Source organism: Mesobacillus sp., from assembly GCF_057785455.1.
Genome location: NZ_JBYNSB010000038.1, coordinates 1 through 57,671 on the forward strand (window position 1 = coordinate 1; position 57,671 = coordinate 57,671).

The following is a 57,671-nucleotide window of genomic DNA, read 5'->3' on the forward strand; positions in this document are numbered from 1 at the left end:
AGCCGACTGCCCAGAAACACAGAAACTGGAGACTTCGACAAAGAAGCGCTTTTTGCTTCTGCGGGCGAAGTTGAAGCTTCGGAGTTTCTAGGAGGCAAAACTAGACAATAAGAAACGCGGAGGCGACTGCTTAACTCCGAAAAGCGCTGGCCGACTAAAACCGCCACGTCCTGTGGCAACGTCGGCACTAGAACATCGTGTCCGTCGAAGGGCCTGACAGTGAAGTCGCTCTTTGACTTCATTGGCAGGACCGAAAACGAAAAGTGTAGCCGACTGTTCAGAAACGCAGAAACTGGAGACTCCGACAAAGAAGCGCTTTTTGCTTCTGCGGGCAGAGTTGAAGTTTCGGAGTTTCTAGGAGGCGAAACTAGACAAGCGTCTCGAGGAGTTAGGAGCCGCAGCTAGACAAGCGTCTCAAGGGGCTAGGCGCTGGAGCTGGATTATGACAACTCATATACTTAACAACATCAGGTCAATTTATAGTTTCGCTAAACAATAAAAAAACTGTAGACAAACTCTGGTTTTACAGAGTTTGTCTACAGTCTGACGGAACAAGCTAAAGGAACCGCTTATATTAAAGTTCCTGCAGGATGTTCTTTAAAGTTTGTGCAAGCTGGTCTTTGTGGACTTCCTGCATTTCGCCATTTTTACGTATTTTCACTTCTACGATTCCTTCGGCGGCTTTCTTTCCAACAGTCACCCTAACAGGCAGGCCGATCAAGTCAGAATCTGCAAATTTCACGCCAGGCCTTTCCTGTCTGTCATCCATCAGCACATCCAGACCTGCACTTTGAAGGCTGCCATATAGCTCCTCTGCCACAGCTGCCTGTTCATTATCTTTCATATTGACAGCAATAAGATGAACATCATATGGAGACATATTAACAGGCCATACAAGACCACTTTCATCATTGAACTGCTCTGCCACTGCAGCCATCGTCCGGGATACACCGATTCCGTAGCAGCCCATGATCATTGGCTGTGTACGTCCATTTTCGTCAAGGAATACCGCATTCATAGCCTCACTATATCTCGTTCCAAGCTTGAAGACATGACCAACCTCAATGCCCTTGGCAAAAACGATTGTTCCTTCTCCGTCTGGTGATGGATCTCCTTCTTTGATAAAGCGGAGATCAACATAATTACTTACTTTAAAATCACGTTCTGGATTCACATTTGTATAATGATAATCTTCTTCGTTCGCACCACAGACACCATTAACGATTGCTGCCACAGCGTGGTCCGCAACTACCTCCACATTTTCCGCACCGATTGGCCCTAGTGAACCAACGGAGCATCCAAGTATATCTTTGGTTGTGTTTGCATCAGCCAGCTCGACTGTTGATGCTTCAAAGAAGTTCTTCAGCTTTATATCATTCACTTCATGGTCACCGCGAACCAAAACCAAAACGAAGCGGTCATCAACCTTGAAAAGCAATGATTTGATGCATACCTGTTCTTCAACCTTAAGGAAAGAGGATACTTCTTCGATCGTCTTCTTATTTTCAGTATGAATCTTTTCAAGCTCTTTTGGTTGCTCCGAGCTTTTTTCATACACAGCTGCAACTGGAGCCATTTCAATGTTCGCTGCATAATTTGACGTGTCAGAATACGCGATTGTATCTTCTCCGATATCAGAAAGGACCATGAATTCATGGGTATCCTTGCCGCCCATTGCTCCAGAATCGGCAATTACGGCACGGAAATTAAGGCCGCAGCGAGCGAAGATATTGGAGTACGCCTGAAAAATACGGTCATACACTTGATCAAGGCTTTCCTGATTAGCATGGAATGAGTATGCATCCTTCATGATGAACTCGCGTCCGCGAAGGAGACCGAATCTTGGACGCTTTTCATCTCGGAACTTCGTCTGGATTTGATAAAGTGTCAAAGGCAGGCGTTTGTAGGATTTGACTTCATCACGAACCAGGCTCGTGATCACTTCTTCGTGCGTCGCGCCAAGCGCAAACTCACGGTCATGCCTATCCCGTAATCTCATAAGTTCCGGACCATAGGAATACCATCTGCCGGATTCCTGCCATAATTCAGCCTGCTGCAATGCAGGCATGAATAATTCCGCAGCTCCCGCATGGTTCATTTCTTCCCTGATGATGGCCTCAATTTTTTGAAGCACCTTACGTCCCAAAGGCATATATGTATACACACCGCTTGCATTCTGTCTCATAAAACCTGCACGCAGCAAAAGCTGGTGGCTTTTAACTTCTGCATCAGATGGTACTTCTCTTAATGTCGGAATAAGTGTCATACTCTGTTTCATTGATTGCACCTCATAGAAATAAATTAGCGGCTTCAGGAAAAAACTCTCCTGCCCGGCAGCTGCCAGGCAGGAGCAGAAAGTCTTAATTGAGGTTTTTTCCTGATTCCATAGTAATTGCTATTAAAAATTTACAGGAAGAATCTCTGGATATCATTCCAGGTAACAACGAGCATCAACAGCATTAACAAGGCAAAACCGATAAAATGAACCATGCCTTCTTTTTGCTTATCAACCGGCTTTCCACGTAACGCTTCGACAGCGAAGAATGTAAGTCTGCCGCCATCAAGCGCAGGGAAAGGAAGCAGGTTCATGATCCCAAGGTTGATGCTTAAGATTGCTGCCCATTTCATAAGATAGAAGATTCCTGATTTGGCTACAGTGTCTGTTGAAACATATATACCCACAGGCCCGGATAATGCATCAATCGAGAATTGGCCAGTAATCAGCTTACCAAGCATTGAAAAAATTTCGGTTGTCCAGAAATAAGTTTCCTTCACACCATAAGTGATTGACTTTAACGGGGATTTTTCTACTGGGCTGTAAACGCCAATCAGGCCGATTTTCTCCCCTTCAATTGTTTTAGCTTCCGGTGTCACCGGCAGCTCCATGTTTTGCCCATCACGGACGATTGAAAAATCAAGTTCACTCCCTGGATTTTTCCTAATGATTTCTACAACATCCTGCCAGCTTGAAACTTCTGAACCCTCGATGCTGTTAACGATGTCTCCTTCCTTCAGTCCAGCTTTAAGTGCGCTGCCATCAGGTGTAAGTTTGCCAAGGACAGGTTCATTCGAAGGAATCCCCTGCACCAAGGCAAGGATGATAAAAATAACCATAGCCAGAAGGAAATTCATCATCGGTCCGGCGAAAATCGCCATCGTCCTTTGAGCAAGAGTTTTTGACCCAAACTGCCTGTCATAAGGGGCGATTTGTGTTTCTACATTATTTTCTACCAGCACAGCTGTCTTGCTGATTTTCAACGATTTTACCAGGGAGTCGTCTTCTCCCTCTTCATATCCTTTGATAAAGAGGTCGTGCTCGATATCAACATTTTCCACTTCAAGAATCCGCGCATTCGGATGCTTATCTTTATTGTTCAAGATGATTTTTGTAACTTCTTCATTCTCATTGAACAGCAAACCTACACGATGGCCCGGCTTAATTTCGACCATTTCCGGGTCCTCCCCGGCCATCCTTACAAAACCGCCAATTGGCAAAAGACGGATCGTGTAAGTTGTTTCGTTCTTCTTATGCGAGAATACCTTTGGCCCGAATCCGATCGCGAACTCCCGGCAAAGGATGCCTGCACGCTTGGCGAAAATCAAGTGCCCAAGTTCATGGAAGAACACGAGGGCGCCAAAAATAACGATAAAGGCAATAACTGTATTCAATCTATCTAACCACCTTTTTTAAGGATAAGGAACCACTTTTTCTTTTCGCTAGGCTTTTATAAAAGTGACTTAACAAAGCTTCTTGTATTCTGATCTACTTCTTGAATCAATTCAAGCCCCGGATTATTTGTAATCTTATGGCTGTCCATTGCTTTCTCAATTAAGTCTTCGATTTGAAGAAAAGTGATTTTGTCTTCCAAAAAGGCAGCAACTGCTGCTTCATTGGCTGCATTCATAACGGCAGGCATGGTCCCACCGGCGTTTCCGGCATCGTATGCGAACCTTAGGCAGCGGAAACGGCTGAAATCCATCTCCTGAAAGTGAAGCTTGCCGATTTCAGCGAGATCCAGCCTTTTCCCAGAACGAAGAGGCAGGCGGTCAGGATATGTAAGAGCATATTGGATTGGCACCTTCATATCTGGTGTGCCCAACTGCGCGATAATACTGGTATCGTGAAATTCAACCATTGAATGGATGATACTCTCTCGATGGAGCAGAACAGAAATTTGTTCATATGGCAATGAGAAGAGCCAGTGTGCTTCAATTACCTCCAGCCCCTTGTTCATCATTGTAGCTGAATCGATTGTGATTTTTGCACCCATTGACCAATTCGGGTGATTCAAGGCATCTGCTTTTGTCACTCCCTGCAAATCATCACGAGTCCGGTCCCTGAAGCTGCCGCCAGACGCGGTTAAAATGAGCCTTTCAATATTCTTCTCCTTCTCCCCCTGCAAGGCTTGAAAGATAGCTGAATGCTCACTGTCAACCGGCAAGACGGAGACACCTTGTTTCCTTGCCTCATCCATTACAATATGTCCGGCTGTAACTAGTGTCTCTTTATTGGCAATAGCGATCGTTTTTCTCGCTTTTATTGCTGCGAGTGTGGGACTTAGACCAACACTTCCAAGAACCGCATTCACGAGTATATCTGACTTATGATAAACAGCCGCCTCCTCAAGACCCTGGCTTCCATAAACCACTTTTGATTTAGGAAACTCCTGTCTTAGTGATTCGGCGTCTGCTTTTTCCTGGACAGACACCAATTCTGGCTGAAATTCCTGTATGATTTTACGGGTGAGTTCCATGTTCCTCCCTGCAGAGATAGAAACAAGACGGAACTCTTCAGGGTGCTCCCTGATTACATCCAAAGTCTGGATGCCAATTGACCCTGTTGCACCCAACAAGCTGATATTCTTCACATGTTTCACTCCTAAAAATCTTCAGCGGACTAAAAGTATCCCTGATTTATCCTGATTACCTATCTTATAATAAGTGAAAAATATGGATTAGCGGCCAGACAAACAGCAAGCTGTCAAATCTGTCCAGCATACCGCCATGTCCAGGAAGTATGTTTCCCGAATCCTTAACATTATAATATCTTTTCAGCGCCGATTCTGCCAGGTCACCTATTTGTCCAAATACAGAAAGGAAAGCAGTTGCCGCGAGCAAAAGGATGGTTGATACATCCATCTCGGCAAATACTGTAAACAATACTGCGACAATCAGCGCAGACAGGATGCCTCCCAAAAATCCTTCAATCGTCTTATTAGGGCTGATTTCAGGCCAAAGCTTCCGTTTCCCAAAGGCACGGCCGAAAAAATAAGCTCCTGAATCTGTTGCCCAAACCATGAAAAGCGAGTAAAAGACAAAGGTAAGACTCGCTTGTCTCGTTTCAATAAAGAAGTAAAATCCGAGCCCTGCATAAAGCGCAGACATGATAGAGAATGCAACATCTTCAAATGTAAACCGATTTTTGGTAATGACCGTATATGTCAAAAACAGCAGTACACCTAGTGCAAAAAGCTCGAGTTTAGTGTAATTCAAACTCTCCAGCAATTCATGATACTCCTTTGGAATCATGAAAATCCATAATAAGATTAATGAAATAATGCCAGGAACGGAGAATAAGTTTAGCTTCTTCATTTTCAACGCTTCATATAAAGCAATCGAAGCAATAAGATAGACCATTAGAACGAATGGCCAGCCTCCATAGATTACGATCGGCAGGAAAATGGCTGCTGCTGCAACTGCTGTTATGATTCTTTGCTTCATCAATTATTCACACCTTTTTTATACTCCTCCAAAACGCCGCTGACGGCCCTGGAATGCTTCAATAGCTTCAACAAAATGCTCTTCACTGAAGTCTGGCCATAGTACATCCGTAAACCAGAACTCTGTATAGGCAAGCTGCCAAAGCATAAAATTGCTTAAACGGATTTCGCCGCTTGTCCTGATTAACAAATCAGGATCCTGCAAATCCTTGGTCATTAAATACGAAGAAAATAATTCTTCTGTCAAGTCTTTTTCATCCATTATACCACTTTTGACATCGCTTAAGACTTTTTTCACGCCATCGAGGATTTCCGCCCTGCTTCCATAGTTAAGAGCAAAATTAAGCGTAAGGCCTGTATTGCCTTTCGTATCCTCCATCGCTTTCCCAACTGCCCTTTGTGTATGCTCCGGCAGTTTATCCTTATAGCCGATCATCTCCACCCGGACATTTTCCTCGATCAATTCTGGAAGGAATGTTCCCAGGAACTCTTCAGGCAGCTTCATTAGGAAGTCAACTTCCATCTTCGGCCGCTTCCAATTCTCAGTTGAAAAAGCATAGACGGTTAATGTCTTTACGCCAAGTTCATTGGCAAGTTTGGTTATTTTCCTGACAACCTTCATACCTTCATGATGGCCAGCCACTCTTGGCAGCGCACGCTTCTTTGCCCAGCGGCCATTTCCATCCATTATGATGGCGATGTGTGCAGGAACATCATGTTCTTTTATTTCGAGTATTCGGTCACGGAGACTTGAAGAATTACTCTGGTTCTTCCATAGATTCATTTTATTTAACATTAGGACAGCTCCCCCAAAAGATAATCATTAGCCCCGATCAGTACATCGTTAAGCCTTCTTTTGACACCTAGTCAATACCTTAAAGCTTAGAGCAGTGATTCATTTTCAATATTATGGAATCTTCCAACTGCTTTTCCGCATGCCATTATCATACCAAAAAAGATTAAAGATATCTCTATAAATGGATGTTGAGGAGAACAATTGTTTTAACCTGGCTAATTTTATCTGCAGCGAACATACCCACATTATTATATTCTATCAATTTAGAAGGACGCTTAGTCCTATTTCTTGCTTTATAAATAAGTATAGGCTTTTCTTACATATGTATAGAGAAAAAACCCCCTGGAAAACAGAGGGTTTTCGTGAATAGGCATATTTCAATCATGAGTCAGGATTGAATACGCCATTTAAGTTGATTTATATTATACTTCCATTAGCTCTTTTTCTTTTTCTTTAGTGATCTGATCGATTTTCGCAATATGCTCATCTGTCATCTTTTGGATGTCATCAGAGTAACCGCGTAGGTCGTCCTCAGTAATTTCACCATTTTTCTCAAGCTTCTTCAAATCTTCATTGCCGTCACGTCGGATATTGCGGACTGCAATTTTTGCCTCTTCCGCTTCCTTCTTAACAAGCTTTGCAAGCTCTTTACGGCGCTCTTCAGTAAGCTGAGGAATCGCAAGTCTGATAATTGAACCATCATTTGTCGGATTCAAACCCAGGTCTGACTTCAAGATTGCCTTTTCGATTTCACCAAGAATGGACTTGTCGTAAGGCTGGATGACTAGTAAACGTGCTTCTGGTACCGAGATACCAGCAAGCTGGTTCACGGGAGTTGGTGCCCCGTAATAATCCACTTGAATTCTATCTAGAAGAGATGCGCTTGCCCGGCCTGCACGGATGCTTGCCAATTCGCGAGTATATGCTTGAATCGCTTTTGTCATTCTTTCCTTTGCATTAGCAATTGCTTGTTTTGGCATTAGTTTTTCCCCCTCACAATAGTTCCGATTGTTTCACCCATAACCGCTCTTTTAATATTGCCTTTTTCCATGATTGAGAAAACAATCAGTGGAATATCATTGTCCATGCATAGAGATGATGCAGTAGAATCCATAACAGCAAGACCTTCCTTAAGGACATCGAGATAAGAAAGCTCATCATATTTTGTCGCATTCTTATCAACACGAGGATCTGCAGAATATACTCCATCTACATTGTTTTTTGCCATAAGTATTACATCAGCTTCGATTTCAGCAGCGCGCAAAGCAGCTGTTGTATCTGTTGAGAAGTACGGGTTTCCTGTTCCAGCCGCGAAGATCACTACGCGCTTTTTCTCAAGGTGCCTGATTGCCCTTCTTCTGATATATGGCTCTGCAACCTGACGCATCTCAATGGAAGTTTGGACCCTTGTCTCAATTCCCGCCTGCTCGAGGCTGTCCTGCAAGGAAAGGGAGTTCATGACCGTAGCGAGCATGCCCATATAGTCTGCCGTCGCTCTGTCCATTCCCATTTCTTCCCCGATTTTACCTCGCCAGATATTTCCGCCGCCTACGACAACGGCGACCTCAACATCAAGCTCTGCAATCTCTTTTACCTGGTCTGCAACATTTTTGATTACCGACGGATTGATGCCAAAGCCTTGCTCTCCTGCTAAAGCTTCTCCACTTAACTTTAAAACAACTCTTTTGTATTTAGGGCTGGTCATAGGGTACTACCTCCATATGTAATTTAAAGCTATGTCCAAAAACAGGGAACACTAAGTGTTCCCTGCAATTACATAGGCTAGTAATAATTATTTCTTGTTAACCTGGTTCATTACTTCTTCAGCAAAGTTATCTTCACGCTTTTCAATACCTTCGCCTACTTCGTAACGAGTGAACTCACGAACAGTTCCGCCTTTTGATTCAACAAACTGGCGTACTTTTTGATCAGGGTTCTTAACAAAAGTCTGGTCAAGTACACATACATCTTCAAAGTATTTGCTTAGACGGCCTTCAACCATTTTAGCAACGATGTTTTCTGGCTTGCCTTCGTTAAGAGCCTGTTGAGTAAGGATTTGGCGCTCGTGTTCAACTTCTTCTTGAGAAACCTCGTCACGAGAAACATACTTAGGTTTTAATGCAGCGATATGCATAGAAACGTCCTTCGCAGCAGCTTCGTCAGTTGTTCCTTCAAGAACAGTTAACACGCCAATGCGTCCGCCCATGTGAAGGTATGCACCAAAAGCATCATTGTCAGTTTTAGACTTGATTTCAAAGCGGCGAAGTGAAAGCTTTTCACCAATTTTAGCAATTGCAGCATTGATGTGGCTTTCCACTGTTGCGCCGTTTTCCATTGTTTGAGCGTTAGCTTCTTCAACAGATGCTGGCTTGTTCTTTAGAAGGTGCTCAGCGATTTCTTTAACAAGAACCTGGAAGCCTTCGTTCTTCGCAACGAAATCAGTTTCTGAGTTAACTTCAAGGATTACAGCCTCATTGCCTTCTGTAAGGATATAAGTTGTACCTTCAGCTGCGATGCGGTCAGCTTTCTTGGCAGCTTTAGCGATTCCTTTTTCACGAAGGTAGTCGATTGCTTTGTCCATATCACCATTTGTTTCAGTAAGTGCATTTTTGCAGTCCATCATACCTGCGCCAGTTTTTTCACGCAATTCTTTAACCATTTGTGCAGTGATTGCCATAATGAATTCCTCCTAGGATCATGATTATGTACCTATACTTTATTTTAACTTCATTTCACCAATATAAACCTAAACAAGATTTACATGGACTCTTAGTCTTAAAAAAAGGTGATAAAGGGCGCTTCCCTATATCACCTTATTTTAAATTAAGCTTCTACAGTTTCTGTAGTTTCTTCGCCTTGCTTAGCTTCGATAATAGCGTCAGCCATTTTAGCAGTAAGCAATTTAACAGCGCGGATCGCATCATCGTTCGCAGGGATTACTACGTCGATTTCATCTGGATCACAGTTTGTATCAACAATTCCAACGATAGGAATGTTCAATTTGCGTGCTTCAGCAACAGCGATGCGCTCTTTGCGTGGGTCAATGATGAAAAGAGCATCTGGAAGGCCCTTCATGTCCTTGATTCCGCCCAAGAACTTTTCTAAACGCTCTTGTTCTTTCTTCAATTGAACTACTTCTTTCTTAGGAAGCACTTCAAAAGTTCCATCTTCAGACATTCTTTCGATATCTTTAAGACGTGAGATACGCTTTTGGATTGTTTCGAAGTTAGTTAAAGTACCACCCAACCAACGTTGGTTAACATAGTACATACCAGAACGAGCTGCTTCTTCTTTAACAGAATCTTGAGCTTGTTTCTTAGTACCTACGAAAAGAACAGTTCCGCCGTTACCAGCTAGCTCTTTAACGTAGTTGTAAGCTTCTTCAACCTTCTTAACTGTTTTTTGAAGGTCGATGATGTAGATGCCGTTACGCTCAGTGAAGATATATTTCTTCATCTTAGGGTTCCAACGGCGAGTCTGGTGACCGAAGTGTACACCAGCTTCAAGCAGTTGCTTCATAGAAATTACTGACATGATGTTTCCTCCTAATGGTTTTGATTTCCTCCGTCCATATCATCTTTAACCAGGAACTGTCGAAACAGCACCATCTGATCAAATCAATGAACGTGTGTATTAACACCAAGAGATAATATAGCATATATAAATCCGACATTCAAGAGATTATTACGTATTTTGACGAAATTTAAGCAAAAGTTCTATTTCCGTCTTTCCTTTATTTAGCCGGCGGGCGATATCTTCTGCTGAAAGTCCTTGTTTATGGAGTTTGGCTATCTGCTCATTAAAGCTTAACTGAGGCCTTTCAGCAGATTCAGTTTTGCCTATCAGTTCCTCCAGAACAGGGTCTTCACGATCCTTGGGATGCCCGGTGTCTGTGCGATAGGCCTTCATTGCTGTATTATAGGACATTCCTTTGCCAACCCGGGGAGCCTTGTCAGTCTGCTGGGATTTCCCCGTCGCATTCTTTTCCTCACTTTGCACAAGAAACTCCTGGCCAGATTCGTTTTTGCCTGTTGATGAAATGTCCCTTTTCATCAGCAGGATGAACTTCTCATTTTCATCCTTTAATTCGAGCAAGTATGCGGAAAAAACTTCTTCAATTTCTTTGATGATTCTTTCCTGTTTTTTTTCTGCTTGAACAAGTCTGTTCTGCCGTAGGTATAAAAGGATGATTGCGAAGATAGCTGCTGCATTTAGCATGAGGCTTAGTAGTAGTAGAAAAGTGGTCATAACATCCCTCTATCCGCTGTAATCGATTATCTTTCCCTTGTAAGGATGGTTCTGCTGCAAAGGTTCTTCCTGTTTCTTTTGCTGCTGCCTGCCTGGGTCCTGCTCGCTGGAAGAGTTGCCATCTTTATTGAGCCTGGCTTCCTGCTTTTGATTATTCTTGATCACGGTTTTCCGCTTTAATTCATCTTCCTTTGTCACTCTCTGTGCGGCGTGTTCCTGAAGATGCTGCCCTCGCTGCTGAATCTGTTCCTGGATTTTGCCGGCGTCATGTGTCCTTGGAAGCGCAATCTGCATTTCGATTGCCTTTAGACTCATTTTGTCACTTCCTTAATGATGGACTTTTTCAGCCTCTATTAATGGGTGAATGCTAATTTCACTTTGGTACAGGCTAAATCTGGCCATTTTATAAATTCGGTTGGTCATCAGGGCATACTTGCCAAAAAAAATCTTCGCATTTGGATAAACCTTATCAAGAACAAACAGTGAGGAATCAAGACGTTCTTGTTTTTCAAGTGCCAGTGAGTTGAGCTCACCCTCTAATTCCGCCAGATTAATTTCAATGCTCTTTCTTGTAGCCCGCTGTTTAATGATCATTTCCTGCTGTTCTCTTGATATCTTTCCTGTGTGCTTAACAAGATCTGCAAGCTTTGATTCTATCTCAATTAATTTATTAATATTTGCTTTTGCACTATCCATTTGGCCAAGGATATCACGCTCCCTCTTATCAAGGAAGGGATCCCACCCTATCGCTAGTTCAGTTTTTGTAAAAAGCTCATTCCCTAATTCCTTAACATGAATATTTCTTCCTGCTGAAAGAACTCCGCCAATGATTGTACCTGTACGGCAGTCAATATTTCCTCCAGCAGTGATCCTGCTATGGAGAATCGATGTTTTGATGACAATATCCTGGCCCGCTTTTACAATAGACTGATTCAGATAATTAGCAATGATATTCCCTTCTGCGGATATACTTCCTTTCATGCCGCAGGCCACACCGCCCCTGATGAAAATATTGCCGCCAGCAACAAGGTTCGATGCTTCCACCAGACCATAAACATGGATATCGCCGCCAGCTTTTATCTCATATCCACTGGGAATGTCCCCTTTGATAATGACAGTACCTGTAAAATCGATATTTCCTGTCCTAAGGTCCAGATCACCATTGACCTCAAAAACCGGATTTACGGAAATGGATTTGCTTGTTATGCTGACCTGGCCATCAACAGTTGAGAAATACTGGCCATTCCGGGTAAGAATATTGCTGCCTGCTTTTATCCTTAATGGACGTCCTTTCCTTGCCGGAATGGAATTCCCCATGACATCTACTCCATTCGTCCCTTCCCCCTCAGGCACTATTGATGCCAGAAGTTCTCCATTGTTTACAGACGGAATATGCATGACTACTCGGAAATTAAATATTTCAGCCTGATCGTCATTCCTTTTCCTTAGCTCATTCCGCAAATAAGCGTCTGAACCGTTTACAGGAGGTATCCCGGACGCAATATTAACTGGAAAGTTAACGCTTGCAGGATCTTCAACAATGGACTGGAGCACGTCCATTTTAATACCATATTGGATATGATTTTCTTTTAAGAAATTCAAAAGTTCATCCATAGAATATTTACGGTTAGCACTGCTATCAAGAATTGCGGTTAACCGATCCCTGCTTAACTTTACCTCAATTGTTTCCCCCATCTTAATCCCTGCCCATCAGGCTTTCTCAAGCCATTTACGCAGCTTGAATATAGCCTTGGAATGTATTTGAGAAATTCTCGATGTTGATAGATCCATGACTTGTCCTATCTCAGTAAGCGTCAATTCTTCCTTATAAAATAAACTTAAAACCAACTGTTCTTTATCATTGAGCTGCGAGACCATTGCCGTCATCTCTTCGATCATTTCAGCTTTAATGACTTTTTCTTCAGGAATCACCGACTTTTCATCCCTAATGGAATATGATTGGGTGTCGCGGTCATCCTGGTCATTAGGCTGCTCATCGATGGAAAGTACATTGGCGAAAAAATGTTCATTAATTGTTGTGCAAATATCGCTTTCATCCATATTAAGTTCCAAGGCGATCTCTTCTATAGTTACATTACGCATATAACGCTGCTCAAGCTTCTCGATGGCTGCATCAATTCTCTTTGCCTTTTCCCTTGTACTTCTTGGCAGCCAGTCCTCTTTCCGCAATCCGTCCAGTATCGCTCCCCTGATCCGAAAAGAAGAATATGTATCAAATTTCAGGTCCCTTTTTGGATCAAATTTTTCAAGAGCATCATATAAGCCAATCATGCCCAGACTTTTCAGATCATCCCGTGATACGCTTTTAGGAAGATTAACAGATATTCGCTGCACATGATAGGAAACAAGCGGCATGTATTTTTTAATTAATATGTTTCCTGCATCCGGATCACGGGATTGCACCCATTTGTCCCAAGTCAATTGATCTTCCGTAGTCGATCCCCGCACCATGTTCATCCTCCTCCCGCGCATTCCGTTTTATTCTTTGCTGCAGACTGTTTCCAAGCAGTTAATTGGTGCAAAAGTGCTTCAATGAAAACAACTATCCCTCTGGCTGTCTGCCTTTATCACCTTATGAGGTGTATTTATAAATGAGCAAAGCATCAGCCTAAGTCCTTTATCTATTACTAAATCTCACTATTACCCTTATTTACTGTCCTGATCTGCATCAAACCAGTTTTGGGATCAAATTCAATCGTTCTGCCGCTGTTCCCGCCAACATCCTGTGCGACTACAGGTATTTTAAGGTCCTTTAGTTCATTTATAACAGCATCGACATTCCTCGGTCCAATCCTCATCAGGTCGCTGCTGCCGGAAAACTGAAACATCTGTGCTCCTCCAGCAAGCTTTGCTTTAATCCAGCCCGGTCTTGCGCCGAGCAAAAGAAGTTGAGAATGAAGCTTTTTAACAGCTGTATCAGCATATTTCGCCTCATTAAGCGGTCCTGACTTTGACAAAGAGGAATCAGGGAGCATTACATGTGCCAGACCGGCGACTTCTTTTGCCAAATCATACAGAACGACTCCTACACAAGACCCAAGACCGGTAGTCTTAATCAAGTCAGGTGCTTTCACGGTGTTCACATCAGCAATACCTACTTTTACTATCTCAGCAGCCTTATGCATCTACCAGTGCTCCTAAAGCTTTAAATATGATATTGAAGGATTCTGGATCTGGCAGGAGGAAAAAGTGGCCATTCACACTTCCTCCTGTCTGGACTTCATTCTCATCCAGTGCTGTATCGATGACAATTGCGTAATCACTTACCTGAGATAATTCCAGCAGGCCGAAACTGATTACTGCACCAGCCATATCAATGCTTAGTGCTGGTACAGAAGGCAGGAGATTCAAATTCGTAAAATCAGACAGAGAAGATAAATACGACCCTGAAAGAATATTGCCCATTTCCTGCAATGCAGAAAGTGCCAGTTCGTTAACCTCAGGAGCAGAGAAGGAGAAAGACTGGTCACCAATAAGGGACCGGATGAACTTTTCAGCCTGCTCAAGGGGAAGCACAAAAAACATACTTCCAGGAGCGTCTCCCTCAATTCTAAGGAATACACTGGCTATGACACTTTCAGCCCCACCTGCCATCTCCATCATCTCATCGAAGCTTACCACCCTGACATTCGGTACTTTCATATCGATTTTCTTATTTAATAAAGTGGAGAGCGCCGTTGCAGCATGGCCCGCTCCTATATTGCCAACTTCTTTCAATATATCAAGATGCATGTCTGATATTTTTATATGAAACGACATAGTATGGTCCCTTGCCTTTACTCTTTATCCTCTTGCAATCCTAGAATATTTTCAAGATCAATTAAAATCAGGAGACGCTTATCCAGCTTGACGACTCCATTGATGAATTCAGCAGCTTCCGTGCCGACGATTTCGGGCGGAGGCTCGATTAGGTTCGAAGGAATATCTATAACATCATTGGCTCCTTCTACAATCAATCCCACTTCGGCATCTGCTACAGAAACGATGATAATTCTTGAACTATCAGAATATGACTGTTCGTCTAATCCGAAACGTACACGTAAATCGATCAATGGTGTTATAACACCTCGAAGATTCATGACACCTTTTACGTATGGTGAAGTGTGCGGCACACGGGTAAAATGCATAATTTTTTCTATAGATTTAACCTGGCCTACAGGAACAGCATATTCTTTTTCGTTTAATTGGAATACGATTACCTTCAAGTCTGAAACCAGCAACTCAGCCATTTTGTTCACTCCTATATCTTCATCTCGCACGAATTGCGCAATTACTTGATTAACGCGTTGCAGTCAACGATTAACGCTACCTGGCCATCCCCAAGGATAGTCGCTCCTGAAATTGCAAAAACATTTGTTAAATAGTTACCGAGGGATTTAAGGACTACCTCCTGCTGGCCGATGAATGAATCAACAACCAGCCCGGCCATTTTGTCACCTTTCCTGACAATGATGACAGAGTGGAAATGATCATCCTGAGGTACAGTCGGAATTTCAAAAATATCCTTGAGGAACAACAGCGGTACCACCTTGCCTCTGAAATCAATTACGCTTTGATTATGTGCTTTCATAATGTCGGAGTCTTTGATAATCGCAGTTTCAATAATGGAAGACAAAGGAATCGCGAATTTTTCCTTCTGGATTTCTACAAGCATGACAGAAATAATCGATAACGTCAGCGGCAGCTGAATGGAGAATATAGTGCCCTGGTTTTCCTTTGAATCGATAGTTATGGAACCTCCCAGGGATTCAATTGTATTTTTAACTACATCCAGGCCTACTCCTCTGCCGGAAATATCTGATATTTTTTCTGCTGTCGAAAAACCGGATGACAAGATAAATTCATAAACCTGCTTATCCGTCATACCAGCAGCAGACTGTTCAGTGACAAGTCCCTTGCTTATTGCTTTTTCCAGTACCTTTTCCCGGCTGATTCCACTGCCGTCATCTTCAATTTCGATAAACACGTGATTGCCGCTATGGAAAGCTCTTAGGACGACCGTTCCTTCCTCTGGCTTGCCCTTTGCTTTACGAACTGCAGGTGACTCGATACCATGGTCTACTGAATTGCGCAGCAGATGGACCAGCGGATCACCAATTTCATCGATAACTGTACGGTCAAGTTCAGTCTCTGCTCCAACGATTTCCAGATTGATCTTCTTGTTCAAATCTCTAGCAAGCTGGCGTATCATCCGAGGGAAACGATTGAATACCGTTTCGACCTGGACCATACGCATATTCAAAATAATATTTTGCAGGTCGCCTGAAATCCTTGACATTCGTTCAACAGTCTCAGTAAGTTCTGTATTTTCTAATTCCTTTGAGATTTGTTCAAGCCTGCCACGGTCAATGACCAGCTCTTCAAAAAGATTCATTAGAATATCAAGACGCTCGATATTTACACGGATGGTCTTGCTGCTATTCAAGTTGTGCTTGCTGCTGCTTTTCTTTTCTGCAGCTGGCTGGCTCTCTGCAGACGGATAGACTTCTAACGCCTTATTCTCCGCACTTTTAGGTTCAGCTTTATTTTCACTGCTATCCACATTATTCAAATCTTCCAAACCAAGAGATCTCACTTCAGTTTTGACCACTTCTGAAACCTTCATGATTTTACCTTTAATATCCTCGGAAGATTCCTTGGATACTAGAGTGACTGAAAATTCCTGATCAAATTGCTCCTCCTCAAGCTGTTCAACAGAGGGAGCGGCTTTGATGACTTCACCGATTTGTTCAAGAACCTCAAATACCATGAACACCCTTGCCGCTTTTAACAGGCAATCTTCTCTCAAGCCGATCGTGATCTCATAAACCCCGAATCCCTGTTCTTTGGATTGCTTTAATACAGTCAATTCAAATTCATCATATTTTGTCTGCGTTGGGGCTTCTTCTGCAACTGCTGCTGCTGTTTCAGAGACAGCTGAATCTACCGGAAGCTCCCCTTTCTCAATCAGCTTCAATTTAGAGACTGCATCGGTTACATCTTTTTTACCGTCGCCGCCTGAAGCGATGGACTGAACCATATCTTCAAGATGATCAACAGCGAGGAAAATTACATCAAGTATTTCAGGACTTGTTTTCAGCCTGCTGTTCCTGATTGCATCTAAAACATTCTCCATCTGATGGGTAAGACTGGCAAGATCCTCAAAACCCATTGTAGCTGACATTCCTTTAAGCGTATGTGCGGATCTGAAGATTTCGTTGATGATGTTCAGGTCCTCCGGATTTTTTTCCAGTTCCAGCAATTGTTCGTTGCAGGCCTGTAAATGTTCTTTGCTTTCTTCTATAAAAACTTCTAAATATTGATTTAAATCCATGTGCACAGCACCCCCGGCCTTAAATATATTTCATGATTGATTGGGCAATATTTTCAACATTCACTACTTCATCAACTAAATTAGTTGCAATGGCTGCTTTCGGCATTCCAAACACAATAGAAGTTTCCTGCGATTCAGCAATCGCTTTTACAAAGCCACTTTTCTTCATTTCAATCAATCCTTTTGCTCCATCCGTGCCCATGCCTGTCATCACCACGATGATTTTCGATAAGTTTCTTGCGCAGCTTACAGATTCGAACATTACGTCAACGGATGGCCTGTGCCCATTTCTTGGTTCTGACTTGCCAAGACTAACGGCATGGCCCGTGCCGACTGCTTTAACCTCAAGATGATATCCTCCCGGCGCAATATAGGCCATTCCCTTCTGGAGCAGTTCCCCTTCTTCTGCTTCCTTGACAGCAATTTCACATATACTGTCCAGTCTGTTTGCTAATGACTTGGTGAATCCGGCTGGCATATGCTGCACTATCAATATTGGTGCACCGAAATCCTTTGGCAAGGATGTCAGCACTTGCTGGAGGGCTCTAGGACCTCCGGTGGAAGTACCGATGCAGACAATCTTTTTTTCGCCGCCTTCCCTCATCACTCCTGCTTTACCTGCTCCGGGTTTCCTTTCAAATCTCCGAGTCCCTTTTACCGGTTGAACAGAAAATTTATTGACAGCTGATACTGAACTTGATTGTTGCTTTCCAGGTAATTTCGACAGGTTGGCATTGCTCGCAGACAGCACTTTTTCAATCAGTTCAGCCTTAATTCTATGTAAATCGATTGATATGGATCCAGAAGGCTTGGCAACAAAATCGACAGCCCCTGCCTGTATGGCTTGAAGTGTTGTGTCAGCTCCTTCCTTTGTCGTACTAGACAGCATGACTACTGGCATCGGTTCCTCGCTCATCAGCACCTTTAACACCTCGAGTCCGTTCATGACCGGCATCTCTACGTCAAGGGTGATAACATCAGGACGCAATGTCCTCCACTTCTTTAAGGCATCGTCACCATTGCGGGCCGTACCGACTACTTCGATTTCTGGGTGTTCAGATAGGAAGTCGCTGATCAGCTTTCGCATGAAAGCAGAATCATCTACAATGAGAACTTTAACTTTTGACAATACGACCACTACCTTTCGAAAAGGAATTGCTTTAATCTTGCTGTAAAACTTCTATTATCTCTCTTTTCGGCATTGTAGCTCATTTTGTTCAGGTATTTTTCAACTATTGCTGCCATTCCTTTTGATACTTGTGACCGTTCATTGAACAAGACGAAGGGAATTTGCCTTTTTACGGCTTCATGTACACATTTATCATCCGGCAGCATGCCTAGCTTTATTGCCGAACGGCCGAGAAATTTGGACAGGACATCCTCCAATCTGGATAGCGTCTCATTCCCTTCCTTTATTGAACCAGCCCTGTTGACTACTAAGTGAAATGGCAACGAAGCATCAGCCATATGAATATATTTCATGGTTGCGTACGCATCCATCAAAGAAGTTGGCTCCGTTGTAGTGATGACGAAAATTTCATTGACAGATAACAAGATTGATAATGTTTCCTCACTCAATCCAGCCCCCATGTCAAATATAAGATAGTCATATTTTTTCAGGACCTCTCCAAGACTGGCTGTAAAATGCTCTACCATTTCCCTGTCCATCCTGATCAGCTGGCTTAAGCCAGTACCGCCAGATATATATTCAATCCCTTCAGGCCCACTGCAGATAATCTCCTCAAGTGAGGCATTACCAGAAAAGAAATCCGCGATTGACTGCCGGGAGCTCTTTCCCATTAAAATCTCAATATTGCCCATCCCAATATCAAGGTCGAACAGCAGCACACGATGCCCTTTTTTCGCCATGGAAATTGAGAAATTCAATGAAAAATTGGATTTCCCTACACCGCCTTTGCCGCTGACGACAGCAAGAGTTTTGGCTTCCCTCACTGGAAGATTTTGTTTAAGCCGCTTTCTTAATTTCTCTGCCTGGTCACTCATAGCTGCTTACTCCAAGAATTGTATTGGTGATAATTTCTGGATTCGCTTCAATCAAATCATCCGGGACATCCTGTCCATTTGTTACATATGCAATGCCTGTTGAAAATTTTTCTGCCATATTCAACATAGACCCATAAACTGAAGTTTCATCCAGTTTAGTGAAAATGAATTTATCAATATGAATGAGTGAAAATTGCCTGCGAATTTCCTCCATATCCTTCTGCTTTGAGGTTAAGGCAAGAACAAGGAATGTTTCCATATCCTTATCAAAATCAATTGCCTCTTTCAGGTCTGTAACATACTTTTGATTTCGGAAGTTTCTTCCTGCAGTATCGATAAAAACTAGATCATAATCTTGGAATTTTTCAGCTGATGCCTTAAAATCCTCCATGTTATAGCAAACTTCTATTGGTACATCGAGAATTTTCGCATATGTTTTTAGCTGTTCGATTGCAGCGATTCGGTAAGTATCTGTTGTGATGAAGGCAACCTTTTTCTGATGCTTCAGGACACACTCTGCTGCAATTTTTGCCAAGGTCGTTGTCTTGCCTACGCCTGTTGGGCCAATCACATTCACGAATTTCCTGTTAAAAGAAATTCCGCCAAAAGGGAAGGCAGATAACCGATTGGCAATAACCTCGGCACTCCATTTTGTAATTTCCTTCCTGCTTGCTACTGCTCCACCGCTATACCATTTTTCTAAAAGGCTGGCAGCCACTTCGTCAATAATTGCCGCATTAACCTCCTGATCTCTCAACTCCTGAAGCTGGCAGTTAATTGGTTCAGGAAGAGTTACCGGATTATTGGAGTCGGATCCTTTTTGCTTCAGCAACTCCTTTAGCTGGGATATTTCCTTCATAAGCTCCCTGTCAGCTTTAGGAGCAATTTCAGCAATAGATTGATTGACAGGTATTTTTACTTTTTCCGAGACATTCACAACCGGCCTGACAAAGGGATTAGCTTTTGACTTTTCAGATGGTACCGGGTTTGGGTTCGGTTCATTATCCGGATCAATAGCTGCAATTACCTCAATCGTGCTTTTCTTGAAAAACCCCATAAAACCGCCAGACTGGATGACACGAGAGTTAAGGATGACAGCCTCGCTTCCCAATTCGGCCCTTACCTGCTTCATTGCTTCTGGCATGGATGATGCTGTATATTTTTTCACTTTCATTCTGCATTCACCACTCCGACACTTTGGACTTCAACATTCGCTTCAAGCTCGTTATATGACAATACTGGTATTTGAGCAAAGTACCTTTCTGTTAATTGCCTTACGTACATCCTGACTGCCGGAGAACAGAGAATGATCGGTGTCTGTTCCATGATGCTGAGCTGTTCCACCTGGCTGGCAATTGATTCTAAAATCCCCTGGGATACTCCTGGGTCAAGGGACAGATAGTTGCCGTGCTCGGTTTGCTGCACTCCCTCGGCTATCATCTTCTCAACACGCCCAGAAAGCGTAATCACCTTCAATGTTTCTCCTGCTCTTGCGTATTGATTGGTAATTTGTCTGGCAAGAGCCTGCCGCACATATTCTGCGAGTATCTCTGTATCGGTCGTTACTTTTCCATAATCAGCAAGCGTTTCGAAAATGACCGGAAGATTCCTGATAGAAACATTTTCTTTAAGCAGTTTTCCGAGCACTTTCTGTATCTCTCCGACCGATAGAGGATTTGGTGTGGCTTCCTCTACCAGAATCGGATAGCTTTCACGCAGATGGTCAATAAGCTGTTTTGTTTCCTGTCGCCCAAGCAGCTCATGCGCATTTGATTTTATTACTTCTGTTATATGTGTTGAAACAACAGACGGAGGATCGACCACTGTATATCCGAAAATTTCTGCCTGTTCCTTCATTTCTTCTGTTATCCATTTCGCAGGAAGTCCAAAGCTTGGCTCAATCGTTTCAATACCTTCTACAGACTCATCCTCAATTCCAGGGCTCATTGCGAGATAATGATCAAGGAGCAGTTCTCCTCTTGCCATTTCATTTCCTTTTATCTTTAGGCGATATTCATTAGGCTGGAGCTGTATATTGTCGCGGATCCTTACCACTGGAATTACTAATCCAAGTTCAATGGCGAGTTGTCTTCTGATCATGACAATCCGGTCAAGCAGGTCACCACCCTGATTCGTATCGGCAAGGGGAATCAATCCATAGCCAAATTCAAACTCAATCGGATCCACATTCAAGAGGTTGACTACACTTTCAGGACTCTTCATCTCATCCATTTGGACTTCCTCATCCATATCCTCAAGCTGCTGCTTATCCGGTTCCGGAACACGGGTAAGCATATAGCCTCCTCCAGCCATTACTGCTGCAAGCGGAATCGTCAAGAGGTCAGTGATTGGGGTGAATAAACCAAGCAGGAAGATTGTTCCTCCTGCGACATATAGCATCTTTGGATATGCAGTAAGCTGTGAGCTGATATCAAAGCCGAGATTTCCATCAGATGCTGCACGGGTTACAACAATACCTGTTGCTGTAGAAATTAAAAGTGCCGGAATCTGGCTTACAATGCCATCCCCTACAGTCAGGAGAGAGTATCTTTGTGCAGCTTCCCCAATCGCAAGTCCTTGCTGGGTCATCCCTATAACAATCCCAAATATGAGGTTGATTAATACGATAATGATACCCGCGATTGCGTCACCCTTAACAAATTTGCTTGCTCCGTCCATGGCTCCGTAAAAATCCGCTTCCCGGCTGACTTTTTCACGGCGTTCGCGTGCCTGCTGTTCTGAAATCATCCCTGCGTTCAAATCTGCGTCAATACTCATCTGCTTACCGGGCATAGCATCAAGAGTAAACCTTGCCGCAACTTCAGAAACACGTTCAGAACCCTTGGTGATAACGATAAACTGTATGATGATCAAGATAAGGAAAACTACCATACCAACGATGACATTTCCCCCTACAACGAAGGAGCCGAATACCTCAACAACTCCTCCCGCTTCACCATGGGACAGAATTGATCTTGTGGTCGATACATTCAAACCTAATCGGAATAGAGTTAAAATCAACAGCAATGAAGGGAAAACAGAAAATTGCAGTGGCTCCGTCATATTCATTGTGTTCAACAGCACCAATAATGCAATTGATATGTTCACCATGATCAGCACACTTAATAGCCATGATGGAAAAGGAATGATTAACATTGCCACTATTAAAATGACGCCGAAAATGACGGATAGATCTCTTGCTGACATATTTCTTCTCTCCTAACACTGCAATGCCCAAAATTCTACAGTACTTTATTTTTTGTCTGATATACGAATGCGAGAATTTCGGCGACTGCCTTGAAAAATTCCTCTGGTATCGCATCTCCGATTTCTGTCTGGCTGTAAAGCGCTCTTGCCAGCGGCCTATTTTCAACTGTTGCAATCTCGTTTTCCTTTGCAATCAGTTTAATTTTCTGGGCGACGAAGTCCACTCCCTTCGCAACCACCACGGGTGCGTCTGCCTTCTGTTCGTCATACTTAAGTGCCACCGCGAAATGGGTCGGGTTAGTAATGACTACGTCTGCTTTTGGGACTTCTTGCATCATCCGCCGCATTGCCATCTCTCTTTGTTTCTGCTTAATTTTTGATTTAATGAGCGGGTCACCTTCGATGTTCTTGTATTCATCTTTTATATCCTGCTTGGACATCCTGATGCTCTTCTCAAAATCGTATTTCTGGTAAAGATAGTCCAGTAACGATAAAAATAGCAATGCTCCGGAAGCAAAAAGCCCCATTTGGAGTGTTAATCCGGCTATGGTTGCCATAGCTGCTGCAATACTTTTGTTGGCCAGCAGCAGAACTTCATCCATCCTGAACCAAAGCACCGAAAATGCGATCAATCCGACAAAACAGATTTTAAGGATTGACTTGATCAATTCGACAATGGCCCTCATGGAAAAAATCCGTTTAAAACCGCTGATTGGGTTAATCTTCTCAAGTTTCATCTGGATCGCTTCAGTGGAAAACATGAAGCCAACCTGTGCATAATTGGAGGCCACTCCTGCAATCAAGGCAACAATCATTACTGGCCCAAGGAAAATGGCTAGTTCATAAAGAATTTCCATCAGAATGGTTCGAATGTTATTCTCGGTGAGGTCCAAAAACATATAGCTTTGCAGGGAATGGCGGAGAACCCCAATCATTCTCTCAGTCATCGTTTTGCCGAAAAACATCAGAAATAAAAAAACAGCTAACAGAACGACAGCGGTATTCACGTCCTGGCTTTTGGCAACCTGTCCTTTTCTTCTGGCATCCTGCTTCTTTTTTGGAGTCGCTTTTTCTGTTTTTTCGCCTGCAAAGAACTGCAGATCTAATGTCAATAATTCCATTTATGATCCTCCAATTAACTCCATCAAACCTCTCATAGTAGCCAGGGCTGAGGAGAAAAGCTCTGAAATAACCATCATCAGGACACCCATGACTGCGATTAAAACCAGGAAACTGACACCAATCTTTACCGGAAGGCCGACCACAAATATATTCAGCTGCGGCACCGTTCTCGCAACAATACCCAGGGCGACATCCACAAGGAACAAGCTGCCCACGACCGGCAGGGACATTTGGAATGCAACGATGAACATTCTGTTGAAAGCCTGGATGATAAATTCGGCTACATCCCTGTCGCCAAAAGGAATCATCAATTGATCAATCGGAACAAAATCATAACTGTAAAAAATCCCATCAAGAAGTAGATGATGCCCATTGACCGTTAGCAAAAACAGTAAAGCTAATGTATATAAATACTGGCCCATCAAGGGACTCTGAGCCCCTGTTTGCGGGTCAATGACATTCGCGATTGCAAAACCCATTTGAAAATCGATCAATCCGCCGGCAATTTGTACTGCTGACATCATCAGTGCAGCGATAAACCCGATCAAAATGCCAACAAGCGCTTCTTTTATAATTAATAAAAAATAAGTTCCATCTATAATGATTTCTGAGGTTCCTACCGTTGAGAACATGATGACAGAAAGGAAAAATCCCAACCCGGCTTTATGCGAAGCTGGAATGGTCCGATATGAAAACAGCGGCATCATTAAAAAAAAGGATGTCACCCTGACGAAGATCAGCAGGAATGCCGGAAATGAAGGTATAAACTCAATCATGGCCTCATCCTACAAACCTGGTAAGATTTGAAAATATTTCACTCGCATAAGAAAGCATATAGCTTAGCATCCACGGCCCGAAAAATACGATGCCGATCAAAACGGCTACTATTTTTGGCACGAAGGCCAATGTCTGTTCCTGAATCTGTGTTGTAGCCTGGAATATACTCACAATCAAACCCACTACAAGCGCCAGGACAAGAAGAGGGCCAGAGATCATCAGAACCGTATAGATGCCGCGTTCTGCTATTGAGATGACTGCTTCTGATGTCATTTATTCATCACCTGCTTAAAAACTTTGTAATAATGACTTCACTACTAAATACCAACCATCTACCATAACGAACAGCAGAATCTTGAATGGTAGTGAAATCATGACTGGCGGAAGCATCATCATCCCCATCGACATCAGGACACTAGCTACGACCATATCAATGACCAGGAAGGGGATAAAAATCATGAAACCTATTTGGAAAGCTGTTTTTATTTCACTTATCGCAAATGCAGGTACAAGAGCAGTCAAAGGGATGTCTGCAACTGTTTCAGGACGCTCTGCTTTTGAATATTCAAGAAATAAAGCAAGGTCTTTCTGCCTTGTATGAGCACTCATGAATTCCTTGAAAGGAACTGATGCTTTTTCATAAGCTTGCTCCAGGTTGATCTCTTCGTTGAAGAGCGGCGTCAGAGCCTGTTCATTCACTTCCTGGAAGGTAGGGGCCATGATGAAGAAGGACATGAACATGGCTAAGCCGATCAAAACCTGGTTTGGCGGCATTTGTTGTGTTGCAAGCGCCGTTCTGACAAAGGAAAGAACAATAATGATCCTCGTAAAGCTCGTCATCAAAATCAGTATGCTTGGCGCAATTGAAAGAACAGTCAGCAGGAGCATCAGCTTTACAGATGTAGAAACATTCTCGGGAGCGCTGCTGTTAAAAAACTCCATAAACTCATTCATGTTTGTCTGACCCTTTCTTTTGTATCTCATCAAGCATTTTCTTTCTGCCGCTCGCCATATCATTAAGCTGATTCTTCAATAATGAGGAAAAATTCGAGCTTTCCTTGTTCTCAACCTTATTCGCTCTTTTTAGCAGCTTTGTCACAATATCGCTTGGCTGGACCATTTGTTCCATTTTGTTGTTATAATCCTCGATTACTTGTTTGTATTCCTCGGGGTCTTCAATTTCCTTCAAAAGCTGGATATTCTCACCAACCCCAACAATGAGCAGCCTGTTTCCTGCCTTGACAATCTGAATTGACCTATTTGCTCCCAAGCTAGTGCCGCCAAGGTTCTCAACGAGCTGCGAGCTCTTATAGGACATGCTTTTCTTATTGATGAATTTAAGCAGGAAATAAAGAAGTCCTGCTACAAAAGCAGTGGCCAGGACCATCCGCAGAAAATCCATGAAGGTGACTCCGACTTTTGTGGCTGTACTTTCTGTCTGGTTGTTTGTTTTACCTGCCTGTCCGTCTTTACAGGAATCCGGACTTTCCAGACAATCCTTCACACTTTTATTAAGCTGCTCTGCATTGGCAAGGCTTCCTTGGCTCAACAGAGCAGCTAACAAGATAAGGATAGTGGTGGCAGTTTTCACTAATTTAATCAATTGCCGCACCCTCTAAGTAGGCTGTTTTCATAACCTTAGTTTTTTTCACCTATTCAATAACTTAATAGAATGTTAGCTTAAGGCTTTAGAAATCGCTTCAATGACTCGGTCTGCCTGGAATGGTTTTACGATGAAATCCTTCGCTCCAGCCTGGATTGCATCGATTACCATTGCTTGCTGTCCCATTGCCGAACACATGATGACTTTGGCATTTGGGTTCACTTTTTTGATTTCCTTTAAGGATGTGATTCCATCCATCTCGGGCATTGTAATATCCATTGTTACAAGGTCAGGCTGCAATTCCTTGTATTTTTCAAGAGCTTGCATGCCATCTGCTGCTTCTGCAACCACCTCAAAACCATTTTTCGTTAAAATATCTTTTATCATCATTCTCATGAATGCTGCATCATCAACGACTAAGATTCTTTTTGACATTGTTCTTCCTCCTGCTATCTACTTCAGTTTTTTAAGCCGATCTGATTGGCTGATTATATCTGTTACACGGACTCCGAAGTTTTCATCAATGACAACAACCTCGCCCTGGGCGATTAACCGGTTATTTACCAGAATGTCGACCGGCTCCCCAGCAAGCTTGTCCAATTCAATGATGGATCCTGATGTCAGCTCCAGGATATCCTTGACAGAACGCTTTGTCCTTCCCAGCTCAACTGTGACCTGCAATGGAATATCAAGAAGCATATCAAGGTTTTTCGTATCTGCCTGCTGCGGCTGGTAAGAATCAAAATTCGAAAACACGGCTGGCTGAACAGTAGGCTGAACTCCAGTCATCACATTGCCAAAATGCTGAGGTCCTGTCTGCATGTGAGATTGGCTCCAGGCTTGTTCTGCTGGCATGCTATGCTGCGGATTGGGCTGATAATAGGCTTGTTCCTGCTGATATAACGGCTGCTGCGCCATCGCATTTGGTTCCGGCTGATGGTTCACAGCTGCTTTTACCTCCGGCTGATGCAGATTCTGCGGCTGCCCAGGCTTAGGAGGAGCTTCAACGTGAGATGAACCTGGATTCAGCAATTCATTAACTAGACTCTTTGCAAAAGAAACTGGCAGGAGCTGCATGATGCTCGAATCGATTAGGCTTCCTATTTTCAAGGAAAAAGAAACCTTTACCAAAATATCATCTTCCGGAATCGATTCCGTTCCTTCACCTTCAACTACATTCAATAGATTGATATTTGGAGGTGAGATATCCACCCTCTTGTTAAATACGGTAGACATTGAGGTTGCGGCTGAACCCATCATTTGATTCATCGCTTCCTGTACTGCGCTCATCTGGATCTCATCCAGCAATTCCTTAGGGTTATGCCCGTCTCCCCCTAGCATAAGGTCAGCAATGATTGCAGCGTCTTTACGTTCAATAACCAGCATATTGCTTCCAATGAAACCTTCTGTATAGTGAACTTGAACCGCTACATATGGATCTGGAAATTCTTCCTCTAGTTTTGTCCTGTGCACAACCGTAACAGTTGGCGTATTAATTTCAACCTTTTGGCTTAATAAAGTAGATAATGCGGTAGCCGAGCTTCCAAAGGAAATATTGCCTACTTCACCTAGTGCGTCTCTTTCCATAAAAGAGAAAAAATCATCAACATTAATAGTTTCATCTATTTCATTCGCTTCTTCAGATGTTCCTCTTAAAAGCGCATCTATTTCATCTTGAGATAACATATCATCGCCCACCATCATCGTCTCCTCCCTTCAATGTATCCAACACTTGAATGGCTAATTTTTTGTTGATTTTCCCTGGCTGCCCGACAAATTTAGGAATGCCGCCGATTTTGATCATCATAGGCTGGTCAATCTGCTGGTTTAATTCAATCACATCCCCTATATCGAGCATCAGGAAATCCTGGATTGAAATTTCGGAAGAGCCGATTTCTGCAGTGATAGGTACATCCGCTTTCTGGATTTCCTTTTGCAGAACCTCATACTCTATTGGCAAGCCTTCCTTCTTGTCTGTCTGCATCCAATATTTCACTGACAGCATCGGGATAATCGGCTCCAGCACGACATGTGGGATGCAAATATTGATCATCCCGCTGGCCTCTCCAATCGTGGTATTCAATGAAATGACTACCACCGTTTCATTTGGCGAAACCATCTGTAAAAATTGAGGATTCACTTCGAACTCGGTCAGCTGTGGATCAATATCTGAAATGGAGCCCCACGCCTCCTGGAAGTTCTCAAAAGCTTTCTCGAACATGTTTGACATGATCTTCGTCTCAATTTCTGTGAGGTTTTCAATCTTGTTATGGCTCGTGCCACGTCCTCCCAGAAGTCTGTCCATCATGGCATAGGCAATGTTCGGATTGACCTCCATCAGGATCCTGCCGTCCAGCGGCGGAACATCAAAGACATTCAAAATGGTCATTTTGGGAATTGACCGTATGAATTCTTCATATGGAATCTGATCAGCTGAAGCTACACTAATCTGCACATAGGTTCTCAGCTGGGCAGAGAAGTATGTAGTTAGCAATCTTGCAAAGTTTTCATGTATTCGCGTGAGGCTGCGGATTTGATCCTTTGAGAATCGAAGCGCTCTCCTGAAATCATAAACTTTAACCCTTTTTTCAACTTGTTCTTTCTTTAATTCATCCGCATCCATTTCGCCTGTTGACAATGCAGACAGCAAAGCATCAATTTCACTTTGTGATAATACCTCTCCCGACATATCCTCACCTCCAGTTCAATATTTAGTTAGTTAATGTTTTTATTGGAGGAGAGACCCTGTGATATACACTTTTTGCACTTTTCCTTTTTGCATCAGGCTGTTCAATTTCGTTTTAAGTGTTTCTTCCAGTTTCATCTTGCCTTCCTTGCCCTGGAGTTCCTCTGATTTTTTTTCAGACAGTTCGTAGATAATAATATTTCTTACCTGAAAGTCCCGCTTCTCGAGTTCTTCCTTTGCCTTTTTACTGTCTGTTTCAATCTTGAAAGAAATCTTGATGAAATCATCAGATGCAAGATTTGTTGTAACTTCCGGTATATCCACTGACGCTTCCAGGACCTCATCTATTGATGGTTCCTTATCCGGATCATCACCTGTCAGTTTCATAACTGCGACAAGCGCGATAGTACCAACCAGCATAATGGCTACAAGCATGATAGCCATGATCATTACTAGCTTATTATTCTTCATCTTCCAGTTCCTCCACAGTACGCCTTCCAACAAGGCCGACATTCTGAAAAAATTCCTTAATTAACAGGCTGACCTGTTCTTCACTTTCCCTGACAACATACTTCCTGCCATTTGTCAGCATGATTGTCGTATCCGGAAAGGATTCAACAGTCTCAATGAATAATGGATTGATTCTAAAAGCTTTCCCATTCAGCTTGGTAACCTGGATCATTTTTATTTACAGGGGCCAAAAGCATCTCGCCTTCAGCCCTGCTCCTCTCTTAAACTATCGTTTTAAGTTAATCAGCTCTTGCAGGATTTCATCCGACGTTGTGATTATTCTCGTATTAGCCTGGAAGCCGCGCTGGGCGGTGATCATTTCCGTAAATTCCTCAGAGAGGTCAACGTTTGACATTTCGAGAGCACCGGCAGCGATTGTCCCGCGGCCTTCTCCAGGTACACCAAGGCTTCTTTGGCCTGAGTTCACTGATTCCTGGAAGGTATTGTTACCAGCTTTTATAAGACCAGACGGATTGCTGAATTTAGCTAACGCTAACTGCCCAATAGTCAGGATTAAGCCGTTTGAATAGACACCATTGATTTCGCCGCTTGAGCCAATATTAAAGCTTTCAAGCAAGCCTTGTGTATTTCCATCCGGGTAGGCATTGGCATCCATGCTGCCACCGTCTATCGTTAAATCAGCTAGTGAAATGGTTACAGGAATTGGCTTAGATCCCCCGCTGCCATTATTAACTGTCAATGATATATTTTGATTTGGTGTAGCTGCCGGTATTTTAATATTCATTGTCACTGGGGTTGCATTTGCAACAGACTTATCAACGAACGAAACCTTCCAGTCACCAGTAGCAGGAGTTATAGGCGAAATTGTCATATCAAGAATATGTTCTACGCCTTGGTCATCAACTACTTTGATTTGCTGCAAAGTTTCAGATTCACCTTTTGCATCCTTCGGCAGATTACCTTTCATAACTAGTTCAGTAGTTGTTTTAGCTGGAAGTAAGGCATTTACGTTTACCGTCACATCTTCAAGCGTGCCATTCTTATTCAATGCCTGCAATTTTAATCCGTCACTTGTTACAAGCGTTCCATAATCGTCTAGATAAAAGTTCCCGGCACGAGTATACAATTCAGATTGGCCCTGTTTAACAATAAAATACCCATCTCCAGTAATCGCCAAATCCAGTGCTCGTCCTGTTGTCTGCAAGCTCGCCTGGGTATCTATTGTATCAATGCTTGCCATTGTAGAGCCAAGACCAACTTGCATTGGATTTCTTCCACCACGATTGTTCTGAACAGCACTTGCACCAGATATCATTTGATTCATGGCATCCTTAAATGTGACCCGCCCTTTTTTAAAACCGTAAGTATTTACATTGGCAATATTGTTGCCGATAACATCCAACTTAGTTTGAAAGTTTTTCATACCGCTGATTCCTGAATACATTGAACGAAGCATATGATTGACTCCTTCCTTTATAAGGGACTGCTTCAATCGGTCCGCAGTCCAGGGCCTCCGTAAAGGTCCAGCCCGGTTTTATTTTTGGTCCAAGACAATGGTTCCGTTGATATTCGTGAAAATTTGTTCTTCTGCTTCCTGTCGTCCCATGGCTGTAATGACGGTGTTATTTTTCGCACTGACAATCAAGGCTGCATCTCTTAGCAGCACAAGCGAGTCATTTACTCCTTTGTCCTTTGCCTGCTTAACCTTTTCCTCAATCTTGTTCCAGCGTTCTTCAGATATACTAATACCCCGCTGCTGCAGCCGTTCACTGGCATGCTTGCTTAATGTCAGCCTGGTCCTTGACTGAATCGCGGATTGCAGGTGCAGCGAAAATGGTGTTTGAGCCAGCTGGCTTGCTTTTACAGGTTTTTGGCTATTACCGCTGACAGGCAGGGACTGGATTGGACGGAAACTTGTTTTCTCCATCTCGTCACTTCCCTATATCACTGGATTTTGGTGATTTGTGCAGAGACAATACTTGTATGGCCTTCATCTCCTAACACATAAGAGGTCTTGCCATTCTTAAATGATACTGATTCAACAATAGCCGTTTTTTCAGCTTTATTTGCGTCTAAATATGTGATTGTTTTTCCAATCAGCATGCTTGCCTGCAGCATGTGGTTTTCACTTGAAATCTCATTGATTTGAGATATGTTTGCAGGCTCCAGTGCAGTACCATCCTCAAGGACAAAAGACACCGTATCTTCCTTAAATTGAACAGTTGCAACCTTGCCGCTGCCCTCTTTAACAATTTGCTGTCCATCCTGTTCCTCAATCTTGTGCCAGGTAATATCTCTGCCAACGAACTGGCTATATGAAATCATCTTGTTTTGCTTTTCTGCCTGTACAAACTGATCGATCGACTTACCCATGTTCGTAATCTGCTCAAGGGTCGAAAACGTGGCCATCTGAGCGATGAAGTCTTTGTCCTGCATCGGATTCAGAGGATCCTGATTCTGAAGCTGGGTCATGAGGATTTTTAAAAAATCATCCTTGCCGAGCACATCAGAACCCGTTTTTCGTTCTTTTTGCAGGTTTGAAAGCATATATGAAGAATTGATTGAATTCACCATGCCCATATCCCCCTAAATTTCGGTATTCAGCAATGCTTCTTCGAATGATAGGCTAAAATTTCCTTGTTCACTTTGTTCTTCCTGCTGCTGTTTTTGGGATTCATTATGCTGCTGTTGGTGTGGATCCCTGTTCAAAAACCGTTCCTGCTGAGACGGTTGCTGAAAAATTTCTATTCTATCAACAGACAGGCTCTGCGCAGCAAAAGCCTGCTTCAGCCCATTCACCTGCGATTCTAGCGTTTCTTTGGCTGCCCCAGTTGAGGTAATAATCCTTGCCATCATGACTTGGTCCTTTTGAAATAATTCCACGCGAATACTGCCAAGATGCTCAGGGAACAATTTTATAAACAGTTTTTGCGTACCGCCACTATTAATGAATTGCGATTTTGCCAGAATGGATTCAAATTGCTTCATTAACTGTTCCGCAGATACAGGTTTTCCCTGATCATTCAGCATTAATGTAAGCTGTTCAGCCCTTGTCAGGTGGGGTAAAAATACCATTCCATCAATTTTTGAAGCTGAAATCTCATTTGCACCATGCGTTTCATTTAAATTGGCGGGTTTTGAGTTTAAGAGGTTTAAGTCTGCTGCCAGCCGGGTAAAGCGGGTTTGTAAATAATTTGCCTGCAAACTTTCTCTTTTCACGGCTTCAATACTCATATATAGAGTTTTGAGAGTTTCCTTAATCATGCCGGAATGTGGATCATCACTTTCCTTGCTGTAGCTCATCATCAAATCATATAGTTTGAGTGCTTTAATTACAGACTGTTCAGAATGCTGCATCTTAATTGCCAGCTCTTCAGCCGGAATATTGGACATGTTGGCCAGCATCGCAGTTAAAGCCCCATACAGATCCACTTGTCCTTCTGTCTTTTCAGTCCAATTATCGATTACCAATTGAAGCTCTTCATCTGTGATTCCAAAGTAGGAAAAAGCTTTCTCAAGCAAGTTCCCAGGATTCGAACCCATATCTTCCAGAAGCTTACCGCCCCCTTCAAGATCGAGTAAATCAGTATTTTTCAAGAAAGCAGCCAAGTCAATAAAGTCCTGCAAATCCTCATTTACTTGCAGCTCACCTGAATTGCCCACGCTTGAAGTTCCTGAAAGAACTGCTTCCATCATGACCGCAAAACTGCCAAGCTTTCCTGTATTCTCCCTGGGTAATATATTTCCTGTACCAGGACTAAGCGTGATAACTCCTCCTATTTCCATGTTTTTCACCCCCTTTCAAATCCTTCAGTATTTATTGCTCTTTACTTTCTGTTTCATTAGTAAGCATTTCTGTAAATCTGGCTGCATCCTTTGCGGGAAGCTTTTCCATGATTGCAGCCAAGGATTCTGCTTTGATGTTCGTCAGGATTTTAACAGCCTCGTTTGTTTCCATTTCTGCAAGGATTGGAGCTGCTTTCTTTGCAGACATGGATTCATATGTTTTTACAATGTCCCTGAACGCCCGTTTATTTTCTTCCTGTATGGCTAACAGCTCGTCGATCTGCTCCTGGAGCTGCGCCTTCTCCAATTCCAATCGGTCTACTGTAGTATCTTTGCTCTCAATTTTGGCCTGCAGCTGTTCAATCTTGGCTTCACGGTCCTGGATTTCCGCTTCCAGGTCAATGATGTTTTTCTCATATTCCTCTACAGAAGACTGTTTATTTTCTTTTACCAATCCTGAAATGAAGGGGATTTTTCCGCCAAGCTCAGACGCCGTCTGGAAAACATTTATGCCAGCAAACGAAAGCACGACTAAAGCAATGACGACTGCGAATAGAGATGGTATGGCAATTACGTACAAAAACCACTGAAATCGATTGACTGGCTGTTCTTCTAGTTCTTCTGGATTCTTACTCATTAAATCACCTAATTTCCCGGTTCATGTATTGCTGAATCGAGATCTCATCCATCATCCTGTTCTCTGCATATTTTTCTTCCGCCAGAAATTGGAGATGGTCTTTTTCTTTGATCTTTTCATACTTCTTTACTTCGACATTCTTTTCAACCAGCTGCATTTGCTGATAGTTCATAAGATTCCTTGCATTCATAACAATCTTTTGATAATGTGCAATCGATTTTTCAAGATTTCCGATGAACTGTTGATGATGGCGGATTTCCTGTACTGGCAGACCGCTAACCAGCCTGCCTGATTGGAAGCTTTCAAGGTCTTCTTTTTTCTTCAGGAGTTGGTATAGTCTGTCCGCAGCTTCTTCGAACTTCTTTACAGAATCCTGATATACCGTTTGTGCTTCTTCTTTTTCCCTTGATTTCAGGGTCAGGATCTTATCGAATTTGTATTGATATCCCATTGATACGGTCAACCCTTCCCTACTAATTGCATCAGTTCATGAATACTTTGCTCGATCGACACCTTTTCACTAGTACCCTGCTTCAAAAAACTCATAATTTGAGGGTATCTCATAATTGCCTCATCTATTTCAGGTGAAGACCCCTTCTTATATGCCCCGATATTGATTAAATCCTCGGAATTGATATAGGTACTAAGCAGCTCCCTTAATCTTTCTGCTGCCTTGATATGTTCCTCACCAGCAATATTGTTCATGATCCTGCTTATGCTCTTTAAAACATTTACCGCAGGATATTGCCCCTTATTAGCAAGGTTCCGGTCAAGGACGAAGTGACCATCTAATATGCCTCGGACAGTATCAGCGATTGGCTCATTCATATCGTCACCATCAACCAGTACCGTATAAAACCCAGTTATCGAACCATGCTCATTTGTTCCAGTTCTTTCAAGCAGCCGTGATAATATTGCAAAAACTGACGGGGTATAGCCTTTTGTAGTCGGAGGCTCACCAACGGCAAGTCCAACTTCACGCTGGGCCATTGCCACCCTGGTTACTGAGTCCATCATCAGCATTACATTCAGCCCTTTATCCCGGAAGTATTCGGCAATCGCTGTTGCGGTGTACGCCCCCTTGATTCTCATAAGTGCAGGTTGGTCAGATGTAGCAACAACAACGATTGACCTTTTTAACCCTTCAGGGCCGAGGTCCCTTTCAATGAATTCGCGAACTTCTCGCCCTCGCTCGCCGATGAGCCCAATTACATTCAGGTCTGCAGTTGTGTTGCGGGCAATCATGCCAAGCAATGTACTTTTGCCGACACCGCTGCCTGCAAAGATCCCAACACGCTGGCCGTTGCCTACGGTCAGCAAGCTGTCAATCATTCGAACACCGACTTCAATCGGCTCTGAAATAGGCGGCCGGCTCATCGGATTTGGAGGATCCTGTTCCGTCGGCACAGCTGCGAGGCCCTTTGGCAAAGCCGACTGGTCCAGCGGTATCCCCAGTGAATCAACCACCTTGCCGATCAAACCAGGGCCAGTTTTAATTTCGAGTGGCTTCATTGTTGTCTCTACTAAACTTCCAGGTGCTATATCATTTACGGATGTATAAGGCATTAAAATGACGCTTTCATCCTTGAATCCGACAACCTCCGCCTGGATTTTCCGTTTTTTCTTAGTGCCTACATGGATGAAACAAACATCACCAATCGAACTCTCTGGCCCTTGGGACTCGATCATCAGGCCAACCACTTGTTTAACGCGTCCATATCTCTTGAAGCTATCGATTTCATCAACTTGTTGGATTAAATCCGAGGCCTTCACTGTTGCTCACTCTCCAACATCTCAAACAGTTTTTGTTTGATCTCCTCTAACTGGCTGTCAACAGAGGCATCAATCCTGCCATTTTCCGATTCGATTATGCAGGAGTCCTCTGCCAATTCATCATCAGGATATATATAAAAATCCATTTCTTTTGGAAAGATCGCAATAAGCTCCTCTTTATTGCCAAGCAGAAAATGATAGTGGCTGGGATGAATATGCAGCTGAATATCCCTGTAATCCCTTGCGTTTTTCAAAGCCCTTTTTACGAGTGACATGAACTCTTCTTCCGCATCTGTCAGCTTCTTGCCAAGAATCTTGCCAGCCACTTTAATGGCAAGATCCAGGATTACCTTTTCTGATGATTCTATATGGGTTTGATAATCCTGCTTTGATGCTTCAATCACTTCTTGAGCTGACTGGATTAAACCTTGATACTCTTCATACCCTTGCTGATGGCCTTGCTTGAGACCGCGTTCATATCCGACTGCCCTTGCGTCCTCAGATAAAACTGCTTTCTGCTGTTCCCAGGCTAGCTGCTCATTATTGATCTGTTCTCTAATAATCCTTGCTTCTTCATTGGCTCTCGTTATTATTTGTTCTGCTTCAATCCTTGCCTGAGCTAAAATCCGATCACGTTCTCCCTCGGTAAGTAAAAAGGCTGGTCTGCTATCCTCAGAATCTATCTTATTTTCCATTACCTTAATGGAAATGACTTTCTTTTCAGAAGGTGATGGATTGCTGAAGTGGGATTTTATAAGCCTAGACAATAATATCATCTCCTCCGCCGCGTGCTACGACGATTTCACCAGCTTCCTCCAGTCGGCGAATGATTGCGACAATTCTGGATTGTGCTTCTTCAACATCACGTAAACGTACAGGCCCCATGTATTCCATCTCATCCTTGAACGTTTCAACCATGCGCTTGGACATATTCTTGAAGACGATTTCCTTAACTTCATCACTTGACACCTTAAGAGCAAGCATGAGGTCTTCATTTTCACAATCGCGGATTACGCGCTGAATCGCACGATTATCAAGCGTAACAATATCCTCAAACACAAACATTCTCTTCTTGATTTCCTCCGCCAATTCAGGATCCTGGATTTCAAGAGCATCAAGGATTGTCCTTTCAGTCGCCCTGTCAACACCATTCAAGACATCCACAACTGCTTCTATGCCGCCAGTTTGTGTATAATCCTGTGTTACCGTTGCGGATAGCTTCCTTTCAAGAATCTGCTCCACTTCGTTAATGATTTCGGGTGAAGTACTGTCCATTACCGCAATTCTGCGGGCAATATCCGCCTGTACCTCTTGAGGCAATTCTGAAAGTATTTGACCTGCTTGAGCAGAATCCAGATAAGAAAGAATAAGTGCAATAGTTTGAGGATGCTCATTTTGGATAAAATTCAGAATTTGTCCTGCGTCCGCTTTCCGTGCAAAATCAAATGGACGAACCTGCAGCGACGAAGTCAGCCTGTTGATGATGACCGCTGCCTGTTCCGCACCAAGAGCCTTCTCAAGAACGGTCTTTGCGTATCCAATCCCACCCTGGGTGATATAATCCTGCGCTAAGGCGATATTATGGAATTCTTCCAGAATTTCTTCTTTGGCACTTGAATCTACTTTTTTCACTCCTGATATTTCAAGGGTCAGCTTCTCGATTTCCTCTTCACTTAAATGTTTATACACCGAGGCGGATACATCCGGTCCCAGGGAAATAAGGAGGATCGCTGCTTTTTGTTTTCCGGTCAGTTCTTTCTGGTCCTTCCTTGCCATTTTTCCTCCTCCTATTCCTCGGATATCCAAGTCCTCAATAACTTAGCAAAGTCTTCCGGCTTTTCTTTCGCCATCTTCTCAAGCTGCTTCTTCTTCATGCTGCTTTCTGTTTCAAATTCCTTGTTGACATCAGGAACGTGCACCTTAATTTTTTCAGTTTTTTCTTCAAAGAATATTTCCTCCTCTTCCTTCGTTTTGCGGGAACGCAGGAACAATATCAGAAGGAGCGCTATGATTGCCAGCAGCACACCGCCAACGAGGTAGATCCACCATGGAAGCTTCTGGACTGCTTTATTATCAAAGGTTACTTTCCCGTTGAACGGCTGAACTGAAACGATTACCTTATCTTCAATGGCCTCATCTGTCAGTTCGGTATCTGCGGCATTCTTATCGATTGTTGTTCTGACAATGGTGCCCAGGATTCTAGTAATATCCTCAACGCGTTCCTGTGGAAGTGAATTTGGATCATCAGGCGTAGGCGGTTCGACCATTACCTGGATACCAAGGTCTCTTACCTTATAAGGACTCTCGGTAATTTCCTTGCGGATCCTGCTTACTTCATTATTTATCGTTTCTTCTACTCGTTCATAATCCCCGTTGCCGTTCGCACCTTCAAGATACTGAGCTCCGGTCGTATCGGCAGGATTGCTGCCTTCAGGAACTCCTCCCGCCTGGTCAGCATTGCCGGAAAAGGTTTCAGTAATCCTTTGCGCGCTGATGGCAATGCCCTCCATATTTTCCTTATCGACTGGCTCAACTAGGTTCTCTTCTCGATTTTCCTGGGTGAAATCAACATCCGCAGTAACAGATACAACTACTTTGTCATGGCCCATCAACGTTCCAAGCATGTTTTGAACCTGTCTCTGGACATCACGTTCAATTTGCTGTTTTATTTGATGCTGTGATGCAAAAGATGACCCTGTAGAATTTTCCTCATTTTTCAAATCAAAGTACTCAAAGAATTGATTCATGATGACGATATTATCAGTGGGAAGATTTGGAACACTCTTTGCCACTAAATGATAAAGTGAATTGATTTGTTCTTCCTTGAATTGATACCCCGGGCTCGTGTTCAAAACAATTGAAGCCGAAGCCTGTTCATTTGTATCATTTACAAAAATGCCCTTTTCAGGCAGATTAATCATCACCTTAGCGTCATTGACGCCTTCAATGCCTTTCATCAGGTCTGCCAATTCAGTCTGCATTGCCTCAAGCTTGAGGACATTGAATTCATTATCAGTCATTCCTAAACCCGCATTCTGGCTAAAAAACGAATAATCAATGCTTCCTGATTTCGGTATCCCTTCAGCAGCAAGTTCTACTTTTAAACTATCTACTGATTCTTCTGGAACTAAAATGGTTTTCCCATTATCTGCAATTTCAGATTTAATACCTCTGGAATCCAGACTCTCTTTGATCGTGCCTGTCTCAGCGGGTGATAGATTGCTATACAGCGGTACGAGGTTCGTACGTGTCGTGAAGAAGGCTGTAAGTCCGGCAACCGCTAATATCAAGAAAAGGGACACACCAAGACTTATTTTTTGCTTTCTGGTGCGCCCTTGCCAGAAATCCTTCATTGTATGTAAATACCTTTGAATGGTTTCTTTCATTTCAATCCTCCGGTTATTAAGTCTCTTCTTTTTATACAGCTAATAACCGCTACACTAGTTTTTAGCCAAAATTATTAGACTTGCATTCTCATCATTTCCTGGTAAGCTTCAACTACTTTATTTCTGACTTCCATGGTTGCCTGCAGAGTAATGCTTGCTTTTTGGCTTGCAATCATCACCTGGTGCAAATCTACATTTTCACCCAGCGCCAGTTTTTCAGTCATCTTATCAGATTGAAGCTGGGTTTGATTTAAATTTTCAATTGATTGCTTTAGTACGGACGCAAAACTTTTTTGTGCTTCGTATGGTGTAGGTGTGGGAGTCTGCCTATCCGTCGCAAATGGTCTGATCATAGGGGCTGCAGAATTAATCCCTAATGTATTCATCTATATTTCTCTCCTTATTTTCCTATTTCCAAAGCCTTCATCATCATACTTTTTGAAGCATTGAACACAGTAACGTTTGCTTCATATGATCTTGTAGCACTGATCAGGTCGACCATTTCCCGTAAAGGGTCGACATTCGGATAAGCGACATAACCATTCTGGTCAGCATCCGGGTGCTCAGGATCAAAAACCATTTTAAACGGTGTATCTGTGTCTTCTTTAATTTGAGATACCTTAACCCCATTACCCAATCCACTTCCTCGAGTACTCCCCATGGCCTTATTTAAGAAAGAAGAAAAGCTTCCATCCTTCGGTTCAAGGACGACCATTTTCCTTCTATATGGATTACCGTCAGCCCCTCTGGTTGAATCGACATTTGCCATGTTGGATGAAATCACATCCATTCTAAGACGCTGTGCTGTCAGTGCAGAGGCAGTGGTATTCATGCTATGGAACATTGACATATTTATTTCCCACCTCGTATAACGGATTGGAGGGAATTGAATTTCCCGTTAATCCTTTCTGTCAAAGCATTGTAATAAATCTGGTTAGTAGCAAGATCAGACATTTCTTTGTCCAGGTCAACGCTGTTGCCATTTTCATTGTAGTTGAGGTTCCTACTAACTACACCTGGCATGGAGCTTTTGCCTGTAAAATCAAGATGGCGGCTGTCAGACTTATAGGCTTCAATGTTGTTTCCCATCGCCTGCTCGAATGCTGCTTTGAAGCTGACATCTTTCGCTTTATAATTCGGTGTATCGACATTCGCAATATTTTGCGACACGACCTTCTGTTTCATGGATGAATAATTTAATGCATGCTCAAGCGTCGATATCGTATTTGAAAACAACTTCAACTTTTTTCACTCCTCAGCTGTTCATTGATCTTTTGCTGAATTTTGTAATTCTTTGGTGAATCCCGTCATATACACCTAATTGTAAAGAATCTGAAATAAACTGTCTATGTCCTTTCGGTTAATTTTTCTCGTGAAAACGGCTCATTTTAATAATCAGGTAAAAAGGACTATAAATATTACTTTTAATGTATTTTCCTTGTATTCATTACAAAATTCCTTATCTTTTTTTCCATGTTATAGTTGAAATGAATTAAACTTACAATCTTGTTTTTCGACAATTTAGTTCTTTTTACTCATTAAACCCAATGGGGTATGAGGTAATTTAAGGTATTAAAATGGAAGAAATTACATAAAGAGATGTTATTTATGTAAAAATTTCGAAATCATTTTGTAATAAATAACTAGCTAACTGCATAAAAAAAACCCGTTGGACAACCAACGGGTTTTTACATATTAATAATTAGTTGCTTTTAAGTTTTTCTAGTTCAAATAAGAACTTGTCGTTCAGGACCTTAATGTAAGTTCCCTTCATGCCAAGTGAGCGGGACTCAATGACACCAGCACTTTCCAGCTTACGAAGGGCGTTGACAATTACAGAGCGGGTAATTCCTACACGGTCGGCAATTTTCGATGCAACCAAAAGCCCTTCCCTGCCGTTAAGCTCTTCAAAGATATGTTCAATCGCTTCAAGCTCACTGTAGGAAAGTGAACTGATCGCCATTTGAACTACCGCTTTGCTGCGGGCTTCATCTTCAATTTCTTCTGCTTTTTCGCGCAGGATTTCCATGCCTACTACTGTAGCGCCATATTCACCAAGAATCAGGTCATCATCATGGAACTGCTCCTCAAGGCGAGCCAGGATCAATGTTCCAAGGCGTTCACCGCCTCCAATAATAGGAACGATTGTAGTTAATCCATTCTTGAACAGGTCCTTATTTTCAACCGGGAACGCTGTGTATTCACTGTTCACATCAAGATTAGGGGATGTTTCCTGAATGTTGAATAGATTCTTTGTATATTCCTCTGGAAACTGTCTGTCTTCAAGCATTTTTACCATACGCTCGTTTTCAATTTGCTGATTGATAGCAAAGCCTAAAAGCTTTCCGCGTCTGCTGACGACGAAAATATTAGCTTCGATTACTTCACTTAGTGTTTCTGACATTTCTTTGAAGTTAACTGGCTTGCCTGCAGCTTTTTGGAGCAGTGCATTAATCTTTCTCGTTTTAGTTAGTAAGTCCATTGTTTCTTCCTCCTATTTGCTTCAACACAAATTACATATTCTATTTTACTGGCCAGTTTTAAATACACCGTTATGGGCAATCTTTACTTGTCTACCCCTTTGCGTATGCATTAAAACGGTAAACACTACAATATGAACTGGCTTAAATCTTTGTCCCTGGAGATCGCGCCAAGCTTTTCTTCCACATACTGCGGAGTGATCGCAACCTTCTCCAGATTGATGTCAGGCGCTTCAAAGCTAAGATCCTCCAGCAGCTTTTCAAGGATGGTCTGGAGTCTTCTGGCACCGATATTGTCGGTATTCTGGTTCACTTCATAAGCTACTTCTGCAATCTTACGAATAGCATCGTCAGAAAATTCAATTTGTATACCTTCTGTTTCCAATAATGCTTGATATTGTTTCGTTAAGGCGTTGTCCGGCTCAACGAGAATCCGATAAAAGTCCTCCACAGTCAGCTTCGTAAGTTCAACCCTGATCGGGAAGCGTCCCTGCAATTCAGGTATTAAATCTGACGGCTTAGCCATATGGAAGGCCCCGGCGGCAATAAATAAAATATGGTCAGTCTTCACAGGGCCATATTTTGTATTGACCGTTGAACCCTCGACAACAGGCAGAATGTCCCGCTGGACACCTTCACGAGATACATCGGCACTCGATCCTCCGGAATTCTTGCTGGCAATCTTGTCAATTTCGTCGATGAAAATGATACCTGCCTGCTCAGCACGATACGTTGCTTCCTGTGTCACTTCATCCATATCAATCAGTTTTTGGGCTTCTTCATTGATTAAAACTTTACGGGCTTCACGGACAGGCAGTTTGCGTTTTTTCCGTTTCTTTGGCATCAAACCGCTCAGAGCGTCCTGCATATTCATGCCCATCTGTTCCATCCCGGAGCCCTGAAGCATATCAAACATCGAAGGGGCCTGTTCTTCCACCTCGACTGTTATCAGTTCATCTTCCAATTCACCTAATTCAAGCTTCTGCTTGATGACTTTCCGTTTTTCATATAAACCCAAATCCTCTGTCTGGCTGGATTCCTGCTCCTGCTGGCCAGCACCTCCAAACAGCATTTCCAGTGGATTCTTATAATTCACTGATTTTTTGGCAGAAGGTACAAGCAGTTCTACTAAACGGCGATTCGCATTGTCTTCGGCAGGCTCCTTGACACGCTGCATCTTTTCTTCTTTAACGAGCCTGATGGAAGTTTCAACAAGGTCTCTTACCATTGATTCTACATCGCGGCCAACATAGCCAACTTCAGTGAACTTAGTTGCCTCCACCTTAACAAAAGGCGCGCCTACCAGCTTTGCCATTCTCCTTGCAATCTCAGTTTTCCCTACCCCTGTAGGTCCGATCATCAGAATATTCTTCGGAATTACCTCATCCCGAATATTTTCAGCCAGCAAGCCTCGGCGATATCTGTTTCTCAAAGCTACTGCAACAGCTTTTTTAGCATCCTTTTGGCCGACAATGTATTGATCCAGCCTTTCCACGATTTGCCTTGGAGTTAAATTGGTTGTTTGTTTCAATCTAAACACTCCTTTTCCGTTACAGTTCTTCTACAATGATATTGTGATTCGTGTATACGCAAATGTCAGCTGCTATTTCCAGTGAAGCTTTCGCAATTTCCTTTGCAGTCAAATGATCGCCTGCATACGACTTAAGCGCTCTGCCTGCAGACAAGGCATAATTGCCGCCAGAACCGATAGCCAAAATGCCATCATCAGGCTCGATGACTTCACCTGTCCCTGAGATCAGCAGCATGTCTTTCTCATTCATAACAATCAGCATTGCTTCAAGTTTCCTTAGCACCTTATCGCTTCGCCACTCCTTGGCAAGTTCTACTGCTGCCCGCTGAAGATTTCCATTATACTCCTCAAGCTTGCCTTCAAACATTTCAAATAATGTGAATGCATCAGCAACTGAACCTGCAAAACCAGCTATCACTTTCCCATTAAACAACTTACGGACCTTCTTCGCTGTGTGTTTCATCACTACAGCATTCCCAAAGGTTACCTGGCCATCGCCTGACATGGCACACTGGCCTTTATGCTGTACAGCAAATATCGTGGTAGAATGGAATTCTGACATCTTTTCGTCCTCCTTCTGGCTTAAGCCCTCGGGTGATGTGACAAATAAATATTTCGTAAATGTTCTTTTGTTACATGCGTATAGACCTGCGTCGAAGAAAGGAACGCATGGCCAAGCAATTCTTGTACTGTCCTCATATCCGCACCATTGCTCATCATATGAGTGGCAAAAGAATGGCGCAGTTTATGCGGGTGTATTTTTCCCGTTAAAGCAGATTGTTCAATCAATTTATTCAATATTTCACGTATTCCTCGATCCGTAAGCGGCCCGCCGCGAAAATTCAAAAATAAATAGCCGTGATCCTCTTTTTCCTTTAGAAGATCCTTTCTCCCATTCAATATGTAATCTTCAAGAGCGTCATGGGCGAAACTGCCGAAAGGTACATACCTTTCTTTTCTCCTTTTTCCATGCACCAAAACCGTTGACAGCGATAAATCTAAATCTTTAAGCTGGATTTTGGAGCATTCCCCTACACGGATCCCTGTAGCATAAAGCAATTCAAGCAGAGCCTTATTCCTTTTACCAAGAACAGTTTCAGTTTCACAGGCTTTAAAAAGCTCTGAGAGCTCCTCTTCATAAAAGAAGTCTGGCAGGCGCTTTTCAAGCTTTGGAATGGATACAAGAGAAAAAGGATTGTCTTCCACCTGTTTTTCCCGCAGAAGAAATTTATAAAAGCTTCTCATACAGGATATTTTCCTTGCTACTGATTTTCGTGATAGCTGCTGATTGAATAATTTGGTAAGGTAAATTCTCGTATCTGAGTACTCGACATTATCCAGGCGTTCAATTCCTTGTTCAGACATGAACAAAAAAAACTCCCTAATATCATGCTGATAATGTTCAATTGTATATTGTGAGTAATTCTTTTCAATTTGTAAATATTCAATAAATATCTTTAAAGAATTGTTCACATTTACATCCATTTTTTCACCTCACAAGGGCTACTAAATAGTATCATATTTACATAGCCCTCGCAATAAAAATTACAAATTTTTCACAAATTTCTGAATTGTTTCTAATGCTCTGTTAGCATGTTTTTCATTCCGTTCCTGTTTACCGCGAATTTTTTCAGGCAGCTCAGGAAAGAGCCCGAAGTTTGCGTTCATTGGCTGGAAGTTCTTTGCATTCGTCGTTGTTATATAACGAGCCATGCTGCCCATTGCAGTTTCATGAGGGAATTCAACAGGTTCCTCTCCCATAACAAGCCTTGCCGCATTGATTCCGGCAATAAGGCCGCTTGCAGCAGATTCTACATATCCTTCAACACCTGTCATTTGTCCAGCAAAGAAAAGGTCATCCCTGTTCCTGAACTGGTAGGTTGCATTTAATACCTTCGGTGAGTTGATAAACGTATTTCTGTGCATGACTCCATATCTGACAATCTCAGCATTTTCCAGTCCGGGAATCAGCTGTAGTACTTCTTTTTGCGGGCCCCACTTTAAATGAGTCTGGAAACCGACAATATTATACAGAGTTCCTGCAGCATCATCCTGGCGCAGCTGAACTACTGCATAAGGACGCTTGCCTGTTTTCGGATCTTCAAGGCCTACAGGCTTCAAAGGACCAAATAGCATTGTCTTGCGTCCCCTCTGTGCCATAACCTCTATAGGCATACAGCCCTCAAAGAAGATTTCCTTTTCAAATTCCTTCAACGGCACTGTTTCAGCGGAGATCAACGCTTCATAAAATCGGTCAAATTCCTCTTCAGTCATTGGGCAATTCAAGTAAGCAGCTTCCCCTTTATCGTATCTGGATTTAAGGTACACCTTATCCATATCAATGCTGTCTTTTTCAATTATCGGAGCTGCAGCATCATAGAAATAAAGATATTCCTCGCCGGTTAACTCCTTTAATTGTTCGGATAAAGCAGCGCTTGTTAATGGACCTGTAGCAATTACTGTAGGCCCTTCTGGAATTCGAGTAATTTCTTCATTAATTACCGTGACATTTGGATGCTTTTTAACACGTTCCGTCACTAATGCCGCAAACTCGTGGCGGTCAACTGCCAGCGCTCCTCCAGCAGGAACTGCACAAGCATCTGCTGCTCCGATGATGACAGAATCAAGAATACGCATTTCTTCCTTTAATACACCTACTGCATTTGTCAGTGTGTTCGCACGCAGGGAATTGCTGCATACTAGTTCAGCAAATTTATCGGTGTGGTGGGCCGGTGTCTGCTTGACTGGCCTCATTTCATATAATTTCACTTTAATGCCTCTTTGGGCCAGCTGCCATGCTGCTTCACTTCCTGCAAGGCCAGCACCCACGACATTTACAGTTGCTTCAGTCATATCTATTGCCTCCATTAGCTGTAAAAAATAGTTCAATGGTAAACCAAAAGAATTATTATACCATCTGCCTGTACATAAATCTTCTATTATATACTTCAACCTTATTTACTTTGCCCTTTTACTTGTATCATTTTGCACTTTACTTTACGAAAAATAAAGAAAAAAGTTTCATTATGCGCTTGTTTTATTAAAAAAAGATCTCTTTTCATTCAGGATAGTTTTCTACCAATCCTTAATTTCCCAAAAAACAAAGAGTGAGCCTCTGGCTCACTCTAGCTTTGTGGTTCTTCTTTATAATCGCATTCGGTACATTGAACCTGTACGCCTTTTTTAAGCTTCTTCTCCACAAGCAATTTGTCACATTTAGGGCATTTACGTGCTAGTGGCTTATCCCATGAGAGGAAATCGCATTCAGGGAAACGGTCGCAGCCATAAAAGATGCGGCGCTTTTTGCTCTTCCTTTCGATGATATTGCCTTCTTCACATTTAGGACATTTAACACCGATATCCTTGACGATTGCTTTTGTATTTCGGCAATCCGGAAAATTGCTGCACGCCATGAATTTGCCGTACCGTCCCATTTTAAATACCATTGCGCTGCCGCACTGATCACAATCCTCACCGGCCGGTTCATCCTTGATTTCGATTTCCTGCATTTCTTTTTCAGCGATTTCAAGGTGTTTTTCAAAATCACGATAAAATCCATCTATGATTTTGACCCAGTTTACCTTTCCATCTTCGACATTATCAAGATCTTGTTCCATCTTGGCAGTGAATTCGAGGTCGAGGATATCCGGGAAAAATTCTTCGATCAAGCCATGGACGATTTCTCCCAATTCTGTGGGCACAAAGCGTTTATTGTCCAGGGACACATACCCGCGCTTTTGAATCGTATCCAATGTAGGGGCATATGTTGATGGACGGCCGATACCGAGTTCTTCAAGGGTCCTGACAAGCCTTGCTTCGGTATACCTTGGAGGCGGCTGAGTGAAGTGCTGCTTCGGTTCAATATCTTTCTTGAGCACCTCGTCGCCTTCCTTTAAATCAGGCAGCAGCCGATCCTTTTCTTCTACCTGGTCATCAGACCCTTCTACATAAACCTTCATGAAGCCAGGGAATTTCACTTTTGAACCAGTTGCCCTGAACGTTACATCTCCATTTTTCAGGTCAACGCTCATAGTGTCCATGATAGCTGGCGACATCTGGCTCGCGATAAATCGTTCCCAAATCAGCTTGTAGAGTCTTAACTGATCTCTTGATAAAAATTCCTTCAATGACTCCGGGACCCTGACTGCGCTTGTCGGCCTGATCGCTTCGTGGGCATCCTGGGCGTTGGTCTGTTTTTTCTCTTTTTTCGGTTCTGTCTGCACAAACTTCTCGCCAAACTCTGAAGTAATATACTGACGGGCTTCCGTCTGGGCAATTTCCGAAATCCTGGTGGAGTCTGTTCTCATGTAAGTAATTAAACCAACCGTTCCTTCCTTGCCCAAATCAATGCCTTCATACAGCTGCTGAGCGAGCATCATCGTCTTTTTCGCCCTGAAGTTCAGCTTCCGTGCAGCTTCCTGCTGTAAGGAAGATGTAATGAATGGAGGAGAAGCATTACGCTTCCGTTCCTTTTTCGTCACTGATGCAACGGTGAATTTATTTCCCTTGATTTGCTTAAGGACATTATTGACTTCTTCCTCGGACTTCAGTTCCACTTTTTCGGAACCAACTCCATAAAAGGAAGCTTCAAATGCTGCCTTTCCCTTTAAAAAATCAGCGCCGATTGTCCAATATTCCTCTGGTACAAATGCCTTGATTTCATTTTCCCTGTCTATGATCATCCTCATCGCAACAGATTGAACACGGCCAGCGCTAAGACCTTTTTTAACTTTCTTCCAAAGAATAGGACTGATATTGTAGCCAACAAGCCTGTCTAGCACACGGCGAGCCTGCTGAGCATCCACAAGATTCATATTGATGGCTCGCGGATGTTTAAAAGATTCCTTGATGGCATCCTTGGTGATTTCGTTAAAAACAACCCTGCAGTCCGAATTCACATCAACATCAAGACTGTGGGCAAGGTGCCAGGCAATTGCCTCTCCTTCTCTGTCGGGGTCAGCCGCGAGAAAAACTTTTTTTGCTTTTTTTGCAGCCGACTTCAATTCTTTTAAAACAGGGCCCTTGCCCCTGATTGTAATATATTTAGGATTATAATTATTTTCTGTATCGACACCCATCTGGCTCTTAGGCAAATCAATCAAATGGCCCATCGAGGCTTTCACTTTATACTTCTTTCCAAGATAACGCTCAATCGTCTTCGCCTTTGCCGGCGACTCAACGATTACTAAAAACTCTGACATCCAGTTGTCCTCCTTAGAGGGATAAAATTATCACTATTATTGTCTACTACACTTAATATTGTCAAATAATGCCGTAAAGTAAACGTTTTCAACTTATTTGCGTATTTTAAAATACCTGATGCAAAATGTATAACAGAATGAAAATTATTTCAACCTTTTTGTAATAAATTTTGTTCAAACACAAGAAAAACTTGTTAAAAAGCTATTTTTATTGAATTATATATCGATTTTTCAATATAATTCCACATTAAGTTATCAGTTCCTCCAAAATCTCCCCTGAATTTTTTATCAGCTTTGCGCCCTGCTGAATTAATTCATGTACACCTTCTGAATGGGGAGACAGAATGCTCCCAGGAACAGCAAAGACTTCCCGTCCTTCGTTCAAAGCAAATTCTGCGGTAATAAGGGAGCCGCTTCGCTCTCGTGCTTCAATTACCAGAGTTCCTTTGGCCAATCCGCCGATAATCCTGTTCCGCATGGGGAAATGCCATTTCTCTGGCCTGGCGTGCGGAGGATATTCAGAGACAATTAAATGATTTTGCATCATATATTGTGCTAATTTTATATTTTCCTTTGGATAGATGTTATTAAACCCTCCAGCGATAACACCGATTGTTTTCCCTCCAAGCCTGATCGCTGCCTTATGTGCATGGGAATCGATTCCTTTTGCCAGCCCGCTGACAATAACAGTCTGGCTCTTAATTAATTCTGGAAACAGATATTCAATCGCGGCAGTTCCATACTCGCTTGCGTCTCGTGACCCTACTACAGCAAGGCTTTTTTGGGAGTTTAGCAGAGAAATGTCCCCTTTGGCAAAAAGCACCCACGGAGGCTGGTAAATCGTTTTGAGGTTTTGAGGATAGTGGCTGTCGAAAAAGGTAATAATGCGGATGTTTTGTGCGGAATATTCTTCAAGAAGTTTGTCGATGGAAATCTGTTGATGCCTGCTTTTAGGCTTGCGGTATTTTTGCGGAGTACAGGAAAATGAATGACTTTCTTCATATATATTATCTAATAAAGACTCCGATTTAAGGATGGAAAATATATACTTCCAGCTGTTCTCTTGATGAACGAGCTCGATTAATATTCTATTAAGCTGATCCACATTTTTTCCTCCAGTGCAATTTAGTGGATAATAAACAGCCCCTCTATGAAGAGGGACTGTTTATCTTCTATACCAGAAGCTGCCCGACCGCGGCACCTAACTCCAATGCATGCTGAAGCTAAGCGGTCGCCGCCGCTTTCTAGTGAGTTTTACACTTTTCGTATAGACCTTGTTCCTTCAATGCGCTGATTAATGTTTCACCCATTACAGAAGGAGTGTCTGCAACCTTAATGCCGCACTCATTCATAACGCGGATCTTTTCATCAGCTGTTCCTTTTCCGCCAGAAATAATCGCTCCGGCATGGCCCATGCGCTTACCAGGAGGTGCAGTTCTGCCGCCAATGAAGCCGACAACTGGCTTGGTCATATTTGCCTTGACCCACTCAGCTGCTTCTTCCTCTGCAGTTCCGCCGATTTCACCGATCATGATGACAGCGTATGTTTCAGGATCTTCATTGAATGCCTTAAGGACATCGATGAAGTTGGTTCCGTTTACAGGGTCTCCGCCGATCCCTACTGCGGTAGATTGGCCGATTCCTGCTTGTGTTAATTGATGAACTGCCTCATATGTCAATGTTCCAGAGCGTGATACAACACCTACATGCCCTTTAGTATGGATATATCCAGGCATGATACCGATTTTGCACTCATCCGGAGTAATGACACCAGGGCAGTTAGGGCCTACAAGGCGAGTTTTCCTGCCTTCCATGTAGCGCTTCACTTTAACCATATCAAGAACTGGAATGTGTTCAGTGATACAGATTGCCAAATCCAATTCTGCATCCACTGCTTCTACGATTGCATCTGCAGCGAATGGCGCTGGCACATAAATGACAGAAGCGTTCGCACCAGTAGCTTCAACAGCTTCTTTGACAGTGTTGAATACCGGAACGCCTTCTACTTCAGTACCGCCTTTGCCAGGAGATGTTCCTCCAACAATTTTTGTACCATATTCAAGCATTTGTTTTGTATGGAAAAGGGCTGTAGAACCCGTAATACCTTGAACAATGACCTTTGTATCTTTATTAATGAATACGCTCACGTCAAATTCTCTCCTTTCGATCCTACTTAACTAATGAAACGATTTTTTCAGCACCGTCTGCCATTGATTCTGCAGCGATGATGTTCAAGCCAGACTCATTAAGAATCTGTTTTCCAAGATCAACATTCGTACCTTCAAGACGTACTACAAGCGGTACTTCAAGGCCAACCTGCTTGGCTGCCTCTACTACACCTGTAGCGATGACGTCACACTTCATGATTCCACCGAAGATATTAACGAAGATACCTTTAACATTCGGATCTGAAAGGATGATTTTAAATGCTTCAGTTACTTTTTCTGCAGTTGCGCCGCCCCCAACATCAAGGAAGTTGGCAGGGTCTCCGCCGTAATGCTTGACGATATCCATTGTAGCCATAGCAAGACCAGCACCGTTAACCATGCAGCCGATATTTCCATCAAGTGAAATATAGCTCAAGTCATACTTGGATGCTTCGATTTCCTTCGGATCCTCTTCCTCAAGGTCACGGTATTCAAGGACAGCCTTTTGGCGGTATAAAGCATTGGAATCAAAGTTTAATTTAGCGTCAAGTGCCATTACCTGGCCATCACCAGTGACAACCAATGGGTTGATCTCTGCGATTGAGCAGTCTTTGTCGATATATGCGTTATATAAGCCCATCATGAACTTAACAGCCTGGTTCACAAGCTCTTTAGGGATGTTGATATTGAATGCGATGCGGCGTGCCTGATAAGGCATCAAGCCTAAAACAGGATCGATTTCTTCCTTGAAGATTTTCTCAGGAGTTGCTTCAGCAACCTCTTCGATTTCTGTTCCGCCTTCTTCAGAAGCCATCAGGACAACACGTGAAGTGGCACGGTCAAGAACTAGTCCAACATAGTACTCTTTCTTGATGTCGCAGCCTTCTTCGATCAGCAGGCGCTTAACTTCCTTGCCTTCTGGACCAGTCTGGTGAGTAACCAATGTCTTGCCTAAGATTTCAGTTGCATATGTACGCACTTCGTCAAGGTTCTTTGCAACCTTAACCCCGCCAGCTTTACCCCTTCCGCCGGCATGGATCTGAGCTTTTACAACACAAACAGATGAACCAAGCTCTTTTGCTGCTTCTACAGCTTCCTCAACAGTAAAAGCAACCTTGCCATTCGGTACTTTTACCCCATAATTCCTGAGGATTTCTTTTCCTTGATACTCATGGACATTCATTTCCCATCCTCCTATCTATTAGAAAGGCTCCTGCAGGTACTTAAAAACCTACATCTTCAGCTTTCTAAGTAGAAATTATCATTCATTTAAATTTTTAAAAAATAGACTGCGCTTTCATTTTATATAATGAAATATTGATTGTCTACCTTTATGATTTAAATATTTTGCCATTTTCAATATTGCAAAAAAGGTTTCAGCACTGCATTGTTGGCAAACAAAAGCCGGGATGACAATGTTTCCCGGCTTTTAAACAATAAAATTATTTCAAAAAAACTATTTTCTTTCTTTTAATTTCCAGCCGGAAAATAAAATTAACTTAATTTAATAGATTTGGATACTGAGCTGCTGCTTCACCTAAAAAACCAGCTGACAACGACTATTCACCTTTTCCTGCCTTTTTATCCAGGCGATAGATAAATGAGAATACCTCTGCCACTGCCTGGTATAATTGCTCAGGAATCCGCTCGTTCAGCTCAAGCTGGCTGAGGACCTCTACCAGCGAGGGATCCTCCTGAACGGGTATATCATGTTCCCTCGCTTTTTCGATAATCTGTTCGGCAACAAGGCCCTTCCCCTTCGCTGTGACCTTTGGGGCATCATGGCTGGCAGGATCATACCCCAGGGCTACAGCTGTTTTTCTTATAGTTTTAGAAGGTTTCATATTTTAATATCCATCCTGCTGTATTCTTTTTTTCCGTACAGTTGTGCCAGCCTTTTATTATCGCTGCCAGCTTTTAGGATGCCGGGCATCTGGAAGCTCACAGATGACAGCTGATAATCGATGCTGGCAAGCCTCTCTTTCAGGACAGGAAATAGCTGTTCTGACATTTGTTTTAAATCCGGGTTCTGATTGAATACCTGAATGCTGATTACTCGGTTCTGTACCTGAATGTCAATGATTGTTTCGTTCAGGTTTTCGAGATTCAGATAAAGGAGAACGCGGCAATAATCTGCATCAATTTTTCCGTCCTCCGTTTTTTTGCCGCTCCATTGCATCGTAATATCGCTCATCTGTCCGCTGACTATAAATGGAATTTGAACGATTAATTGCTGGATCGGCCCCATTTCCTGCGAAAGCAGCTGGTACCCGGTAATTTTGTTTAACAGCTGTTCAGCAGCATCTTTAACTGCTTGCGGGGGATTATCGTTTATTAATTTTATCAGCTGCGGCTTTAATAAATCCGCGGTAGCTTCTCTTTCTTCCCATGACCCCTTTAAGGCTGCTGCAAGCTGATGTTCATATGAAAGCCCCAGCGATGTTAGAAAACTCTTGATCTTGGCAGGAGAAAGAACGGATTCGCCTGGTTCCGAAAGAGCGATCTTTTGCTCAGCATTTGAAACTGACTTAGCCAGCAGGACTGCCTCCTGTTCAGTAAGGACTGATGAATGGCGTCCTCTTTCAGTATGCATCATCAATTCTTCACCAACATCATCAAGATTCATGCCTAGCAGCAGCGATAAGCTCCGCACCAGAGACTCTGGATCTTCTTGATCGACCAACCTGGCAAGCAGCTGTTTTAACGCCAGCTGTCCTTCTTGATTGCCTCTATTCTGCCCTTCGGCTTCCTGGCTTGTAAATAAAGATGTTAAACCATCAGAAAGCCCTGTGACCTCTGCGGAATCCGGGGAGGCTGAAATGAGTCTGGCAAGCAAGCTTCTGATTGCTGACTCGCCGTGAGTCTGGAGGGCTGCATTTAAGCTGCCGAGCACCTTTAAGGGACCGGGCAAGGTCTCATCATTACCAAGCCTTTGTAGGGATCTCAGCACCTGCTGGAGCACTGCTTCCTCGCTTCCTTTTACGGGGAAGGAGGGCATGTGCTGCAAGATCCTCAATGCTACCTGCCCCTCTGTTTCATCATTCAGCCATGAAACAGCAAGCTCGCCTAAAGCATGGCGAGAAACCATTTGTTGATTAGAAGGAATATAATTGTTTAGAAGCTTTTTTACACTGTTTCCGGCCTCGACCGCTGGATTACGATCTAATTCCTTCAGCAGCTGATCCATTAAAAGTATAAGCGAAGGCTGCTTATTCGAAGTATATAAAGCCGTGTATGCAGCCTCGGAGAATGGCAGTCCACGTGATAAGATCATGTTCACTGTTTCAAGCCCAGCACTTCGCGGATTTGCGCTTTTCAGCCATTCAGCTGCCTGCTGAATCATTTCCCGATTTACCGGCAGCTGTTCCTTAAGAAAGTACCTGGCTAGCTCCAGGTTTTCCTTGGTTGGCTGCAATCCAAATTCGTTCAAGATCCGGCTAAGGCCTTCCTGCTGCTTTCCGTCCTCGGCGCCTGCAGCCAATACCCTGAGCCTTACCTTGCCCTCGCCTGGCTGTACCTGAAACCAGTACCGTTCATTCGCAGACAGAGGTATTTCCAGCTGGGCAACCATCTTTTGGCTGCCTATTTGAATTTCAGCTATCTGGTCAGGGAAAAGCTTTACTATTTTCCCGTTGATAATCTGCCCGGGCCGCAATGAGGACGTCTTTACAGCCTGTGTCAGATTTTGGTTAAAAAAGGTTTGCAGTGCTCCTGTTTCCATGCTCCACCTGCTTTTTCAAATTCATTGCAGTACTGTATCTTTGATGGGTGCAAAGGTTTTTCGGTGATAAGGAGTAACCCCAAATTCCTTGATTGCTTTTAAATGCTCTGCTGTCCCATAACCCATGTTCGCGTCGAATCCATATTGTGGATATTCAAGGCTTAATTTCTTCATGATTCGATCTCTGGTGACTTTGGCAAGAATGGAAGCAGCCGCAATTGAAATACTTCGCGCATCTCCTTTGATCAATGCCTCAGACGGATAGGGAACATCCAATTTGACTGCATCTACTAAAAGAAAATCAGGTGATACGCTTAATTGGCTTACAGCGCTCATCATTGCTTTTTTTGTTGCCTGCAGAATATTAATAGCGTCAATTACCCCTGCATCAATAATCGCAACCTCTGCTGCCAGCGCGTTCTCCATGATCACTTCATAAAATTCTTCTCTCTTTACTTCAGGCAGTTTCTTCGAATCATTAAGGCCAGGCAGATAAAAACCCTCAGGCAGGATGACTGCACCTGCCACTACCGGACCGGCAAGCGGCCCTCGTCCCGCTTCATCAATTCCGGCTATAAAATTGTAGCCTTCTGCCCTATATTGAATTTCAAAGGTACTCATACTGATGAATTGGTCATGGAGCTGCTTTTTCAGCTGGGTTTGTCTTTCCCACTTCGCCAGTATTCTTTGAACTCCTTTGCGGCCATCGTGACGAAGGCTGTGAAGAAACTCCTCTTCGATAAATTCATCAGCAAGTAATTTCTTTTCTATTTGTTCTATAGTCCATTTTTCCATTAGTCCATTCTCCTAAACTGCTCTACACTTTTATGTATCGGCGATTCAAACGAAAAATAAAGGCCCTGGAATCAGGACCTTTATTCTTCATTTTCCACTGTATTATCTGATAGAATCAAATCTTCAGGACGCTCGAATGATAACGGCCCTAATTTTTCAGTACGGATTTCCCGGATCACAAGTTCAGCAACCTTATCGTAATCCACATATCCACCTGGCATCCGGCAGCCGCGGAAGTCACCGATTTTGTCAAAGAGCTCAACAATATCTTCAGGCAGTTCAGCCAGCTTGTATCTTTCCTGAAGCCGTTCAGGATAATGCTTTTCGAGGAATCGTAAAGCAAATACCGCCAGGTCCTGAAGGTTGAGGATCGTATCCTTGATGGCTCCTGTCACGGCAAGCTTGACCCCGACTTCCTGGTCCTCAAATTTAGGCCAAAGAATCCCTGGAGTATCTAATAGCTCTAATTCCTTGCCGACTTTAATCCACTGCTGGGCCTTCGTAACACCAGGCCTGTTCCCGGTCTGGGCAATGTTCTTGCCTGCAAGTCTATTGATGAGAGTTGATTTTCCGGCATTCGGGATGCCTACTATCATTGCCCGAATCGCTCGTGGTTTGACTCCCTTGGACTTTAACCGGTCAAATTTATCCTTCAGAAGCACCTTTGACTCCTGGACAATCTGCTTTAAGCCAGTGCCGGCCTGGGAATTGATTGCCAGCGCTGTAATCCCTTTTTCCCTGTAAAAACGGAGCCACTCTTCTGTAACGGCCTTATCAGCCATATCCGCCTTATTCAAGAGCACGATTCTCGGTTTGTGCTGAATGATTTCATCAATCATCGGATTTCTGGATGAGTAGGGAATTCTGGCATCTACTAATTCAAATATTACATCAACGAGCTTTAATTTTTCTGTGACCTCTCTGCGAGCCTTGGCCATATGGCCTGGAAACCACTGGATCGTCAAAGCAGCCACCTCCTATCTATTTTGCCAGCCTTCTCTGCTTGAAACAGCAAGGCAATGTTTAGTCAATTGTGCGAATATCATCAATTGGCCAGTAGATGACGTTGGTCTTTCCCAGCACCTTTTCAAACGGAACTGTGCCAATATGGCGGCTATCCTTGCTGAAGCGTCTGTTGTCACCCATCACAAAAAGTTCCCCTTCAGGTACCGTGGACCTGCCGATTTTTTCTTCGAGCGTGAACGGCTCGGTTAACGGCCCGTCAATCAGCTGTTTTTTATATTCTTCCAAGTAAGGTTCAGGATATGCTTTGCCATTGATATAAAGGGTGTCATTTTTATACTCTACGGTATCCCCGGGCAAACCAATTACCCTTTTTATGTAATCCTTGTTTTCTGGAGCATGAAAGACAATGATATCAAACCGGTCCGGCTCGCCTACTTTATAGCTTAATTTGTTGACAATCATACGATCCTGGTCATGTAGCGTCGGCATCATCGAGAGCCCATCAACGACGATCGGCGCAAATAAAAAGTATCGGATGACTGCTGCAAGCAGGACAGCGATCAGAAGCGCCTTTGTCCATTCCCATAACTCGTTTTTCTTCTTTTCGACCATTCTTTTCCCACCATTCCACAATATATGTTGTATGAGTACATAACCTTATTTTACATAAGTCAGACAAGATAAACACGATGGGCAATTATTTTTTTCATAAATTTAATATTGCTGTTATAAGAATCCAATAAATTTTCATCCTTTTAAGTATGAAAAAAGAGCTTGGCACGCAAGCTCTTTTTGTTTTAAAATGCAATTTTTAAGCGCTCTGAAGCTGGAGCACATGTCCAGGTTCAGCACCTGGCCCCTCTGGGTCATAAGATAACTTATGCCTGTCAGGGCTGACCAAGGCGCTTACGCATTTTATATTATCGGATTTCTTTAATACGAGCTTTCTTACCACGCAGGTTACGCAGGTAGTAAAGTTTCGCACGGCGTACTTTACCGCGACGGATAACTTCAAGCTTCGCAATTTTTGGTGTGTTTACAGGGAAAGTACGCTCAACGCCTACTCCGTAAGAAACTTTACGTACTGTAAAAGTTTCGCTGATTCCACCACCACGACGCTTAATCACTACACCTTCAAACAACTGGATACGTTCGCGAGTTCCTTCAACAACCTTAACGTGAACACGTACAGTGTCACCAGGACGGAAAGATGGAAGATCAGTGCGAAGTTGTGCTTTTGTGATTTCTTCGATTAATTGTTGCATCGTTTTCATCTCCTCCCACGAATGCTCTTGCAAATTCTTTCATGCAGCGGAACATTGTTATAAGCAGCTTCAAAGCTTGTTGCTTTTTGCCACAAGAAGTATCTTACCATAAATACCAGGGCATCGCAACCTCAATCCTGAAGTTTTACCAGTTCATCAAGCCATTTTTTTTGCTCGTCAGTCAAATCAGCTGCTTCAAGTAAATCCGGGCGGCGCAACAGTGTCCTTTTTAAGCTTTCTTTCATTCTCCATTCTTCAATCAAACGGTGATTGCCTGATGTCAGCACATCGGGTACCGTCATGCCGCGAAAATCAGCTGGCCTTGTATAATGGGGATGCTCCAGCAGCCCGGTGCTGAATGAATCCTGGATATGGGATTCTTCACTGCCGAGCACTCCAGGAAGCAGCCTCACGACACTGTCAATGACAACCATTGCTCCCAGCTCTCCGCCAGTCAGCACATAATCGCCAATCGAAATCTCATCTGTAATCACATGTTCACGGATACGTTCGTCATAACCCTCATAATGGCCGCATATAAAAATCAAATGCTCTTCCTTTGCAAGCTCCTCTGCCTTCTTCTGGGTGTACCTCTCCCCCTGGGGGCACATCAGGATGACACGGGGCCTTGAGCTTTTAGCTTGTTCCTTCAGGTTCGCAACAGCATCAAAGATCGGCTGTGGCTTCAGCACCATTCCTGCACCCCCGCCATAAGGATAATCGTCGACTGTCTGGTGTTTATTATCAGCAAAGTCACGGAAGTTGACGAGATTATATCGGACTGCTTCCTTCTCAGATGCCTTCTTGAGAATCGAGTGTCCGAAAACCCCTTCAAACATTTCTGGAAAGATGGTAAGGACGTCGATATTCATCATGACAGGAGCCCTTCCATTGGTTCAATCACAATCATCTTTTCTTGGATATCCACTTTTTTGACGATGTCTTCAATATAAGGGATAAGCACTTCTTTCCCTTTAGGGCCCTTGACTACCCAGACATCATTCGCTCCCGGCGT

Annotated in this window: 61 protein-coding genes (1 of these 61 running past the window's edge); all 61 read right to left on the reverse strand. The window is 43.1% G+C overall.

The window, feature by feature from the left end; translation table 11 throughout:
• Positions 1-574: 574 nt before the first annotated feature.
• Positions 575-2,278: a proline--tRNA ligase gene (locus AC3EBE_RS15170; protein ID WP_488595885.1), complete on the reverse strand. Its 1,704-nt coding sequence runs from the start codon at positions 2,276-2,278 to the stop codon at positions 575-577.
• Positions 2,279-2,406: 128 nt separating this feature from the next.
• Entirely contained in the window at positions 2,407-3,669 is a 1,263-nt protein-coding gene (gene rseP / locus AC3EBE_RS15175) for an RIP metalloprotease RseP (RefSeq protein WP_488595886.1), read from the reverse strand.
• Positions 3,670-3,725: 56 nt separating this feature from the next.
• Positions 3,726-4,868, reverse strand: a complete 1,143-nt coding sequence (locus AC3EBE_RS15180) for a 1-deoxy-D-xylulose-5-phosphate reductoisomerase (RefSeq protein WP_488595887.1) — start codon at positions 4,866-4,868, stop codon at positions 3,726-3,728.
• A 64-nt stretch (positions 4,869-4,932) separates the two neighbouring features.
• Positions 4,933-5,721, reverse strand: coding sequence for a phosphatidate cytidylyltransferase (locus tag AC3EBE_RS15185; RefSeq protein ID WP_488595888.1), 789 nt, complete (start codon positions 5,719-5,721; stop codon positions 4,933-4,935).
• Positions 5,722-5,739: 18 nt separating this feature from the next.
• Positions 5,740-6,516 carry an undecaprenyl pyrophosphate synthase gene (uppS, locus tag AC3EBE_RS15190; protein ID WP_488595889.1) on the reverse strand — a complete coding sequence of 259 codons (777 nt, stop codon included), beginning with the start codon at positions 6,514-6,516 and terminating at the stop codon, positions 5,740-5,742.
• Between the two features lie 422 nt (positions 6,517-6,938).
• Positions 6,939-7,496, reverse strand: coding sequence for a ribosome recycling factor (frr, locus tag AC3EBE_RS15195; RefSeq protein WP_488595890.1), 558 nt, complete (start codon positions 7,494-7,496; stop codon positions 6,939-6,941).
• Complete coding sequence (pyrH, locus tag AC3EBE_RS15200) at positions 7,496-8,221, reverse strand: UMP kinase (protein ID WP_102262217.1); 726 nt, start codon at positions 8,219-8,221, stop codon at positions 7,496-7,498. Before pyrH ends, frr begins: the two co-directional genes overlap by 1 nt.
• Positions 8,222-8,308: 87 nt before the next feature.
• The gene (gene tsf / locus AC3EBE_RS15205; RefSeq protein ID WP_488595891.1) at positions 8,309-9,193 is read right to left on the reverse strand and encodes a translation elongation factor Ts; all 885 of its coding nucleotides are present in this window, start codon (positions 9,191-9,193) and stop codon (positions 8,309-8,311) included.
• A 146-nt stretch (positions 9,194-9,339) separates the two neighbouring features.
• Positions 9,340-10,050 carry a 30S ribosomal protein S2 gene (rpsB, locus tag AC3EBE_RS15210; protein ID WP_488595892.1) on the reverse strand — a complete coding sequence of 237 codons (711 nt, stop codon included), beginning with the start codon at positions 10,048-10,050 and terminating at the stop codon, positions 9,340-9,342.
• Between the two features lie 150 nt (positions 10,051-10,200).
• Complete coding sequence (locus tag AC3EBE_RS15215; protein ID WP_488595893.1) at positions 10,201-10,764, reverse strand: helix-turn-helix domain-containing protein; 564 nt, start codon at positions 10,762-10,764, stop codon at positions 10,201-10,203.
• Positions 10,765-10,773: 9 nt separating this feature from the next.
• Positions 10,774-11,079, reverse strand: coding sequence for a hypothetical protein (locus AC3EBE_RS15220; protein ID WP_488595894.1), 306 nt, complete (start codon positions 11,077-11,079; stop codon positions 10,774-10,776).
• Between the two features lie 12 nt (positions 11,080-11,091).
• Positions 11,092-12,459 carry a flagellar assembly protein A gene (locus AC3EBE_RS15225; protein ID WP_488595895.1) on the reverse strand — a complete coding sequence of 456 codons (1,368 nt, stop codon included), beginning with the start codon at positions 12,457-12,459 and terminating at the stop codon, positions 11,092-11,094.
• 15 nt (positions 12,460-12,474) lie between these two features.
• Positions 12,475-13,233 carry a FliA/WhiG family RNA polymerase sigma factor gene (locus AC3EBE_RS15230; protein ID WP_488596039.1) on the reverse strand — a complete coding sequence of 253 codons (759 nt, stop codon included), beginning with the start codon at positions 13,231-13,233 and terminating at the stop codon, positions 12,475-12,477.
• A gap of 179 nt (positions 13,234-13,412) precedes the next feature.
• A complete protein-coding gene (locus tag AC3EBE_RS15235) occupies positions 13,413-13,910 on the reverse strand; it encodes a chemotaxis protein CheD (RefSeq protein WP_488595896.1) in 498 nt (165 codons plus the stop codon).
• Positions 13,903-14,544, reverse strand: coding sequence for a chemotaxis protein CheC (locus AC3EBE_RS15240; RefSeq protein WP_488595897.1), 642 nt, complete (start codon positions 14,542-14,544; stop codon positions 13,903-13,905). Before AC3EBE_RS15240 ends, AC3EBE_RS15235 begins: the two co-directional genes overlap by 8 nt.
• A 17-nt stretch (positions 14,545-14,561) precedes the next feature.
• Positions 14,562-15,014: a chemotaxis protein CheW gene (locus tag AC3EBE_RS15245; RefSeq protein ID WP_488595898.1), complete on the reverse strand. Its 453-nt coding sequence runs from the start codon at positions 15,012-15,014 to the stop codon at positions 14,562-14,564.
• A gap of 41 nt (positions 15,015-15,055) precedes the next feature.
• Positions 15,056-17,098, reverse strand: coding sequence for a chemotaxis protein CheW (locus tag AC3EBE_RS15250; RefSeq protein ID WP_488595899.1), 2,043 nt, complete (start codon positions 17,096-17,098; stop codon positions 15,056-15,058).
• Positions 17,099-17,117: 19 nt separating this feature from the next.
• Positions 17,118-18,227 carry a protein-glutamate methylesterase/protein-glutamine glutaminase gene (locus AC3EBE_RS15255; protein WP_488595900.1) on the reverse strand — a complete coding sequence of 370 codons (1,110 nt, stop codon included), beginning with the start codon at positions 18,225-18,227 and terminating at the stop codon, positions 17,118-17,120.
• 8 nt (positions 18,228-18,235) lie between these two features.
• Positions 18,236-19,102 carry a MinD/ParA family protein gene (locus tag AC3EBE_RS15260; protein ID WP_488595901.1) on the reverse strand — a complete coding sequence of 289 codons (867 nt, stop codon included), beginning with the start codon at positions 19,100-19,102 and terminating at the stop codon, positions 18,236-18,238.
• Positions 19,095-20,276 carry a flagellar biosynthesis GTPase FlhF gene (gene flhF / locus AC3EBE_RS15265; RefSeq protein WP_488595902.1) on the reverse strand — a complete coding sequence of 394 codons (1,182 nt, stop codon included), beginning with the start codon at positions 20,274-20,276 and terminating at the stop codon, positions 19,095-19,097. The genes AC3EBE_RS15260 and flhF overlap by 8 nt, the downstream gene beginning before the upstream one ends.
• On the reverse strand, positions 20,273-22,309 hold the full coding sequence (gene flhA / locus AC3EBE_RS15270) for a flagellar biosynthesis protein FlhA (protein WP_488595903.1): 2,037 nt from the start codon (positions 22,307-22,309) through the stop codon (positions 20,273-20,275). Before flhA ends, flhF begins: the two co-directional genes overlap by 4 nt.
• 35 nt (positions 22,310-22,344) lie before the next feature.
• Complete coding sequence (gene flhB, locus AC3EBE_RS15275; RefSeq protein WP_488595904.1) at positions 22,345-23,430, reverse strand: flagellar biosynthesis protein FlhB; 1,086 nt, start codon at positions 23,428-23,430, stop codon at positions 22,345-22,347.
• A complete protein-coding gene (fliR, locus tag AC3EBE_RS15280; RefSeq protein WP_488595905.1) occupies positions 23,431-24,207 on the reverse strand; it encodes a flagellar biosynthetic protein FliR in 777 nt (258 codons plus the stop codon). It lies immediately after the preceding gene.
• A gap of 4 nt (positions 24,208-24,211) precedes the next feature.
• Entirely contained in the window at positions 24,212-24,481 is a 270-nt protein-coding gene (fliQ, locus tag AC3EBE_RS15285; protein WP_251482973.1) for a flagellar biosynthesis protein FliQ, read from the reverse strand.
• Positions 24,482-24,496: 15 nt separating this feature from the next.
• Entirely contained in the window at positions 24,497-25,162 is a 666-nt protein-coding gene (fliP, locus tag AC3EBE_RS15290) for a flagellar type III secretion system pore protein FliP (protein ID WP_488595906.1), read from the reverse strand.
• Positions 25,155-25,811: a flagellar biosynthetic protein FliO gene (locus AC3EBE_RS15295; RefSeq protein ID WP_488595907.1), complete on the reverse strand. Its 657-nt coding sequence runs from the start codon at positions 25,809-25,811 to the stop codon at positions 25,155-25,157. The genes fliP and AC3EBE_RS15295 overlap by 8 nt, the downstream gene beginning before the upstream one ends.
• Before the next feature lie 72 nt (positions 25,812-25,883).
• A complete protein-coding gene (locus AC3EBE_RS15300) occupies positions 25,884-26,246 on the reverse strand; it encodes a response regulator (RefSeq protein ID WP_488595908.1) in 363 nt (120 codons plus the stop codon).
• A gap of 18 nt (positions 26,247-26,264) precedes the next feature.
• A complete protein-coding gene (fliY, locus tag AC3EBE_RS15305) occupies positions 26,265-27,512 on the reverse strand; it encodes a flagellar motor switch phosphatase FliY (protein WP_488596040.1) in 1,248 nt (415 codons plus the stop codon).
• Positions 27,499-28,500 (reverse strand): flagellar motor switch protein FliM, encoded by a 1,002-nt coding sequence (gene fliM, locus AC3EBE_RS15310; RefSeq protein ID WP_488595909.1) that lies wholly within the window; start codon positions 28,498-28,500, stop codon positions 27,499-27,501. The genes fliY and fliM overlap by 14 nt, the downstream gene beginning before the upstream one ends.
• A 39-nt stretch (positions 28,501-28,539) precedes the next feature.
• On the reverse strand, positions 28,540-28,968 hold the full coding sequence (gene fliL / locus AC3EBE_RS15315; protein WP_488595910.1) for a flagellar basal body-associated protein FliL: 429 nt from the start codon (positions 28,966-28,968) through the stop codon (positions 28,540-28,542).
• Positions 28,958-29,179, reverse strand: coding sequence for a flagellar FlbD family protein (locus AC3EBE_RS15320; RefSeq protein WP_488595911.1), 222 nt, complete (start codon positions 29,177-29,179; stop codon positions 28,958-28,960). The genes fliL and AC3EBE_RS15320 overlap by 11 nt, the downstream gene beginning before the upstream one ends.
• Positions 29,180-29,233: 54 nt before the next feature.
• A complete protein-coding gene (locus AC3EBE_RS15325) occupies positions 29,234-30,424 on the reverse strand; it encodes a flagellar hook protein FlgE (RefSeq protein ID WP_488595912.1) in 1,191 nt (396 codons plus the stop codon).
• 78 nt (positions 30,425-30,502) lie between these two features.
• Positions 30,503-30,895, reverse strand: a complete 393-nt coding sequence (locus AC3EBE_RS15330; RefSeq protein ID WP_488595913.1) for a TIGR02530 family flagellar biosynthesis protein — start codon at positions 30,893-30,895, stop codon at positions 30,503-30,505.
• Positions 30,896-30,912: 17 nt separating this feature from the next.
• Positions 30,913-31,542, reverse strand: coding sequence for a flagellar hook assembly protein FlgD (flgD, locus tag AC3EBE_RS15335; RefSeq protein WP_488595914.1), 630 nt, complete (start codon positions 31,540-31,542; stop codon positions 30,913-30,915).
• Positions 31,543-31,554: 12 nt separating this feature from the next.
• Positions 31,555-32,754: a flagellar hook-length control protein FliK gene (locus tag AC3EBE_RS15340; protein ID WP_488595915.1), complete on the reverse strand. Its 1,200-nt coding sequence runs from the start codon at positions 32,752-32,754 to the stop codon at positions 31,555-31,557.
• 31 nt (positions 32,755-32,785) lie between these two features.
• Positions 32,786-33,391 (reverse strand): MotE family protein, encoded by a 606-nt coding sequence (locus tag AC3EBE_RS15345; RefSeq protein ID WP_488595916.1) that lies wholly within the window; start codon positions 33,389-33,391, stop codon positions 32,786-32,788.
• 4 nt (positions 33,392-33,395) lie between these two features.
• Complete coding sequence (gene fliJ, locus AC3EBE_RS15350; protein WP_488595917.1) at positions 33,396-33,842, reverse strand: flagellar export protein FliJ; 447 nt, start codon at positions 33,840-33,842, stop codon at positions 33,396-33,398.
• An 8-nt stretch (positions 33,843-33,850) separates the two neighbouring features.
• The gene (gene fliI, locus AC3EBE_RS15355) at positions 33,851-35,164 is read right to left on the reverse strand and encodes a flagellar protein export ATPase FliI (protein WP_488595918.1); all 1,314 of its coding nucleotides are present in this window, start codon (positions 35,162-35,164) and stop codon (positions 33,851-33,853) included.
• Positions 35,161-35,940, reverse strand: a complete 780-nt coding sequence (gene fliH, locus AC3EBE_RS15360) for a flagellar assembly protein FliH (RefSeq protein WP_488595919.1) — start codon at positions 35,938-35,940, stop codon at positions 35,161-35,163. The genes fliI and fliH overlap by 4 nt, the downstream gene beginning before the upstream one ends.
• Positions 35,924-36,940 carry a flagellar motor switch protein FliG gene (gene fliG, locus AC3EBE_RS15365; RefSeq protein ID WP_488595920.1) on the reverse strand — a complete coding sequence of 339 codons (1,017 nt, stop codon included), beginning with the start codon at positions 36,938-36,940 and terminating at the stop codon, positions 35,924-35,926. Before fliG ends, fliH begins: the two co-directional genes overlap by 17 nt.
• Before the next feature lie 11 nt (positions 36,941-36,951).
• Positions 36,952-38,550: a flagellar basal-body MS-ring/collar protein FliF gene (gene fliF / locus AC3EBE_RS15370; protein WP_488595921.1), complete on the reverse strand. Its 1,599-nt coding sequence runs from the start codon at positions 38,548-38,550 to the stop codon at positions 36,952-36,954.
• 74 nt (positions 38,551-38,624) lie between these two features.
• The gene (gene fliE, locus AC3EBE_RS15375; protein WP_488596041.1) at positions 38,625-38,903 is read right to left on the reverse strand and encodes a flagellar hook-basal body complex protein FliE; all 279 of its coding nucleotides are present in this window, start codon (positions 38,901-38,903) and stop codon (positions 38,625-38,627) included.
• A 47-nt stretch (positions 38,904-38,950) separates the two neighbouring features.
• A complete protein-coding gene (gene flgC / locus AC3EBE_RS15380; RefSeq protein WP_488595922.1) occupies positions 38,951-39,400 on the reverse strand; it encodes a flagellar basal body rod protein FlgC in 450 nt (149 codons plus the stop codon).
• 2 nt (positions 39,401-39,402) lie between these two features.
• Positions 39,403-39,792 (reverse strand): flagellar basal body rod protein FlgB, encoded by a 390-nt coding sequence (gene flgB / locus AC3EBE_RS15385; protein ID WP_488595923.1) that lies wholly within the window; start codon positions 39,790-39,792, stop codon positions 39,403-39,405.
• 460 nt (positions 39,793-40,252) lie between these two features.
• Entirely contained in the window at positions 40,253-41,032 is a 780-nt protein-coding gene (gene codY / locus AC3EBE_RS15390; RefSeq protein WP_488595924.1) for a GTP-sensing pleiotropic transcriptional regulator CodY, read from the reverse strand.
• 125 nt (positions 41,033-41,157) lie between these two features.
• Complete coding sequence (hslU, locus tag AC3EBE_RS15395) at positions 41,158-42,561, reverse strand: ATP-dependent protease ATPase subunit HslU (RefSeq protein ID WP_488595925.1); 1,404 nt, start codon at positions 42,559-42,561, stop codon at positions 41,158-41,160.
• A gap of 19 nt (positions 42,562-42,580) precedes the next feature.
• On the reverse strand, positions 42,581-43,123 hold the full coding sequence (gene hslV / locus AC3EBE_RS15400; RefSeq protein ID WP_488595926.1) for an ATP-dependent protease subunit HslV: 543 nt from the start codon (positions 43,121-43,123) through the stop codon (positions 42,581-42,583).
• 20 nt (positions 43,124-43,143) lie between these two features.
• On the reverse strand, positions 43,144-44,046 hold the full coding sequence (gene xerC / locus AC3EBE_RS15405) for a tyrosine recombinase XerC (protein ID WP_488595927.1): 903 nt from the start codon (positions 44,044-44,046) through the stop codon (positions 43,144-43,146).
• A 60-nt stretch (positions 44,047-44,106) separates the two neighbouring features.
• On the reverse strand, positions 44,107-45,414 hold the full coding sequence (trmFO, locus tag AC3EBE_RS15410) for an FADH(2)-oxidizing methylenetetrahydrofolate--tRNA-(uracil(54)-C(5))-methyltransferase TrmFO (RefSeq protein WP_488595928.1): 1,308 nt from the start codon (positions 45,412-45,414) through the stop codon (positions 44,107-44,109).
• 272 nt (positions 45,415-45,686) lie between these two features.
• Positions 45,687-47,762, reverse strand: coding sequence for a type I DNA topoisomerase (gene topA / locus AC3EBE_RS15415; RefSeq protein ID WP_488595929.1), 2,076 nt, complete (start codon positions 47,760-47,762; stop codon positions 45,687-45,689).
• A 247-nt stretch (positions 47,763-48,009) separates the two neighbouring features.
• Positions 48,010-48,867 (reverse strand): DNA-processing protein DprA, encoded by an 858-nt coding sequence (dprA, locus tag AC3EBE_RS15420; protein WP_488595930.1) that lies wholly within the window; start codon positions 48,865-48,867, stop codon positions 48,010-48,012.
• 139 nt (positions 48,868-49,006) lie between these two features.
• Positions 49,007-49,909 (reverse strand): succinate--CoA ligase subunit alpha, encoded by a 903-nt coding sequence (gene sucD / locus AC3EBE_RS15425; RefSeq protein WP_488595931.1) that lies wholly within the window; start codon positions 49,907-49,909, stop codon positions 49,007-49,009.
• 22 nt (positions 49,910-49,931) lie between these two features.
• On the reverse strand, positions 49,932-51,092 hold the full coding sequence (sucC, locus tag AC3EBE_RS15430; protein WP_488595932.1) for an ADP-forming succinate--CoA ligase subunit beta: 1,161 nt from the start codon (positions 51,090-51,092) through the stop codon (positions 49,932-49,934).
• Positions 51,093-51,468: 376 nt separating this feature from the next.
• Entirely contained in the window at positions 51,469-51,753 is a 285-nt protein-coding gene (locus AC3EBE_RS15435) for an EscU/YscU/HrcU family type III secretion system export apparatus switch protein (protein WP_488595933.1), read from the reverse strand.
• A complete protein-coding gene (locus AC3EBE_RS15440) occupies positions 51,750-53,630 on the reverse strand; it encodes a hypothetical protein (RefSeq protein WP_488595934.1) in 1,881 nt (626 codons plus the stop codon). The genes AC3EBE_RS15435 and AC3EBE_RS15440 overlap by 4 nt, the downstream gene beginning before the upstream one ends.
• 21 nt (positions 53,631-53,651) lie before the next feature.
• Positions 53,652-54,425 (reverse strand): ribonuclease HII, encoded by a 774-nt coding sequence (rnhB, locus tag AC3EBE_RS15445; protein WP_488595935.1) that lies wholly within the window; start codon positions 54,423-54,425, stop codon positions 53,652-53,654.
• A gap of 80 nt (positions 54,426-54,505) precedes the next feature.
• Positions 54,506-55,390: a ribosome biogenesis GTPase YlqF gene (gene ylqF, locus AC3EBE_RS15450; RefSeq protein WP_488595936.1), complete on the reverse strand. Its 885-nt coding sequence runs from the start codon at positions 55,388-55,390 to the stop codon at positions 54,506-54,508.
• Positions 55,391-55,448: 58 nt separating this feature from the next.
• Positions 55,449-56,003, reverse strand: coding sequence for a signal peptidase I (gene lepB, locus AC3EBE_RS15455; protein WP_488595937.1), 555 nt, complete (start codon positions 56,001-56,003; stop codon positions 55,449-55,451).
• Positions 56,004-56,311: 308 nt separating this feature from the next.
• Positions 56,312-56,656 (reverse strand): 50S ribosomal protein L19, encoded by a 345-nt coding sequence (rplS, locus tag AC3EBE_RS15460; RefSeq protein WP_214703980.1) that lies wholly within the window; start codon positions 56,654-56,656, stop codon positions 56,312-56,314.
• Positions 56,657-56,787: 131 nt separating this feature from the next.
• Positions 56,788-57,528, reverse strand: coding sequence for a tRNA (guanosine(37)-N1)-methyltransferase TrmD (gene trmD / locus AC3EBE_RS15465; RefSeq protein WP_488596042.1), 741 nt, complete (start codon positions 57,526-57,528; stop codon positions 56,788-56,790).
• On the reverse strand, positions 57,528-57,671 hold the final stretch of the coding sequence (gene rimM / locus AC3EBE_RS15470) for a ribosome maturation factor RimM (RefSeq protein WP_488595938.1). 375 nt of this gene lie beyond the right edge of the window; only the last 144 of its 519 coding nucleotides appear in the window; its start codon lies beyond the right edge, outside the window; its stop codon occupies positions 57,528-57,530. Before rimM ends, trmD begins: the two co-directional genes overlap by 1 nt.

Coding starts and splice junctions, on each gene's coding strand:
- AC3EBE_RS15170 (WP_488595885.1), bottom strand. CDS start 2,278: ATGAAACAGAGTATGACACTTATTCCGACATTAAGAGAAGTACCATCT.
- AC3EBE_RS15185 (WP_488595888.1), bottom strand. CDS start 5,721: ATGAAGCAAAGAATCATAACAGCAGTTGCAGCAGCAGCCATTTTCCTG.
- uppS (WP_488595889.1), bottom strand. CDS start 6,516: ATGTTAAATAAAATGAATCTATGGAAGAACCAGAGTAATTCTTCAAGT.
- frr (WP_488595890.1), bottom strand. CDS start 7,496: ATGCCAAAACAAGCAATTGCTAATGCAAAGGAAAGAATGACAAAAGCG.
- pyrH (WP_102262217.1), bottom strand. CDS start 8,221: ATGACCAGCCCTAAATACAAAAGAGTTGTTTTAAAGTTAAGTGGAGAA.
- tsf (WP_488595891.1), bottom strand. CDS start 9,193: ATGGCAATCACTGCACAAATGGTTAAAGAATTGCGTGAAAAAACTGGC.
- rpsB (WP_488595892.1), bottom strand. CDS start 10,050: ATGTCAGTAATTTCTATGAAGCAACTGCTTGAAGCTGGTGTACACTTC.
- AC3EBE_RS15215 (WP_488595893.1), bottom strand. CDS start 10,764: ATGACCACTTTTCTACTACTACTAAGCCTCATGCTAAATGCAGCAGCT.
- AC3EBE_RS15220 (WP_488595894.1), bottom strand. CDS start 11,079: ATGAGTCTAAAGGCAATCGAAATGCAGATTGCGCTTCCAAGGACACAT.
- AC3EBE_RS15225 (WP_488595895.1), bottom strand. CDS start 12,459: ATGGGGGAAACAATTGAGGTAAAGTTAAGCAGGGATCGGTTAACCGCA.
- AC3EBE_RS15235 (WP_488595896.1), bottom strand. CDS start 13,910: ATGCATAAGGCTGCTGAGATAGTAAAAGTAGGTATTGCTGATGTGAAC.
- AC3EBE_RS15240 (WP_488595897.1), bottom strand. CDS start 14,544: ATGTCGTTTCATATAAAAATATCAGACATGCATCTTGATATATTGAAA.
- AC3EBE_RS15245 (WP_488595898.1), bottom strand. CDS start 15,014: ATGGCTGAGTTGCTGGTTTCAGACTTGAAGGTAATCGTATTCCAATTA.
- AC3EBE_RS15250 (WP_488595899.1), bottom strand. CDS start 17,098: ATGGATTTAAATCAATATTTAGAAGTTTTTATAGAAGAAAGCAAAGAA.
- AC3EBE_RS15260 (WP_488595901.1), bottom strand. CDS start 19,102: ATGAGTGACCAGGCAGAGAAATTAAGAAAGCGGCTTAAACAAAATCTT.
- flhF (WP_488595902.1), bottom strand. CDS start 20,276: ATGAAAGTGAAAAAATATACAGCATCATCCATGCCAGAAGCAATGAAG.
- flhA (WP_488595903.1), bottom strand. CDS start 22,309: ATGTCAGCAAGAGATCTATCCGTCATTTTCGGCGTCATTTTAATAGTG.
- flhB (WP_488595904.1), bottom strand. CDS start 23,430: ATGGAATTATTGACATTAGATCTGCAGTTCTTTGCAGGCGAAAAAACA.
- fliR (WP_488595905.1), bottom strand. CDS start 24,207: ATGATTGAGTTTATACCTTCATTTCCGGCATTCCTGCTGATCTTCGTC.
- fliQ (WP_251482973.1), bottom strand. CDS start 24,481: ATGACATCAGAAGCAGTCATCTCAATAGCAGAACGCGGCATCTATACG.
- fliP (WP_488595906.1), bottom strand. CDS start 25,162: ATGAATGAGTTTATGGAGTTTTTTAACAGCAGCGCTCCCGAGAATGTT.
- AC3EBE_RS15300 (WP_488595908.1), bottom strand. CDS start 26,246: ATGTCAAAAAGAATCTTAGTCGTTGATGATGCAGCATTCATGAGAATG.
- fliY (WP_488596040.1), bottom strand. CDS start 27,512: ATGGTGGGCGATGATATGTTATCTCAAGATGAAATAGATGCGCTTTTA.
- fliM (WP_488595909.1), bottom strand. CDS start 28,500: ATGTCGGGAGAGGTATTATCACAAAGTGAAATTGATGCTTTGCTGTCT.
- fliL (WP_488595910.1), bottom strand. CDS start 28,968: ATGAAGAATAATAAGCTAGTAATGATCATGGCTATCATGCTTGTAGCC.
- AC3EBE_RS15320 (WP_488595911.1), bottom strand. CDS start 29,179: ATGATCCAGGTTACCAAGCTGAATGGGAAAGCTTTTAGAATCAATCCA.
- AC3EBE_RS15325 (WP_488595912.1), bottom strand. CDS start 30,424: ATGCTTCGTTCAATGTATTCAGGAATCAGCGGTATGAAAAACTTTCAA.
- AC3EBE_RS15330 (WP_488595913.1), bottom strand. CDS start 30,895: ATGGAGAAAACAAGTTTCCGTCCAATCCAGTCCCTGCCTGTCAGCGGT.
- flgD (WP_488595914.1), bottom strand. CDS start 31,542: ATGGTGAATTCAATCAATTCTTCATATATGCTTTCAAACCTGCAAAAA.
- AC3EBE_RS15340 (WP_488595915.1), bottom strand. CDS start 32,754: ATGGAAATAGGAGGAGTTATCACGCTTAGTCCTGGTACAGGAAATATA.
- AC3EBE_RS15345 (WP_488595916.1), bottom strand. CDS start 33,391: ATGAGTAAGAATCCAGAAGAACTAGAAGAACAGCCAGTCAATCGATTT.
- fliJ (WP_488595917.1), bottom strand. CDS start 33,842: ATGGGATATCAATACAAATTCGATAAGATCCTGACCCTGAAATCAAGG.
- fliH (WP_488595919.1), bottom strand. CDS start 35,940: ATGATATTATTGTCTAGGCTTATAAAATCCCACTTCAGCAATCCATCA.
- fliG (WP_488595920.1), bottom strand. CDS start 36,940: ATGGCAAGGAAGGACCAGAAAGAACTGACCGGAAAACAAAAAGCAGCG.
- fliF (WP_488595921.1), bottom strand. CDS start 38,550: ATGAAAGAAACCATTCAAAGGTATTTACATACAATGAAGGATTTCTGG.
- fliE (WP_488596041.1), bottom strand. CDS start 38,903: ATGATCAGACCATTTGCGACGGATAGGCAGACTCCCACACCTACACCA.
- flgC (WP_488595922.1), bottom strand. CDS start 39,400: ATGTCAATGTTCCATAGCATGAATACCACTGCCTCTGCACTGACAGCA.
- codY (WP_488595924.1), bottom strand. CDS start 41,032: ATGGACTTACTAACTAAAACGAGAAAGATTAATGCACTGCTCCAAAAA.
- hslV (WP_488595926.1), bottom strand. CDS start 43,123: ATGTCAGAATTCCATTCTACCACGATATTTGCTGTACAGCATAAAGGC.
- xerC (WP_488595927.1), bottom strand. CDS start 44,046: ATGGATGTAAATGTGAACAATTCTTTAAAGATATTTATTGAATATTTA.
- trmFO (WP_488595928.1), bottom strand. CDS start 45,414: ATGACTGAAGCAACTGTAAATGTCGTGGGTGCTGGCCTTGCAGGAAGT.
- topA (WP_488595929.1), bottom strand. CDS start 47,762: ATGTCAGAGTTTTTAGTAATCGTTGAGTCGCCGGCAAAGGCGAAGACG.
- sucC (WP_488595932.1), bottom strand. CDS start 51,092: ATGAATGTCCATGAGTATCAAGGAAAAGAAATCCTCAGGAATTATGGG.
- AC3EBE_RS15435 (WP_488595933.1), bottom strand. CDS start 51,753: ATGAAACCTTCTAAAACTATAAGAAAAACAGCTGTAGCCCTGGGGTAT.
- AC3EBE_RS15440 (WP_488595934.1), bottom strand. CDS start 53,630: ATGGAAACAGGAGCACTGCAAACCTTTTTTAACCAAAATCTGACACAG.
- rnhB (WP_488595935.1), bottom strand. CDS start 54,425: ATGGAAAAATGGACTATAGAACAAATAGAAAAGAAATTACTTGCTGAT.
- lepB (WP_488595937.1), bottom strand. CDS start 56,003: ATGGTCGAAAAGAAGAAAAACGAGTTATGGGAATGGACAAAGGCGCTT.
- rplS (WP_214703980.1), bottom strand. CDS start 56,656: ATGCAACAATTAATCGAAGAAATCACAAAAGCACAACTTCGCACTGAT.
- trmD (WP_488596042.1), bottom strand. CDS start 57,528: ATGAATATCGACGTCCTTACCATCTTTCCAGAAATGTTTGAAGGGGTT.